28 protein-coding genes and 2 pseudogenes (1 of these 30 running past the window's edge) are annotated in these 44,972 nt (G+C 71.9%); 18 read left to right on the top strand and 12 right to left on the bottom strand.

Translation table 11 applies throughout. The annotated features are described in order from the left end of the window. Window positions 1-86: 86 nt before the first annotated feature. Together ACH4OA_RS13445 and ACH4OA_RS13440 are read left to right on the top strand one after the other, a co-directional pair. Window positions 87-677 carry a hypothetical protein gene (locus ACH4OA_RS13445; RefSeq protein WP_397969022.1) on the top strand — a complete coding sequence of 197 codons (591 nt, stop codon included), beginning with the start codon at window positions 87-89 and terminating at the stop codon, window positions 675-677. Window positions 678-1,210: 533 nt separating this feature from the next. After that, window positions 1,211-1,369: pseudogene (locus tag ACH4OA_RS13440) on the top strand (IS481 family transposase); the annotation flags it as partial. A gap of 112 nt (window positions 1,370-1,481) precedes the next feature. Here ACH4OA_RS13440 and ACH4OA_RS13435 read toward each other — a convergent pair. Further along, window positions 1,482-2,150, bottom strand: a complete 669-nt coding sequence (locus ACH4OA_RS13435; RefSeq protein WP_397969021.1) for a hypothetical protein — start codon at window positions 2,148-2,150, stop codon at window positions 1,482-1,484. Window positions 2,151-2,359: 209 nt separating this feature from the next. Between ACH4OA_RS13435 and ACH4OA_RS13430 the strand changes: the two genes are divergently transcribed. Then, window positions 2,360-4,213: a DUF4357 domain-containing protein gene (locus ACH4OA_RS13430; protein ID WP_397969044.1), complete on the top strand. Its 1,854-nt coding sequence runs from the start codon at window positions 2,360-2,362 to the stop codon at window positions 4,211-4,213. Then, a complete protein-coding gene (locus ACH4OA_RS13425) occupies window positions 4,210-5,463 on the top strand; it encodes an McrC family protein (RefSeq protein ID WP_397969019.1) in 1,254 nt (417 codons plus the stop codon). The genes ACH4OA_RS13430 and ACH4OA_RS13425 overlap by 4 nt, the downstream gene beginning before the upstream one ends. 265 nt (window positions 5,464-5,728) lie before the next feature. On the opposite strand, the gene ACH4OA_RS13420 is transcribed toward ACH4OA_RS13425, so the two are convergent. Further along, a complete protein-coding gene (locus ACH4OA_RS13420) occupies window positions 5,729-7,258 on the bottom strand; it encodes a UDP-N-acetylglucosamine 1-carboxyvinyltransferase (RefSeq protein WP_365871045.1) in 1,530 nt (509 codons plus the stop codon). 342 nt (window positions 7,259-7,600) lie between these two features. Here ACH4OA_RS13420 and ACH4OA_RS13415 point away from each other — a divergent pair, with 342 nt between their 5' ends. Further along, complete coding sequence (locus ACH4OA_RS13415; protein ID WP_397943183.1) at window positions 7,601-10,423, top strand: aconitate hydratase; 2,823 nt, start codon at window positions 7,601-7,603, stop codon at window positions 10,421-10,423. A gap of 150 nt (window positions 10,424-10,573) precedes the next feature. Here the strand turns inward: ACH4OA_RS13415 and ACH4OA_RS13410 are convergent, their stop codons facing one another. The 6 genes from ACH4OA_RS13410 to ACH4OA_RS13385 form a co-directional block, all read right to left on the bottom strand. Next, window positions 10,574-13,264, bottom strand: coding sequence for a SpoIIE family protein phosphatase (locus ACH4OA_RS13410; protein WP_397969017.1), 2,691 nt, complete (start codon window positions 13,262-13,264; stop codon window positions 10,574-10,576). A gap of 257 nt (window positions 13,265-13,521) precedes the next feature. After that, window positions 13,522-14,502: a helix-turn-helix domain-containing protein gene (locus ACH4OA_RS13405; protein WP_397969015.1), complete on the bottom strand. Its 981-nt coding sequence runs from the start codon at window positions 14,500-14,502 to the stop codon at window positions 13,522-13,524. A 366-nt stretch (window positions 14,503-14,868) separates the two neighbouring features. Next, complete coding sequence (locus ACH4OA_RS13400) at window positions 14,869-15,750, bottom strand: SDR family NAD(P)-dependent oxidoreductase (protein ID WP_397969013.1); 882 nt, start codon at window positions 15,748-15,750, stop codon at window positions 14,869-14,871. Beyond that, entirely contained in the window at window positions 15,747-16,898 is a 1,152-nt protein-coding gene (locus ACH4OA_RS13395; protein WP_397969011.1) for a 2,3-butanediol dehydrogenase, read from the bottom strand. The genes ACH4OA_RS13400 and ACH4OA_RS13395 overlap by 4 nt, the downstream gene beginning before the upstream one ends. Then, the gene (locus ACH4OA_RS13390) at window positions 16,895-18,247 is read right to left on the bottom strand and encodes an MFS transporter (protein WP_397969010.1); all 1,353 of its coding nucleotides are present in this window, start codon (window positions 18,245-18,247) and stop codon (window positions 16,895-16,897) included. The genes ACH4OA_RS13395 and ACH4OA_RS13390 overlap by 4 nt, the downstream gene beginning before the upstream one ends. A gap of 33 nt (window positions 18,248-18,280) precedes the next feature. Beyond that, complete coding sequence (locus ACH4OA_RS13385; protein WP_397943173.1) at window positions 18,281-18,814, bottom strand: 2,4'-dihydroxyacetophenone dioxygenase family protein; 534 nt, start codon at window positions 18,812-18,814, stop codon at window positions 18,281-18,283. A gap of 597 nt (window positions 18,815-19,411) precedes the next feature. Here ACH4OA_RS13385 and ACH4OA_RS13380 point away from each other — a divergent pair. Both ACH4OA_RS13380 and ACH4OA_RS13375 read left to right on the top strand, forming a co-directional pair. Next, a pseudogene (locus ACH4OA_RS13380) lies at window positions 19,412-21,802 on the top strand (GH92 family glycosyl hydrolase); the annotation flags it as partial. A gap of 136 nt (window positions 21,803-21,938) precedes the next feature. Continuing rightward, complete coding sequence (locus tag ACH4OA_RS13375) at window positions 21,939-22,850, top strand: NADP-dependent oxidoreductase (protein WP_397969008.1); 912 nt, start codon at window positions 21,939-21,941, stop codon at window positions 22,848-22,850. Window positions 22,851-22,928: 78 nt separating this feature from the next. On the opposite strand, the gene ACH4OA_RS13370 is transcribed toward ACH4OA_RS13375, so the two are convergent. After that, window positions 22,929-23,804, bottom strand: coding sequence for an alpha/beta hydrolase (locus ACH4OA_RS13370; protein WP_365871191.1), 876 nt, complete (start codon window positions 23,802-23,804; stop codon window positions 22,929-22,931). Between the two features lie 307 nt (window positions 23,805-24,111). After that, window positions 24,112-27,915 (bottom strand): GH92 family glycosyl hydrolase, encoded by a 3,804-nt coding sequence (locus ACH4OA_RS13365; protein ID WP_397969006.1) that lies wholly within the window; start codon window positions 27,913-27,915, stop codon window positions 24,112-24,114. Between the two features lie 338 nt (window positions 27,916-28,253). On the opposite strand from ACH4OA_RS13365, the gene ngcE reads away from it, so the two are divergent. The 10 genes from ngcE (at window position 28,254) to ACH4OA_RS13315 (ending at window position 41,937) form a co-directional block, all read left to right on the top strand. Beyond that, window positions 28,254-29,717, top strand: coding sequence for an N-acetylglucosamine/diacetylchitobiose ABC transporter substrate-binding protein (gene ngcE / locus ACH4OA_RS13360; RefSeq protein WP_397969004.1), 1,464 nt, complete (start codon window positions 28,254-28,256; stop codon window positions 29,715-29,717). A gap of 81 nt (window positions 29,718-29,798) precedes the next feature. Then, entirely contained in the window at window positions 29,799-30,734 is a 936-nt protein-coding gene (locus ACH4OA_RS13355; protein WP_397969002.1) for a carbohydrate ABC transporter permease, read from the top strand. Between the two features lie 14 nt (window positions 30,735-30,748). Then, a complete protein-coding gene (locus ACH4OA_RS13350; protein ID WP_365871080.1) occupies window positions 30,749-31,672 on the top strand; it encodes a carbohydrate ABC transporter permease in 924 nt (307 codons plus the stop codon). 185 nt (window positions 31,673-31,857) lie between these two features. Beyond that, window positions 31,858-33,057 carry an ROK family transcriptional regulator gene (locus ACH4OA_RS13345; RefSeq protein WP_365871082.1) on the top strand — a complete coding sequence of 400 codons (1,200 nt, stop codon included), beginning with the start codon at window positions 31,858-31,860 and terminating at the stop codon, window positions 33,055-33,057. A gap of 133 nt (window positions 33,058-33,190) precedes the next feature. After that, window positions 33,191-34,297 carry a substrate-binding domain-containing protein gene (locus ACH4OA_RS13340; protein WP_397969043.1) on the top strand — a complete coding sequence of 369 codons (1,107 nt, stop codon included), beginning with the start codon at window positions 33,191-33,193 and terminating at the stop codon, window positions 34,295-34,297. Between the two features lie 267 nt (window positions 34,298-34,564). Then, on the top strand, window positions 34,565-35,365 hold the full coding sequence (locus tag ACH4OA_RS13335; protein ID WP_365871084.1) for an ATP-binding cassette domain-containing protein: 801 nt from the start codon (window positions 34,565-34,567) through the stop codon (window positions 35,363-35,365). Further along, entirely contained in the window at window positions 35,362-36,672 is a 1,311-nt protein-coding gene (locus ACH4OA_RS13330; RefSeq protein ID WP_397969000.1) for a sugar ABC transporter permease, read from the top strand. The genes ACH4OA_RS13335 and ACH4OA_RS13330 overlap by 4 nt, the downstream gene beginning before the upstream one ends. Before the next feature lie 144 nt (window positions 36,673-36,816). After that, entirely contained in the window at window positions 36,817-38,733 is a 1,917-nt protein-coding gene (dxs, locus tag ACH4OA_RS13325) for a 1-deoxy-D-xylulose-5-phosphate synthase (protein ID WP_397948041.1), read from the top strand. Window positions 38,734-38,872: 139 nt separating this feature from the next. Continuing rightward, window positions 38,873-40,396 (top strand): amino acid permease, encoded by a 1,524-nt coding sequence (locus tag ACH4OA_RS13320; RefSeq protein WP_397948054.1) that lies wholly within the window; start codon window positions 38,873-38,875, stop codon window positions 40,394-40,396. A gap of 89 nt (window positions 40,397-40,485) precedes the next feature. Continuing rightward, entirely contained in the window at window positions 40,486-41,937 is a 1,452-nt protein-coding gene (locus ACH4OA_RS13315) for an ArnT family glycosyltransferase (protein ID WP_397943157.1), read from the top strand. Between the two features lie 10 nt (window positions 41,938-41,947). On the opposite strand, the gene ACH4OA_RS13310 is transcribed toward ACH4OA_RS13315, so the two are convergent. Next, a complete protein-coding gene (locus tag ACH4OA_RS13310) occupies window positions 41,948-42,340 on the bottom strand; it encodes an NTP pyrophosphohydrolase (RefSeq protein ID WP_397943155.1) in 393 nt (130 codons plus the stop codon). 65 nt (window positions 42,341-42,405) lie between these two features. On the opposite strand from ACH4OA_RS13310, the gene ACH4OA_RS13305 reads away from it, so the two are divergent. Next, a complete protein-coding gene (locus ACH4OA_RS13305; RefSeq protein ID WP_397968999.1) occupies window positions 42,406-43,422 on the top strand; it encodes a hypothetical protein in 1,017 nt (338 codons plus the stop codon). 57 nt (window positions 43,423-43,479) lie between these two features. Here ACH4OA_RS13305 and ACH4OA_RS13300 read toward each other — a convergent pair whose 3' ends face one another. Beyond that, window positions 43,480-44,972, bottom strand: the 3' portion of a protein-coding gene (locus ACH4OA_RS13300; RefSeq protein WP_397968997.1) for a 3-hydroxyacyl-CoA dehydrogenase NAD-binding domain-containing protein. The gene runs 637 nt beyond the window's last position; only the last 1,493 of its 2,130 coding nucleotides appear in the window; its start codon lies beyond the right edge, outside the window; the stop codon is at window positions 43,480-43,482.

Raw genomic sequence — 44,972 nt, 5'->3', positions numbered from 1 at the left:
CCGCTACGAACGCAAAGCCGAGCACTTCCTGGCCTTCACCAGCCTCGCCTGCACCCTCATCTGCTACCGCAGGCTCACCAAATGAGATGACCTGTTACGAGGAGTCCGGCGCCGAACTCGTCGTCCTGGTCGGTGACGTGCGCGAGCGCCCCGCCGTACTCGAACGGCTGCCCGACGCCCTGCGCGACGTGACGGTGACGACGGAGCACGGCGGACGCGCCGCCGGCTCCGCCTCCCCGGCCCTCGAAGAGGCCATCGAGCAGGCCCGGCGGGAGTACGCACAGCGGCGCGTGGAGGAGGCACTCGGGCGTTTCCGGGCCGGACGGTCCTCCGCCGGCCGGCCGGCGGAGGCGGTGGAAGGCGTACCGGCCCTGGTGGAAGCCGCTCAGGAGCACCGCATCGGCACACTCCTGGTCCGCTCCGACGGGCCCGAACTGGCCACGGAGACCTGGGTGGGCGCCGAGCCGGGCCAACTGGCAGCACGCCGAACCGACGCCCGGGCCCTGGGAGAAGGCGATCCCGTCGCCGTACGCGCCGACGACGCGCTGCTGCGGGCCGCCGCCGCCACGGCAGCGGACGTGCTGTTCGTCCCTCCCGCGGACGAGGAGGAAGCGGACCTGCCCACAGGCGGCCTGGGCGCCCTGCTGCGGTGGACGCACGAACCGAACGCGGTGTGACGGCGGCGGGAAACGGAGGCAAGCGGATACGGAGCGCGGCAGCAATCCGGTCGGTCCCCGCAGGGACGACGAGATGAAGCACGAGCTGGAAGGGCGGCTGCGGGCGGGCCGGCCCAGGCACGTGGAGGAGGCGACCGATCCCGAGCCGCCGGCCGACGACGACCTCCCCGTGGGCCCGGGCGGGCCCGTCCCGCCACCCGGTGCGGAACGCGAGCAGGCCCGTTCGGCCGCCGAAGCGGAAGCGCTGCGGCTCGCATTGGCACGCCACCTGGAGCACACCGCTTTCCCGGCCGGCCGGGAAAGGCTGTTTGAGGTCCTCGCAGCCCACCACGCGCCGGCCCCGTGCCGGCGGCGGTGCGCAAGCTGCCGCAGAGCGGCGAGTACGCCGATGTGACCGAGCTGGTCAGGACACCAGGTGTATTGATCACGAGCGTTGTGGACACGCGCGGGTGCTTGATCATGGCGAAGACCTCCGGTGTGGTGGAGCTGTCTGGGACTGCACCGCACGGAGGTCTTCGTGTCCCACCGCAATGTCCAGCCGACCTCACAGAACGCCCCATCGGACCGCGGCGGTGGTGGAGGAGCGGGGCTGCAGCCTGCGACAGCAGCGCGCGCTAGGCCCGGCCCGCATCGGTCCCTTCCTATGCCTGCCCACTTCGACCGTGCACCGGATCCTGACCCGGCACGGTCTGTGCACGGGTGGCTTTTCTGCTCGGAGGTGCGAATGCGGAGCTGACGTGTCCGGTCGCAGGGCACACGGTATCCGGCCGGACACCGGTGGCGTACGGGCGTAGACGCAGCCGCCTATCCCAGGTCTCGTCTGCGTTCCGCCAGACACTGGAGCCACAGTTCGTAGGCCCGACGCGCCTCCTGGAGCGACTCCCGGGCGAAGGACTCGTCGGCGAAGCCCGTGGCCGCAACCTGTTCCACCACGCGCACCAGATGGGCGGCCACCCTACGGAGCCGCTCGGCGTGCACCTCACGCAACCGCGGTGCCAGCTCCTCCTCGCGGGCGGCCATTGCCATCAAGTCGTCAAAGCCTGCCTCGTCCGTGTACGAGGAGGGGAGGCCGGGCAGATCCGGCACGGCGAGACGGCGGACAGCCGGCAGGGTGCGCTTGGCAGCCTCCTCCTGTCCGAGGACGCGATGCAGCAGCAGACGGGTCCGGTCCGTGTCGCGGACGCGACCGGAGACCGCTTCCAAGGCGTCCAGCTCCGGGCCGATGCCCTCTTCGGCCTCCGCGGCGAGGAGGGTACCCAACTGGGCGGCGATCGCCTTGCCGGTCTCCGACGCCTTGTCGATGACGTCATAGCAGGCGTCGAGCTCCTTGAAGGCGCGTTCGGCCGTGCGGATCGCGGCTGTCACCATCGCCGAGGTGTCACCATCGAATCGGCCGATAGCCTCGGCGAGCTGTGGCGACGTCATGGACATCGCCGCGAGGAGTTCCTCGGTGTGCCGCTGCCTGGTCGGCACGTTCGCTGCGTCGGCGCCCACCCGTTCCCCCCTCACTCGACGGTGTCCTCCCGTAGATCATGAACGTCAGCGGCCGCACACGGCAATCCACGGCCGGTTCTGTGACCGCCGGGACGACGGGGATGGCCGGAAACGCGCGAAGCGATACCGAAGTGGATCACGAGCGCCTCACAATGCACCCGGCCGTACCCTCCGACCCAAGGACACCGATGCTCGATTCGTACCCGGAGTTCCAGTTGCGCCTGCCCTACGGCGGGCCCACGGCCAGAGGCCGACTGCTCTCCGAGAGCGGGACCAACGGCAGCCAGAAGATGAAGGTGCTCGCGGGCTCTCCGGCGCGACCCGATGTCGTCCCGTCGTTCCCGGAGAAGACACCTTCCTCGCACAGGCTGCGCGAACGGCTGATCGCGGAGGGGGTGATACGCGAAGCAGCCACGTGGCCGGGTTGGCTGGAAGTGGTCGAGGACGTAGAGTGCAACTCCCCCTCCGCGGCGGGGGAAATTCTCGTGGGTCGTAGCTGCAACGGCTGGATGGAGTGGAAGACCGAGGACGGCCGACCGCTCGCCGACTTCCTCGGCCAGGTGTGGTCGGGGCCCAGCCGCGCCTGGCTGGTGCGGGGACCGCACTCCGCCGGACCAGACCTGTTCCGGCGTGCGTGGTTCCCCGAAGGAAGGGTGTCCCTGACCGCCGCTCGCCTGCGCCCGGCCGCGACCCAGGGCATCAGCAAGGAACAGCTGCGTGTCTTCGTCGACGAGGACTACGGGACGACGGCGACGTATACCGAGAAGCCGCAGCTCGTCGAGGAACTACACGCGTTCCTCTCCCGGATGCGACCGGGCGACACGGTGTGTGCGGTCTCCGACGGGCAGCTCCACTCCGGGAAGATCACGGGCAACGTCGAGCAGCTCCTCGCCGAGGACGGAAGCCTCATCCTTTGGCGCCCCGTGGAGTGGGGCGGCCACGGCTTTCCTCTGGACAAGCTGCCGGAGGAGCTGCGTCAGAAGGTCTCGTTGCGCCACGAAGTGGTCGACCTCACCACGGTCAGGGCCATCGTCGACGGCCTCGGGGTCAGCAACGCGGAGCTGGTGGAGGAGGCCCTGGCCGACGGTGCCGGGATCAGGGCCGAGCCCTTGGCCGTCACCGCCCGCCGCGAGGTGGAGCTGCCCGAGCCCACCGAGGAGCTGCGGGAGAAGCTCCACGTACACCACCTCGAATGGCTGCAGGAGATCAGGCAACTGCTCGACGACGAAAGGCAGCTGATCTTCTACGGCCCGCCGGGGACGGGCAAGACCTTCCTCGCGCAGGAGCTCGCCGAGTTCTTCGGAGGTGGGCGGGAACAGGTCGAACTGGTCCAGTTCCACCCGTCCTATTCCTACGAGGATTTCTTTGAGGGCTTCCGACCTCGCGAGGACCCCGGTACGCGCGAAGTCGCCTTCCGGCTCACGGCCGGCCCCCTGCGGGAGTTCGCCGAACTGGCCCGCAGGGAGGGGAACAGGCACATCCCGCACTTCCTGGTCATCGACGAGATCAACCGGGCCAACCTCGCCAAGGTCTTCGGCGAGCTGTACTTCCTCCTCGAATACCGGGACCGGTCGGTGCGGCTGACCTACTCCGACGAGGATTTCTTCCTCCCCCGCAACCTCTTCATCATCGGCACGATGAACACGGCCGACCGCTCGATCGCCCTCGTCGACGCGGCGATGCGTCGACGCTTCGCCTTCGTCGAGCTGTCTCCCCGCATCGATCCGACCCGAGGGCTGTTGCGGTCCTGGCTGAAGGCCAAGGAGAAGGACGTCGAGCCCGCGGATCTGCTGGAGGCCCTCAACGCCCGCATCGACGACCCCGATTTCCGGATCGGACCGTCGTACCTGATGAAGCCCGGCGTCTATCGCGAGGGCGGCCTGGAACGGACATGGCGAACCAAGATCCTCCCGTTGTTGGAGGAACACCACTACGGCGATGACGTGGACATCGAGGGTCGTTACGGTCTTCCGGCACTCCGCAAGGCCCTTGCATCACGCACCGTCGCGCCGGAACCGGAAGAGGGGACCGGCCCGCAGTGACGTCCGACGTCCGGCTCGTCGAGCACCAGCCCGCGCGCTCGGTCCGGCTCCCCGATGTCGTGGGCCGCGCACTGATCACCTCGAGGATCCTCGAAGAGGCCGGGCCGGACCCGTACGAACCGGGCGCCTGGCGGCTGCGCGCCGGCAGCAAGGTCGGCGCCGTCACGCTGACCGCCCCGGGCGGCGAAGGTGTCACGGTGCGGATCGCCCCCAAGGTGCCCATCGCTCGTCTGCTCTTCCTGATCGGCTACAGCAGCGACCCCCGGGGGTGGCGGGACGGAGCCGTCGAACTGGCCACGCACGACGAATTGCTCCCGGCGTTCGCTCACACCGTCGAGCGCCAGATCGACCGCGCCCTGCGGCAGGGGCTGCTCCAGGGCTATCGGACGGCCGAGGAGTCGTCGCCTGTCGTACGCGGACGATTTCGTGAGGCCGAACAGATCCGGCGCCGCTTCGGAATGCCCCTGCCCGTAGAGGTGATGTACGACGAATTCACCACGGACATCGCCGAGAACCGCCTTCTCCGCGCGGCTGTCGACCGGCTTCTGCGCCTCCCCGGTGTCCCCCGGACCGTACGTACGCGCCTGATGCACCAGCGGTCCCGGCTGGTGGACATCACACCGCTCACCCGGGGGCAGAGACCACCCGGCTGGCATCCGACGCGGCTCAACACCCGCTATCACCCGGCACTCCACCTCTCCGAGGCGGTGCTGAGGGGATGGTCGGCCGAGCACCTGCCCGGGCAGCTGCGCATGAACGGATTCCTGTTCGACATGAACGGCATCTATGAGGACTTCATCTGTACGGCACTACGGGAGGCCATGCGCCCCTACGGTGGCAGGAGTGTCCTTCAGGCCCGGAACATCCACATGGACGAAGGGGATTCGATCCGCCTGCGACCCGACTTCGTCTGGTACGGAGAGTCCGGCACCCCGCTGATCGTCGCGGACGCCAAGTACAAGGCCCGCAGAAAACGCGGCCTTCCCAACGAGGACCTGTACCAAATGCTGGCCTACTGCACTGCCCTGGGGCTGCCGGAGGGGCACCTGGTGTACGCGAAGGGCAACGCTCCGCACATCAGCCACCGTGTGCGACATGCCGGTACAGTCCTCCACCAGCACGCCATTGACTTGGAACAGCAGTCTGCGGGGTTGCTTGCCGAGATCGACGCGCTGGCTCGGCGCATGCTTCACGGCTCAGCAATGTCGCGTCAGGGCAGCGCGCCCTCTGGGAGTTCCTCGAATACCTGAGCCGGTACATGGGACGCACGGCCGCGCATCCCGAGTTGCTGATAGCTCGTTGTACCGGGTCTTCTCCGATTGGGTGGCTGCTCCGCATGATTCCGATGACGAAACACATGGAGCACCGACCAAGCGTCCCCCAGGTTCCGGGGGCCGGCAGTCTCCCGATCCCGACCCAAAGTCCCAGACAAGTCCCACAGGCGCCGACGAATCCCCTCCTGGCTCGTATACATGCAGGTCAGGAGGGGATTGGCGGCGTTGTATCTGAAGCTGCTCAGATATCCCGGAAGATCTCGATCTGCGCGCCGATCGAGTTCAGGCGTTCGGCCAGGTCCTCGTAGCCGCGGTTGATGACGTAGACGTTGCGGAGCACGGACGTGCCCTCGGCCGCCATCATCGCCAGGAGGACGACCACCGCGGGGCGCAGGGCCGGCGGGCACATCATCTCGGCCGCGCGCCAGCGGGTCGGGCCCTCGACCAGCACCCGGTGTGGGTCCAGGAGCTGGAGCCGGCCGCCGAGGCGGTTGAGGTCGGTCAGGTAGATCGCGCGGTTGTCGTAGACCCAGTCGTGGATGAGGGTCTTGCCCTGCGCGGTGGCCGCGATCGCCGCGAAGAACGGGACGTTGTCGATGTTCAGGCCGGGGAACGGCATCGGGTGGATCTTGTCGATCGGCGCCTCCAGCTTGGAGGGGCGGACCGTGAGGTCGACCAGGCGGGTGCGGCCGTTGTCGGCGCAGTACTCGGGCGAGCGGTCGTGGTCGAGGCCCATCTCCTCCAGAACCGCCAGCTCGATCTCCAGGAACTCGATCGGCACCCGGCGCACCGTCAGCTCCGACTCGGTGACCACGGCGGCGGCCAGCAGGCTCATCGCCTCGACCGGGTCCTCGGAGGGGGAGTAGTCGACGTCGACGTCGATGTTCGGCACGCCGTGCACGGTGAGCGTGGTGGTGCCGATGCCCTCCACCTTGACGCCCAGCGCCTCCAGGAAGAAGCACAGGTCCTGGACCATGTAGTTGGAGGAGGCGTTGCGGATGACCGTGACGCCGTCGTGGCGGGCGGCGGCCAGCAGCGCGTTCTCCGTCACGGTGTCGCCGCGCTCGGTCAGCACGATCGGGCGGTCGGGGCGGACCGAGCGGTCCACCTGGGCGTGGTACTGGCCCTCGGTGGCCGCGATGTCGAGCCCGAACCGGCGCAGGGCGATCATGTGCGGTTCGATGGTCCGGGTGCCGAGGTCGCAGCCGCCGGCGTACGGCAGCTTGAAGTGGTCCATGCGGTGCAGCAGCGGGCCGAAGAACATGATGATCGAGCGGGTGCGCACGGCGGCCTCCGCGTCGATCGCCGCCATCTCCAGCTCGGCCGGCGGGACGAGTTCCAGGTCGACGCCGTCGTTGATCCAGCGGGTGCGCACGCCGATGGAGTTGAGCACCTCCAGCAGGCGGTACACCTCCTCGATGCGCGCCACCCGGCGCAGCACCGTGCGGCCCTTGTTCAGCAGCGAGGCGCACAGCAGGGCCACGCAGGCGTTCTTGCTGGTCTTGACGTCGATGGCGCCGGACAGACGGCGGCCGCCGACCACGCGCAGATGCATCGGACCCGCGTAGCCCAGCGACACGATCTCGCTGTCCAGCGCTTCACCGATTCGGGCGATCATCTCAAGGCTGATGTTCTGGTTGCCGCGCTCGATGCGGTTGACCGCGCTCTGGCTGGTGCCGAGCGCCTCCGCGAGCTGCGCCTGCGTCCAGCCCCGGTGTTGCCGGGCGTCACGGATGAGCTTGCCGATGCGTACGAGGTAGTCGTCTGACATGAGGGTGAGGCTATCTCAGATATGAGATGGCGCCCTCTCGGGGGGTCCGTTCGGGCTAGCGCGGTGACGGGCCGTCAACCCCGCCGGGTGTGGAGCCTGTCCGCGCGGCCGGAAGATCGGGCATATGCCACCAAGCGGGAGAATGTCCGGCCCGGCCGTCCGGTGTCCGCGCGTGCGGACATGACCTCGCCGCGCCCATGTACTACTGTTATCTCGACATCGAGATATCTGCCGAGGCGCACCGTGGTCGCCACACTGGTAAGGCACGCCTGACTTAGCCTGACCTTACTGGTTCGTCCGAGCCGGGGTGGCGGCACGATTGACGGTGGTACGCGCACATCAATGAAGGAGACTGTCGTGTCGGCGAACAGCTTCGACGCCCGCAGCACGCTGCAGGTGGGCGACGAGTCGTACGAGATCTTCCGGCTGGACAAGGTGGAGGGCTCGGCCCGGCTGCCGTACAGCCTCAAGGTCCTGCTGGAGAACCTGCTCCGCACGGAGGACGGCGCGAACATCACCGCCGACCACATCCGCGCCCTCGGCGGCTGGGACTCCCAGGCCCAGCCGGCCCAGGAGATCCAGTTCACGCCGGCCCGCGTGATCATGCAGGACTTCACCGGCGTCCCCTGCGTCGTGGACCTCGCCACCATGCGCGAGGCCGTGAAGGAGCTGGGCGGCGACCCGGCGAAGATCAACCCGCTGGCCCCGGCCGAGCTGGTCATCGACCACTCCGTCATCGCCGACAAGTTCGGCACGAACGACGCCTTCCAGCAGAACGTCGAGCTGGAGTACGGCCGCAACAGGGAGCGCTACCAGTTCCTGCGCTGGGGCCAGACCGCCTTCGACGAGTTCAAGGTCGTCCCGCCGGGCACCGGCATCGTCCACCAGGTGAACATCGAGCACCTGGCCCGGGTCGTCATGGTCCGCGACGGCAAGGCCTACCCCGACACCCTGGTCGGCACCGACTCGCACACCACCATGGTCAACGGCCTCGGCGTCCTCGGCTGGGGCGTCGGCGGCATCGAGGCCGAGGCCGCCATGCTCGGCCAGCCGGTCTCCATGCTCATCCCGCGCGTCGTCGGCTTCAAGCTCACCGGTGAGCTGCGGCCCGGCACCACCGCCACCGACCTGGTGCTCACCATCACCGAGATGCTCCGCAAGCACGGTGTGGTCGGCAAGTTCGTCGAGTTCTACGGCGAGGGCGTGTCCGCCACCTCCCTGGCCAACCGCGCCACCATCGGCAACATGTCGCCGGAGTTCGGCTCCACCGCCGCGATCTTCCCGATCGACGGCGAGACCCTGAACTACCTGCGCCTGACCGGCCGCAGCGAGCAGCAGGTCGCGCTGGTCGAGGCGTACGCCAAGGAGCAGGGCCTCTGGCTGGACCCGCAGGCCGAGCCCGACTTCTCCGAGAAGCTGGAGCTGGACCTCTCCACGGTCGTCCCCTCCATCGCCGGCCCGAAGCGCCCGCAGGACCGGATCGTCCTCGCCGAGGCCGCCCAGCAGTTCGCCAAGGACGTCCTCAACTACGTCGAGGTGCCCGTCACGCAGCAGGGCACGGCCGCCTCCCCGGTGGACGAGGCGAGCGACGAGTCCTTCCCGGCCTCCGACGCCCCGGCCTACGGCCACCAGGACAACGGGGCCGGCGCCCCGCAGCACGGCCAGGGCACCGGCGCCGTCCCGTCCCACCCGGTGCAGGTGACCGCCCCCGACGGCACCACCTACGAGCTGGACCACGGCGCGGTGACGGTCGCGGCCATCACCTCCTGCACCAACACCTCCAACCCGTACGTCATGGTCGCCGCCGCCCTGGTCGCCAAGAAGGCGGTCGAGAAGGGCCTGACCCGCAAGCCGTGGGTCAAGACCACCCTCGCCCCGGGTTCGAAGGTCGTCACCGACTACTTCGAGAAGGCGGGCCTGACCCCGTACCTGGACAAGGTCGGCTTCAACCTCGTCGGCTACGGCTGCACCACCTGCATCGGCAACTCCGGCCCGCTGCCGGAGGAGGTCTCCAAGGCCGTCAACGACCACGACCTCGCGGTCACCTCGGTCCTCTCCGGCAACCGGAACTTCGAGGGCCGTATCAACCCCGACGTCAAGATGAACTACCTGGCGTCCCCGCCGCTGGTCGTCGCCTACGCCCTCGCGGGCTCCATGAAGGTCGACATCACCCGGGACGCCCTGGGCACCGACCAGGACGGCAACCCGGTCTTCCTGAAGGACATCTGGCCCTCCGAGGCCGAGGTCAACGAGGTCGTCGCCAGCGCCATCGGCGAGGACATGTTCGCCAAGTCCTACAGCGACGTCTTCGCCGGCGACGCCCAGTGGCAGTCCCTGCCGGTCCCGACCGGCAACACCTTCGAGTGGGACCCGCAGTCCACCTACGTGCGCAAGCCCCCGTACTTCGAGGGCATGACGATGGAGACCACCCCGGTCTCGGACATCTCCGGCGCCCGCGTCCTGGCCAAGCTGGGCGACTCGGTCACCACCGACCACATCTCCCCGGCCGGCGCCATCAAGGCCGACACCCCGGCCGGCAAGTACCTCACCGAGCACGGTGTGGAGCGTCGTGACTTCAACTCCTACGGCTCCCGCCGTGGCAACCACGAGGTCATGATCCGCGGCACGTTCGCCAACATCCGCCTGCGCAACCAGATCGCGCCGGGCACGGAGGGCGGCTACACCCGCGACTTCACGCGGGCCGCCGAAGGTGACGGGGGTGCACCGGTCTCCTTCATCTACGACGCCTCGCAGAACTACCAGGCCGCCGGCATCCCGCTGGTCGTCCTGGCCGGCAAGGAGTACGGCTCCGGTTCGTCCCGTGACTGGGCGGCCAAGGGCACCGCGCTGCTCGGCGTCAAGGCCGTCATCGCCGAGTCCTACGAGCGCATCCACCGCTCGAACCTCATCGGCATGGGCGTCCTGCCGCTGCAGTTCCCGGAGGGTGACACCGCCGAGTCCCTCGGTCTGACCGGCGAGGAGACCTTCTCCGTCTCCGGCGTCACCGAGCTGAACGAGGGCCGTACCCCGCGCACGGTCAAGGTCACCACCGACACCGGTGTCGAGTTCGACGCGGTCGTCCGCATCGACACCCCCGGCGAGGCCGACTACTACCGCAACGGCGGCATCATGCAGTACGTGCTGCGCAGCCTGATCCGCAAGTAGTGATCCGCGCGTAGACGGCACGATCCCACGGCCGGCGGGCCGCGTCCCCGAGGAGGGGGCGCGGCCCGTCGCCGTACCCGGCCGGCGGCTCGTCGCCGTATCCGGCCGCTACGGCGCGGGGCGCGCCCCCGCCGTGCCGGGCCGGTGCGGTCAGCCGGTGGGCGTCTCCCCGTCCGGCAGCGCGAGCTCGGCCCAGATCACCTTGCCGTCCGGGGTGTACCGGGTGCCCCAGCGCTCGGCCAGCCGGGAGACCAGGAACAGGCCCCGGCCGCCCTCGTCGGTCGTCGCCGCGTACCGCAGGTGCGGGGAGGTGCTGCTGCCGTCGGCGACCTCGCAGACCAGCGTGCGGTCGTAGATCAGCCGCACCCGGACCGGGTCGGAGCCGTAGCGGATGGCGTTGGTGATCAGCTCGCTGAGCACGAGTTCCATGCCGAAGCCCAGCTCGGCCAGGCCCCACCGCGCCAGCCGGGCGCCGACGGCCTCGCGCATCCCGGACACGGCGGCCGGATCGCGCGGGACGTCCCAGTCGGCGACCCGGTCGGCCGGCAGCGCCCGGGTGCGCGCGACGAGCAGGGCCACGTCGTCGCCGGGCCGCTCGGGCAGGAGCTGCTCCAGCACCGCCCGGCAGCTCTCCTCCGGCGACCGGCCGGGCCGGTCCGCCAGCGCCTGGCGCAGCAGCTCCATGCCCTCGTCCAGGTCCCGCCTGCGGTCCTCGATCAGCCCGTCGGTGTACAGCACCACCTGGCTGCCCTCGGCCAGCTCCAGCTCCGCCGTCCGGAACGGCATGCCGCCCAGGCCCAGCGGAGGCCCGGCGGGCAGCTCGGGGAAGGTCACCGTGCCGTCCGGGCCGACCAGCGCGGGCGCCGGATGCCCGGCCCGGGCCATGACACAGCGCCGCGTCACGGGGTCGTACACCGCGTACAGACAACTGGCGCCCACGATCTGCCCGGCCGTCCCCAGGCTCGCCTCGTCCTGGTCGATCCGTCCCACCAGGTCGTCCAGGTGCTGGAGCAGTTCGTCCGGCGGCAGGTCGAGCGTGGAGAAGTTGTGCACCGCGGTCCGCAGCCGGCCCATCGTCGCCGCCGCGTGCAGTCCGTGCCCCACCACGTCGCCGACGACCAGCGCCACCCGGCTGCCCGGCAGCGGGATCACGTCGAACCAGTCCCCGCTCACCCCGGACCGCGCCGGCAGATAGCGGTAGGCGACGTCGAGGGCGCTCTGCGCGGGCAGCGCCCGCGGCAGCAGGCTGCGCTGGAGGGTGACCGCGACGGTGTGCTCGCGGGTGTAGCGGCGGGCGTTGTCGATGCTGACGGCGGCCCGGGCCACCAGCTCCTCGGCGAGGGTCAGCTCCTCCGCGTCGAACGGCTCCCGCCGCGCCCGCCAGAAGTTCGCCAGGCCCAGCACCGTGCCACGGGCCCGGATCGGCGCGGCGATCAGGGAGTGGATGCCGTAGTCCAGGATGCGCCGGGTGCGCTCGGGGTCCTGCGCGAGCCAGCCCTCGGCCGCCGCCAGGTCGGTCACCAGCTCCGCGCGCCCGGCGCCGTAACCGCGGGCCTGCGGGGTGGAGGGCAGGAAGTCGATCAGCCGGCCCTGCTCGTAGAGCGGGGAGTCGTCCTCGACGCCGCTCACCGCGACCCGCCGCATCCCCGTCGCCGCCCGCCCCGGCTCCTCGCCGTCCAGCACGGCGTCGGCCAGGTCCACGGTGACGAAGTCGGCGAACCGCGGGACGGCGATCCGCGCCAGCTCGTCGGCCGTGCGGACCACGTCCAGGGTGCCGCCGATGCGCAGGCCCGCGTCGTACAGCAGCTCCAGCCGCTCCCGCGCGGCCTCCGCCCGGCCGGACACCGCCTGGAGTTCGGTGGAGTCCCGCAGGGTCACGACGGTCCCTCCCGGGTGCCCCGCGCGGTCCGTGGAGCGCTGGTTGACCGCCAGCAGCCGGCCCTTGGCGAGATGCACCTCGTCACTGGCCGGGCGGCCGGAGCCGAGCAGCTCCGCCGTGGCCGGTTCCAGGTCCGGCAGCTCCCGCACCGTGCGGCCCTCGGCGTCGGCGGGCAGGTCCAGCAGCCGCCGCGCCTCGTCGTTGACGAGCAGCAGCCGGCCGTCGGCGCCGATGATGAGCACGCCCTCCCGCACCGAGTGCAGGACGGTGTCGTGGTGCTCGTACATCCGCGACATCTCGTCCGGGGCCAGGCTGTGGGTCTGCCGCCGCAGCCGGCGGCCCACCAGGGCCGTACCGCCGGTCGACACCACGAGCGCGCCGCCGCCGGCGACGAGGATGATCGGGAGCTGGCGGTCCAGGGCGCTGGTGACGTTCTTGACCTTCATGCCGGCCGAGACGAGCGCGACGACCTTTCCGTGGCCGTCGTCGACGGGCACGATCGCCTGCACCTCGTGGCCCAGAGGACCGTGCACGCTCTCGGTGTACACCTGGCCGGCCAGCGACGGCTCAATGGTGCCCACGAACCGCTGGCCGATCTTGCCGGGCAGCGGATGCGTGTAGCGGATGCCGTGGGTGTTCATGACCACGATGAAGTCGACGCCCGCGGCCTTGCGTCCCGCCTCGGTGAGCGGCTGGAGGACCTGGGTCGGGTCGGGCGTCCGCAGCGCCTCGACCAGGCCCGGCCCGTGGGCGAAGGTCTGGGCCACGGCTATGGAGCGTCGCCTGGCCTCGGCGGTGGTGTCCCGCCGGGACTGCAGGACGAGGGCGATCACGGCGCAGAGCACGAGGAGCACCACCAGCGCCACCTGGAGCAGGAAGACCTGCCCGGCGACGCTGCGCGGGCTCTTGCCGCTCACGGTCCGCCAGGCGAGGCGCCTGAATCGCGCATATGCGTCCGACATGCGCCATTTGTAGCACCGGTGTTTTCCGGGTGGCTATGGCCCGTCCACGAGGTGGACACCACAGGGGCGTATGTGGACGCCCGCGAGGTACGACGGCGGGGGCGCGGGCGGTCTGCGCGCGGGCGGCCTCGTCCGACTGCTCCGCGAGGGGCGCCTCGGTCGCAGGAGCGGGCGAGGGTTCCACAGCTCCGTCGCGCCGGGCCGGAACCTATGGCGGCCACCGGCCCGCACCGGCCGCCCGCTCGCCGTCGCGGTGGTCAGTCCGGGCGGCCGGGGGCGGCCGGGCGCAGCTCGCCCGGGGTGCGTCCGTACCGTTCGCGGAAGACGCGGGTGAAGTGCGACTGGCTGGCGAAGCCCCACACATGGGCGATGTCGGCCACCGTGAGCTGCGCCGAGCCGGGGTCGGTGAGCTGCTCGTGGGCCCGCGTCAGGCGGCTTTCGAGGATGTGGCGGGAGGGGCTGAGCCCGGCCTGCCGGAAGACGCGGCTCAACTGCCGGGTGGAGACGCCCACCGCGTCGGCGACGTGCTCCGCGCACAGCCGGGGGTCGGACAGGTGCTGGTCGATGTACTCCTTGGCGAGCAGCAGCCGGGCGCCCTGGTCGTCCCCGAGCCGTCCGCCTCCCATCCGGGACGCCGCGAGCGAGCGCACCAGGCCCAGCACGGTGCCCTCGGTGCCCGCCACGTCGCCGGGCTCCCGCTGGGCGAACCAGCCGGACAGCACGGACTCCAGGGCCCGCACCGCCGGGGCGTCGGCCGGCGACCGCCGCCCGAAGACCAGCGGCGCCGGAAGGTCGGCGGACAGGCAGCGCTCGGCGAAGACCTCCCGGGGGATGTCCACCAGGAGCTGGCGCATGGTGGTGGGGAAACCGAGCAGGTAGGAGCGGCGGGTGTCGTACAGCACCAGGTCGCCCGCGCCGAGGCTGAGGCAGCCGCCGCTGTGGAAGAACACCGCCTGCCCCGAGACCAGCAGGGTCGCGAAGACGGAATCCTTGGGCGTCTCCCGGCACAGCCGCGCGTTGCGCTCGATGACGTGCTCGTTCCCGGCGATGTCGGCCAGGCGCAGGCTGCCGAGGCTGGCGTTGGTCTGGGTGGCCAGCAGCCCGTCGTCGGAGTACGGGGAACAGGTCAGGCCGACCAGGGCCTGCCGGTTGTAGTCCTCCCAGAGGCCGACGCGGTCCGCCTGGTCGACCGACCGTGTCGACACTCGGGAGAACACGGTGGCGGGGTGTCCGGTCAACTCGGCCTCCTTGCTGAGGTGAGCCAGTGTCCTGCACGCCGCGGGGGAGTGCGCCTTCGAAGCCGGCCCCGCCGGAGCGGTTCCGCCGGGACCGGACCCGGCCGGGGTGCCCGCGCGCTGCCGTCAGCGAAGGTTACTGGGTGACGCGGCTCCGGTCACGACCCGACGGCGGACCCCTGCCCGATGGCCCGCTCCGGAGAACCGGGGCGGGCCGTCGGACGGGGGAGTGACAGGGCGGGGCAGGTGGGGGGAGCTGCGCGGGCGGGTGGGGGAGAGCCGCGCGGGCCGTTGGGCGGGTGCGGGTGCGGGTGCGGGTGTGGGTGCGTGCGGGGCGGGTGCGGGGCCGGACCGGCCAGGGGGCGGGTCTCAGACCGCCGAGTAGCCGCCGTCGACGGGGATCACCGCTCCGTTGACGTAGGCCGCCGCCGGGCCGCACAGGAACGCGATGACCGAGGCGACCTCCCGGGGCAGCCCGAGGCGCCCCATCGGGACCCGGGCGAGCACGGCACCGGCCGCCGCCGGGTCGTCGAGCACGCCGCGCGCCAGCGGGGTGACGACGAAGCCCGGCGCCACCGCGTTCACCCGGATGCCGTCGGGCGCGTACTCGGCCGCCAGGGACCGGGTGAGCTGGGAGACGCCGCCCTTGCTGGCGCTGTAGGCGGGCCGGTCCCGGCTGCCGAACAGCGCGAACATGGACGAGACGGTGACGACGGAGCCGCCCCGGCGGGCCAGCAGCGGCCGGGCCGCCTCGCACGCCGTCATCGCCGCGCCCAGGTTGACCGCCAGCACGCGGTCCCAGGTCGCGGGCTCGTACTCGGCGCGGTCCGCGCTCATGCCCGCGCAGACCACCAAGTGGTCCAGGGTGCCGGTCTCCGCGATACGGAGGGCCAGCCCCTCCCGGTCGGTCACGTCCTGTTCGATGACGCGCACCCGCTCGTGCCGGGGCGGTTCGCCGCCGGGCGCGGGCGGCAGGCCCAGGGCGTACACCTGCGCGCCCAGCTCCGCCAGCAGCTCGGCGGTGGCGGCCCCGATGCCCGAGGTGCCGCCGGTGACCAGCGCGGTGCGGCCCGCGAAGGCGTCGGGGCCGGGGAACGGCGGGGCGCTGCCGGGCACGGGCCCGGGGAAGGGAGCGCCGCCGGACGGCGCGGTCCCCGGCGGTACGGGGCCGGACGGCGCGGCGGTGGGGGCGGCGCCCGTGGCGGGCGGTACGGGCCCGGTACCGGGGCCGGTCGGTGCGCCGGTGGTCATCGGCTGTCTCCTTCCCGGTCGGCGTGCGCCGGGGCCGCCGGGGCGTGCTCCTCGGAGGCCGAAGCCAAAGCCGAGGCCGAGTGCGAGTGCGAGATCGAGGGCGGGGCCGAGGGCGACACCAGGATCTTGATCTGGTCGCCGCCGTCCAGCAGCGACGAGAACCCCGCGCGCACCACGTCGTCGAGGGCGATGACGGACGTCACCACGGGGCGGAGGTCCAGGCCCTCCGTCCCGACCATCCGGATCAGCTCCGGGTAGGTGTCCCGGTAGCCGACACTCGCCGTGATCGAGTGCTCGTTGTCCACCAGGGCGGAGGAGTCGAAGCTGACGCGGCGCCCCAGCCCCACCAGCACCGTCCGCCCGCCGCGGCGGGTCGCCGCCAGGCAGGTGTCCAGGGCCGCCTGGGAGCCGGCCACCTCGAAGGCGACGTCGGCGCCCTCACCGCCGCAGGCGGCACGCACCCGGAGCCCCGCGTCCGCCTCCCGGGCGTCCACCACCTCGGTCGCGCCGAGGCGCGCCGCGAGGCCGAGCCGGGCGGGGTCGACGTCGGAGGCGACGATCCGCCGGACTCCCCGCCACGCGGCGAGCAGCACGGTCAACAGTCCGACCGGGCCCAGGCCCACGACGGCCACGCTGTCGGCGTCCCCGCCGCGCCGCAGCGCGTGCAGCGCGACCGAGGCCGGTTCGAAGAGGGCCGCCTGCTCCAGCGGCACCTCGTCGGGCAGCCGGTGCGCCATGTACGAGGGCACCGTGGCGTACTCGGCCAGCCCGCCGTGGCCCATCAGCCCGGCGAAGCCGAAGTGGCGGCAGATGTTGTACTCGCCCGCCCGGCAGCGCGGGCAGGCGCCGCAGCGGTAGTGCGGTTCGACCGCGACGCGGTCACCCGCCGCCAGCCCGTGCACGGCCGAGCCCACGGCGGTGACCGTGCCGCAGAACTCGTGCCCGAGGACGAGCGGGGCGCGGGCGCCCGAGGCCGGGTGGACCTGGTCGACCGGCACCGAGTGCGGGCCGTCGGTGTACTCGTGCAGGTCGCTGCCGCAGATCCCGCAGTACGCCACCGACAGCAGCACCTCGTCCGGGCCCGGCGGGGTCACCTCCCGCTCGGTGACGCGTACATCACGCGCTCCGTACCAGACCGCGGCCTTCACAGCGCACCCTCCGAGGCGGCAACCGGTGTGGCGTCGTGTGCGGGCCCGGTGTCGGTGCCCCTGCGGCGCAGCACCGCGGGGGCGGTCTCCCGCAGCCCCACCGCGAGCAGGACCACGGCGACGGCGCCGCCGCAGGAGATGAACATCGCCGCGTCCAGACCCCAGACGTCCGAGGCCAGCCCGGCGACCAGGGGACCGATGAACCCGCCCGCCAGCTCGCCGACGCCCATGACCAGGCCGAGGGCGACGGTCAGCGTCCGTCGCGGCACGGACTCGGCGGGAATGGTCGCCATGATCAGCGTGAAGCAGCCCAGACCGGTGTACGAGAGCACCACGACGCCGCCGAGCAGCACCGGGTCGTCGACGTACACCACGGCCAGCGGGCACAGCGCTGCCACGACGGTGAAGGCGATGAGCGCGCCCCGCCGGCCAATCCGGTCGGACACCGCCGGGGTCAGGAAGCCCCACAGCACCCAGGCCACGCCGAAGCAGGTCATGACGTGGCTCATCGTGCTGGGGGAGAAGCCCTTCTCGTCCTCCAGGTAGGTGGGCGTGAAGGTGATGATGACCGTGAACCAGGTCAGGTAGAAGCAGGCCGCCAGGGCGCACAGCACGATGTTGCGGTGCGCCAGCACTTCCCGCAGCACCTCGCGCAGCGGGGGCGCCGCCTCCTCCGGCACGGTGGCGTCTGATACGTCGGGGAGCACCGATACGGGCGGGCGCTCGCGTACCGACCGCGCGATCCACACGGCGATCAGCAGCCCGGGGACGATGGTCACCAGGAACGCCGTCCGCCAGGTGTGGTGCTCGGCGATCCAGACCACGGCCAGCGGGGCGACGATGCCGCCCAGCAGCCCCGCCGACGACCCCTGGAGCAGGCCCATGTTCAGGCCCCGCCGGTGCTCCCGCGAGGCCTCCACCATCAGCGACTGCGCCAGCGGCAGGACCGCGCCCTCCGCCAGACCCATCAGGGCCCTGGCGATCAGCAGACCGGCGAAGCCGGTCATCAGGCCGCCCACCGCGGAGAAGCAGGAGAACAGCACGACGGCGGCGATCAGGACCGGGCGGCGGCCGTACCGGTCCGCCAGCCTGCCGCAGACCAGCCCCGACAGTGCCCACGTGAGCGCCAGCACACCGGACAGGACGCCCAGGGCCGTGTGCGAGAGGTGGAAGTCGTCGGAGATGAACGGGGCGAGGAAGGTCAGCGCCTGGCGGTCGAAGAAGACGAAGCCGAAGGCCGCGAAGAGGACGAGCAGCAGGCGGTGTTCATAGCGGCGGGCCTCGGCGTCCCCGGGTGCCGTCACCGGGTCCGGCGCCGCGGCGCCGGACCGGGAAGGGGTTCTGGTCATGGCGACCTCGTGTCGGGTTCCGGACGCTGCCGGTCAGCGGAACAGGGAGTCGACGTAGGCGGCGCCGATGCCGGCCTCGTCGTAGTGGCGGCGGCACATCTCGATGTAGTCGTGCACGTCGAAGAAGCCGGTGGGCTCGCCGTTCTCGTCCAGCCAGATGAGCGGGCCCTTGACGATGAAGAGCGCCTTCATCGGCTGCTCGCTCTCGTACGCGACCAGGGTGTGGCCCTCGCCCGGAGCCTCGTACACGAAGTCACCGGCGCCGGCCGTCCAGGGCCGCTCCAGGTAGCCCCACTTGCCGGAGATGGTGTACGCGAACACCTCGTGCGGGTGGTAGTGGCGGTTGACCAGACCCGCCTCCTTGGCCCGCAGGATGTCGGACCACGTGTTGTCCTTCACGTTGATCCACAGCGGGCGGGAGCTGACGGTGTCGGTGAAGGGCGCGTAGTAGCGGTCGTCGTCGGTGGCGACGTCGGAGAGGTAGACCTCCGGCAGCGCGTCCGGCTTGAACGAGTTCTCGATCGGCTTGAGGTTCTTCCAGAACTCGTTCTTCGGCTGCTCAGGCATGGAACGGACTCCCTGGCTCGTTCATCGGGTGGTTGGCTGGAAGTCAATCCCGCGACGCTTGTCCTGTCTGTCCCGTACGGGACACCCTTCTTTGCCTGTTCCGGACGTCCGCCCGGACCGGGTCCGAGATCACCGGCCTGCCGTCACGGGCCAGCCGAGTCGACTGCCGGTGCGGACACGGGCTTCAAGGGCTTCGACCGTGAACCCGGGGGCGCAGTGAACTCCATGACGACCGGGGGGCGGGAGCGTGGTCGGCGCCCCCTCGCCGTAGCTCAGGGCGGACCCGGTGGCCGAGGGCACCGGGTCCGCGAGCCGGGCAGGTGAGGGGGGTGGGAAGCCTGCCCGGAGGGGATGGCCTCGGGTGGCGCCGCTGGTGCGCCCGCCGATGGCGACATCGTTGTCATAACGTTCGTTACGTGACTCTACCGCCTCAACCGCGAGCGCAGTCAACCCGGTTGGCTGGGCCGACCGGGTGAACCCGGCGTGCGCCTCCCGGAGCGCGGACGGTCCCGTGTGCTACTGGTGGCGCACGCTATCGTCCCCGCGGCTGGTGCGACCCCTGGTGCGCGACCCGTCCGTCCCGAGAAGGACCGCGCCATGCGTCTGCGCCCCCTGTCCCTGCTGCTGGCCGTGCTCCTCGCGGCCGCCGGCGGCTCCGTCCCCGCGCCCGCGGCCGCCCTCCCCGGTCTCGTCGAGGACCCGACGCCGTACGTCGACCCGCTCATCGGCACCCGCGGCGGCGGCGACGTCTTCCCGGGCGCCGTCGTGCCGTCCGGTATGCTCTCCTGGAGCCCGGAGAACACCCGCGGCGACGCGACGAGGACCGCTGCCCCGGGCGGCTACCAGTACGACGCCACCCGCGTCCGCGGCTTCAGCCTCACCCACCTGTCCGGCACCGGCTGCGCGGGCGGCAGCGGTGACATCCCGTTCTTCCCGTACGCCGGCGAGGTCACCTCCTCCCCGGCGAGCGACACCCGGGACGCCGTCTACGCGTCCGGCTTCCGCCACACCGACGAGCGGGCCGAGCCCGGCCGCTACCGGGTGCGCCTGGCCTCCGGTGTCACCGCCGACCTCACCGCCACCGCGCGCACCGGCTCGGCGCGCTTCGGCTTCCCGCCCGGGAAACCCGCGTCCCTGCTGGTGCGCACCGCCAACTCCGAGACCGGCTCGGCGGACTCGACGGTCAGGATCGACCCGGCCGCCCGGACGGTCTCCGGCTCGGTCACCTCCGGGAACTTCTGCGGCCACCTCGACCCCGAGGGCCGGCGCGCCTACTACACCCTGCACTTCACCGCCCGCTTCGACCGCGCCTTCGCCGCCGTCGGCACCTGGCACGACGGCAGGCTGGAGCCCGGCTCGCGGACGGCCTCCGGCGGCGCCGGCGGCTTCGCGCACGGCGGGTGGCCGGTCGCCGGGAAGGGCGCGGGCGGCTACGTGCGGTTCGCGCCCGGCGCCGGACCGGTGCACGTGAAGGTGGGCGTCTCCTATGTCAGCCGCGAGGCCGCCGCGGCCAACCTGGCCGCCGAGAACCCGCCGGACCGGTCCTTCGGCACGGTCCGGGACGCGGCCCGCCGGGCCTGGCGGGAGCGCCTCGCGGCCGTCAGGGTCGGCGGCGGCACCGAGGCCGAGCGCACCGTCTTCTACACCGCGCTCTACCACGCGCTGCTGCACCCGAACGTCATCAGCGACGCCGACCGCCGCTACCGGGGCGCCGACGGCCGGGTGCACACCGTGGGCGCCGGCCACCGGGCGCAGTACGGCACGTTCTCCGGCTGGGACGTCTACCGCGACCAGGTGCAGCTGCTGACGCTGCTGGACCCGGACACGGGCTCGGACATCGCGCAGTCGCTGTACGAACTCGCCCGGCAGAACGGCGGCGTCTGGGACCGCTGGCTGCACGGCGCGAGCGGCACCCACGTCATGAACGGCGACCCCTCGCCGACCGCGCTCGCCGGCATCCACGCCTTCGGCGGCACCCGCTTCGACCTGGCGGGGGCGCTGCGCTCCCTGGTGCGCGCGGCCACCGTCCCCACCCCGGGCGACCTGTCCGCGGCGGGCCGGCCGGTGCTGTCGGTGGGTCAGCGGCCCTCCCTGGACCGGTACCTCGATCTGCACTACATGCCGTCCGTCTCCCACGCCTGGGCCGGCGCCGCCGAGACCCTGGAGATGTCCACCGCGGACTTCGCGCTCTCCCGGCTCGCCGACGCGGCCGGGGAGCGGCGGACGGCGGCCGTGTTCGCCCGCCGCGCCCAGTGGTGGCGGAACAACTTCAACCCCGCGGCCGGCCCGGACGGCGGCTACATCGCCGACCGCCGGGCCGACGGCGGCTGGGTCCCCGGCTTCACCCCGGACACCGGGGACGGGTTCGTCGAGGGCACGGCCGCGCAGTACACCTGGATGGTCCCGCACGATCCCGCGGGCCTGTTCGCGGCGATGGGCGGCCGGGACCGGGCGCTCGCCCGGCTGGACGACTTCTTCCACGACGCCGACGGCGGCTGGGCCCTCACCGGCAGCGGCGGCACCAAGGCCGAGCTGGCCAACGAGCCGTCGGTCAACGTCCCGTACCTGTACGCCTACGCGGGCGCGCCCTACCGGACGCAGGAGACGGTCCGCGCGGCGGTACGGCGGCTGTGGTCCGCCCGGCCCGAGGGCATCCCGGGCAACGACGACCTGGGCGCGCTGTCCGCCTGGTACGTCTTCGCCGCGCTCGGCATGTACCCGCAGGTGCCGTCCCGGGCCGAACTGGTCCTCGCCTCCCCGCTGTTCGAGCGGGCCGAGATCAGCCGGCCGCGGGGCAACGACATCGTGGTGCACGCCGCCGGCGCGACGGCCGGCACGCCGTACGTCCGGTCCCTGCGGGTGGACGGCCGTCCCGGCGACCGCCCCTGGCTGCCGGCGTCCTTCGTCCGCGACGGCGGCCGGCTCGACTACACCCTGTCCGCCACCCCGCTCCGGGACTGGGGCGTGGACAACCCGCCGCCGTCCTTCGGGGCGGACGGGCCACCCCGGACCGGGTGATCTCCCGCGCGCGCCGCGCGTCCCCACCCGCGGACGGCGCTTGACCTCAAGCGGACTTGAGCTTCTACGTTCGCTCCGTCGTCGTACCGACAGGAGAGGTCGAGTGATGAAGGCTGTCGCGTTCCGCGCGTTCGGCGGTCCCGAGGTCCTGGAGCTGATGGAGCTGCCCACGCCCGAACCGGGCCCGGGAGAGGTGCGGGTGCGGGTGAAGGCGGCCGGGGCCCAGCCCACCGACTGCGCGGTGCGCCAGGGCTGGAGCCCGCCCGGTTTCACCCTCGCCTTCCCGCACGTCACCGGCGGGGACTTCGCCGGTGTGGTGGACGCGCTCGGCGCCGGTGTGACCGGCTTCTCGCCCGGTGACGAGGTCCTGGGCTACCGCACGCAGCTCACCTACGCCGAGTACGTCGTCGCCCCCGCCGACCAGATCGTCCCCAAGCCCCCGGCGCTGTCCTGGGAGGTGGCCGGCTGCCTGTCCGCCTCCGGCCAGACCGCCCACACCGCGCTGGAGGACCTCGGCGTCAGCGCGGGCGAGACCGTGCTGGTCAACGGCGCCGCCGGCGGTGTCGGCACCCTCGCCGTCCAGCTCGCGGCGGCCCGGGGCGCCAAGGTGATCGGCACCGCCCGCGAGGAGAACCACGCCTACCTGCGGGAACTGGGCGCCGTCCCGGTCGCCTACGGCGCGGGTCTGGCCGGCCGGGTCCGCGCGGCGGCGCCCGAGGGCGTGGCCGCGGCCCTGGACACGGCGAGCGCGGAGGGCCTGCGGGTGGCGGCCGGACTCGTCGGGGACAGGAACCGGGTGGGCACGGTCTTCGCCTACGACGCCTGCGCGGAACTGGGCGTGCGGTGGCTCCGCAGCCGGCGCTCGGCGCGGCGGCTCGCGGAGCTGGCCGCGCTGGTCGCCGACGGCACGCTCACCGTCCACATCCGCGAGGCCCTCCCACTGGCCCGGGCCGCCGAAGCACACCGAGAACTGGACACCGGCCACGGCCGAGGCAAGATAGTCCTACTCCCCGACTGAGCCCACCGACCCCCGGACCACCACGCGTCCGACGGCCCCCCGGCCCGCCGGGTCAGTGAGGTGCGGCCCGGGCGGCGGTCAGGCACCCGCCGGGCGGCCGGGTGGTGCTGCTTCTCGGGTCAGCAGGCATTCCTCCAGGAAGGCCAGGGCTCGCAGGTGGTAGGTGCGGGCCGCCCAGCCGAGGCTGATGTTGTGGCCGGCGTCGGGGAGCCGGTCCACCACCGCGCGCGGCGCGGCCAGCGGTGCCAGCAGCGCGCGCACCGCCTCCTCGTCGCTGCGCCACCACTCCTCCTGCTCGGCGAAGGTGAACCGCACCGGCACCCGCACCCGGGCCGCCAGCGCCGGGTACGTCCCGGGCCACAGCAGGGTCTCGCCGGCCTCCACGACGGGCACCGGGGCCACCAGCCGCCGGCCCAGCCGGAAGGCCACCGGCGGATACAGCCGCAGCGCCCCCCAGTGCCGGCGCCACGCCCCGGGCGCACCGGCGCCGGGCAGCTCGTCCTCCTCCACCGCGAAGACGCTGCCCAGGCCGGAGATGTCCAGCCCGATCAGCGGGGCCGGCGGCGATCCGGTCGCGGCGGTGGACAGCGCGAGCCTGCCGCCGGCGGAGTGGGCGAGCAGGAAGAACCCGGCGCCCACCGGCCGCCGCCCGGCGAAGTCGGCCAGCGCCGCGCCCAGCGTGGCGGTCTGCCCGGCCAGGTCCTGCCCGTCGGGGAGCACGGCGGCCGAAGCGCCGTAGCCGGGGCGGTCGGGCGCGAGCACGGTGTAGCCGAGCCGGGCGCCCAGGTCCAGCAGCGACAGTCCGGGCCGCGCCCGGTTGTCGAAGTAGCCGGCGCGGATGCCGCTGCCGTGCAGCGCGACCACCACGGCCCGGGGCGCCCGCCCGCCGGGGGGCTCGGCGAGCAGCCCCGACAGCCGCACCCCGTTCCCGCCGTCGAGCGTCACGTCCCGCACCTCGGGACCCTGGAGCGCGGGACTGTCCGGTTCGGCGGGCGCGGGGGCCGTGAGGGCGTCCGGCCGGGCGGGCCCTGGAGGCGATACGGTCAGCACCGGGGGTACCTCCTGTCGGTCGGCCGCGCCGTGGGGCGCGCGGACGAAGCGTGCGCGGTGCGGCGGCGGCCCGCCGGACCGGCCGGTCGGACCGGCCGTCCCGCGGGGCCGCTGCGCGCGGCCGTGCTCCCACGCTGTCCTCGTCACCCCGCCGCCGCAAACCCCGGTCGGCCCCGCTCGGCCATACGGCGGACACGGCGCGTCCGCGACGTCAGGCCAGCAGCTCCACCTCCGCCAGCGTCGACTCGCCGTCCAGGACCAGGCGGAACCGGGTGTACGTGCCCGGCGCGGCGATGGTGAAGGCACGGGTCTGCCGGTCCCAGGCGAACGTCTCGCCCGAGCGGTGGTCCAGGGTCCGCCAGACCGTGCCGTCGGCCGAGCCCTGGAGGGTCCAGCCGGCCGGCGCCCTCGCGTGGTCGGCGCCCGAGGTCAGCGTGTACTGCAGCGGCCGTACGGCACCCTCGACCGGCAGGTCGGCCGAGGTGAGCGTGGCGCTCGTCGCCGAGGTGTCGTCGGACAGCGCGCCGGCTCCCCGCACCGTGTCCTCGCGCGGGGCCGGCACCTTGTCGTCCCGGGTGAGGGAGACCGGTGCCGCGTCCTCGCCCGAGCCCCAGGCCGACGGCTCCGGGCCCATGGCGAAGTCCAGTACCCCGCCCCGGGCCAGCAGCGCGTGGGGGAGCGCGGTCGAGGTCCAGGGCCGGCCGTCGAACCGCACACCCTGCACGTAGACGTTCCGCGCGCTGTTGCCCGGCGCCCGCACCACCAGGTCCCGGCCGTTCTCCAGGTGCACGGTCGCCTTCTTGAACAGCGGCGAGCCGATGGCGTACTCGCCGCCGCCCATCACCAGCGGGTAGAAGCCGAGCGCGGAGAACAGGTACCAGGCCGACTGCTCGCCGTTGTCCTCGTCGCCGTGGTAGCCCTGCCCGATCTCGCTGCCGGTGTAGAGCCTGGCCAGCGCCTGACGCACGTACGCCTGCGTCTTCCAGGGCTGGCCGGCCGCGTCGTACATGTACAGGACGTGGTGCGCGACCTGGTTGGAGTGGCCGTACATGCCCATCCGGACGTCCCGTGCCTCGGTCATCTCGTGGATGACACCGCCGTAGGAACCCACGTAGTCGGGGGAGGCCGTCTCGGGGGTGGCGAAGTACGCGTCCAGCTTGTCCGCGAGGCCCTCCCGGCCGCCGTACAGGTTGGCCAGGCCCCGGCTGTCCTGCGGGACGGAGAAGGCGTAGCCCCAGCCGTTGGTCTCGGTGTAGTCGTAGCCCCACACCCGCGGGTCGTACGCGGCGGAGTCCACGCGCCACGCGCCGTCCGCGTCCCGGCCCTGGAAGAAGCCCGCCCTGGTGTCGAACAGCTTCACGTAGTCCCGGGCCCGGTTGCGGAAGTACGCCGACTCCTCCCGGTAGCGCTTCTCGCCCGTCTTCGCGTACAGCGCCTCGCCCATCCTGGCGATGCCGTAGTCGTTGACGTAGCCCTCCATCGCCCAGGACAGGCCCTCGTGGGTGTCGGTGGCGGTGTAGCCGAGGAAGGGCGACGTGGTCATGCCCTTGCGGCCCACGCCCGGGGCCGGCGGCACGACGGTCGCGTTCTTCACGGCCGCCTCGTACGCCGCCTCCGCGTCGAAGCGCACGCCCTTGACGTAGGCGTCCGCGAACGCCACGTCCGAGGAGGTGCCGGTCATCAGGTCGGCGTAGCCGGGCGAGGACCAGCGGGAGGTCCAGCCGCCGTCCTTGTACTGCTGCACCAACCCGTCGACCAGCTCGCCCGCCCGGGACGGCGTCAGGAAGGAGTACGCCGGCCAGGTGGTCCGGTAGGTGTCCCAGAACCCGTTGTTGACGTACACCTTGCCGTCGACGATCTTCGCGCCGGTGTGCGTCGGGGTGTCCGGGCCCGGCATCGGGGAGAACGGGGAGGCGTACCGGTCCTCGCCGTCGACCCGCTCGAAGCCGGAGTTGGGGTACAGGTACAGCCGGTACAGACCCGAGTAGAGCGTGGTCAGCTGGTCCGGGGTCGCGCCCTCCACCTCGACCTTGCCCAGCAGCGCGTCCCAGGTTTGCCGGGCGCGGTCCCTGACCGTGCCGAAGGACGTGCCGTCCGGGATCTCCCGGCGCAGGTTCTCCGCCGCCTGCCCGACACCGATCAGCGAGGTGGCCAGGCGCAGCGTGACGGTGCGGTCGGCGCCGGCGGCGAAGCGCAGATAGCCCTTCACCCCGCTCGACCCGGCGTCCGTCACCGGCTTGTCGAACTCGCCGTACACGAACAGCCGGGTGGCGCCCGTGGACAGGCCCGACTTCACGTCCGAGTAGCCGGTGACGGTCCCGTGCTCCCGGTCGAGGGTCAGGCCGGCCTGCTCGGTGACGTTGTCGAACAGCACGCTCGCGTCGTCGCCGGGATAGGTGAAGCGCAGGACGGCCGCGTGGTCGGTCGGGGCCATCTCGGCCCGGAGGCCGTTGTCGAACCGTACGCCGTAGTAGTACGGCCGGGCGGTCTCGTTCTCGTGCCGGAAGGCCAGCGCGCGCGCCTCGCGGCCGGTGTCCGGGGTGCCGGACGCGGCCGACGGCATCACCTGGAAGGTCTGCCGGTCGCCCATCCACGGGCTCGGCTCGTGGCTCGCGCTGAACGCCTGGATCGTCGGCCGGTTGCCGGCGTCGTTCGCACGTGCGTATTCGTACAGCCAGCTCAGCGAGGAGGCGTTGGTCACCGGCGTCCAGAAGTTGAAGCCGTGCGGCAGGGCCGTGGCCGGGAAGGTGTTGCCGCGCGAGAAGCTGCCGCTGGAGTGGGTGCCGCGGGTGGTCAGCGCGTAGTCCGCGAGATGCGCCTTCGGTCTCTCGGGCGGCATGGGCCGCAGGGACACGTCGTCGAGCCAGCCGCGGAACTTCGCCGGGCCGTCCGGCGAGTCGTAGGCCACCAGGATCCGGTCGACGGTCTTGCCGGCCGCCACCGCGCCGATCCGCGCGGACACGTTGTTCCACTGGTTGACGTACAGCGCCTTGGAGTCGCCCTGCCCGCGCGGCGACAGCGGGAAGCCGTGCTGGTCGAGCGCGCCCAGGCCGCTCAGGCAGGTGCCGTCCGTGAAGGCCAGGTCGACGGAGGCGTAGGTGGCGTCGTAGTCGCGGTCGCCGTCGGCCATCGACGGGAAGATCCGGTACGACAGCGCGGTGTCGCGGCCGACCCGCACGTTGACGTCGAACACCTTGTTGGACGAGTAGGCGCGGCCGTCCGCGGTGTGCCGGCCGGCGTAGCGCAGCGCGCGCCGTCCGGTGAACCCGGCCCGCGCCTTGGCGGTCGGGGAGCCGCTCGGGCCCTTGTCGACCAGGGTCAGCATGTCCCGCGGCACCGGTCCGCCGTCGCCGCCGGTGGCGAACTGCACGTCGGCGAGCTGGAGGAGGTCCGGGGCGCCGTTGTTGCGCGTCACCTCCAGCCGGAAGTGCCGGTACTCGGCCGGTTCGGCCAGGTCGTAGGACCGGGTCCGGAACCGCTCGGGGAAGCTCTCGCCGGAGCGGGTGTCGAGCGTCTTCCAGTCCGTGCCGTCGGCGGAGCCCTTCAGGGTCCAGGCCGCGGGGTCGCGTTCGGCGTAGTCGTTGGCCGAGGTGAGCGCGTACGTCGCCACCCGGACGGGCTGGTCGAGGTCGAACTCCGCCCAGCCGGTGGGGGCGAAGGTGAGCCACTTGGTGCCGGGCTCGCCGTCGGCCAGGTTCTCCCCGACCTCACCGGCGCCCGTGTTCTCGCCGCTCGTGCGGACGTCGGTGACGTGGTCGGTGACGTTGCCCGGGATGCCGGTGCTGTAGCCGCCGTCGACCCCCGCGGCCCGCTTGGCGCCGTCCGGGCCGGTGTCGACGGTGTTCAGCCAGTCCGGCGCCGGCTCGCCCGCCTCGAACGAGGACGCGAACTCCCGGTCGGCCGCCGCGGCCTTGGCCGGCAGGGCGACCGCCGCGCCCTGCGCGCCGACGGCCATGACGAAGGCGGCCGTGAGGACGGCCGCCGGACCCCAGCTGTGCCGAGTTCTCCGCTGCATCTACGGATTTCCCCTCCCGCACCCCGTCGGACAACGTTGTCAGTTACGGGCGCAGTCACCAGTAGGTGGTCAAGTAACCGGTGGTGTCAAGGGTGTTGCCTGTGGCATTCAGGGAGTCGTGACGGGGAATTTTCCGGCACGGCGCGTGTTGCGGGCGCATATTTCCGGGAGGTCTCAACTCGGAAAAGACCGATCGGGAACCTTGCATTCGATCTTGTCCGCCGACGTCAAGTGGACTATACCTGTCGGCATTTCCCGTACGACCCTGCACGACCCGACCGCGGTGCCGGGAGGATCCGGTTCACCGCCTGAGTCCTGGAGAAGGCGAGGACTTGAGCATGGGATCCACTTCCGACGGGAACCACCGTGCCGGCCACCCGGAGGCGACGGGTGTCGGCCGCCGCGCGCTGATCAAGCGGTCCGCCGCGCTCGGTCTGGCCGCCGTGCCGGCGATGAGCTTCCTGTCCGCGTGTGCCAGCGGTGGCGGGGACGGTGACGCCGGCGAGGGCGACACCAAGGGCAAGACGTCCAAGGACAACCCCTTCGGCGCCAAGAAGGGCGGCAAGCTGGACGTCGTCGTCTTCAAGGGCGGCTACGGCGACGACTACGCCAAGGCCTGGGAGGCCGACTTCGGCACCAAGCTGGGCATCACCGCCACCCACACCGGCACCCAGGAGATCACCGGCAAGCTGCAGCCGCGCTTCAACGCGGGCAACCCGCCGGACATCGTGGACGACTCCGGCGCCCAGCAGATCAAGGTCGACGTCCTGTACAAGAACGGCCAGTTGCTGGACCTGACCGAGGTGCTGGACGCGCCCTCCGTGGACGACCCCGCCAAGAAGGTCCGCGACACCCTGATCCCCGGCACGCTCGACCCGGGCCTCCAGGAGGGCAAGGTCGTCGCGCTGAACTACATCTACACCGTCTGGGGCCTGTGGTACTCGGGCAAGCTGTTCCGGGAGAAGGGCTGGGAGGAGCCCAAGACCTGGGACGACTTCCTCGCCCTCTGCAAGGACGCCAAGTCCCAGGGCATCGGCGGTCTGGCCCACCAGGGCAAGTACCCGTACTACATCAACGTCGCCATCATGGACCTGATCGCCAAGAAGGGCGGTCTGGACGCCATGAAGGCCATCGACAACCTCGATCCCAAGGCGTTCGTCGGCTCCGAGGCGGCCGAGGCGGCCATCGAGGCGATCTACGAGGTGGTCGAGCGGGGCTATCTGATGCCCGGCACGAACGGCCTGACCCACACCGAGTCGCAGACCCGCTGGAACCAGTACAAGGCCGCCTTCATCACCTCCGGCTCCTGGCTGGAGAACGAGCAGCTGAAGCAGACGCCCGCGGACTTCGACATGAAGTTCCTGCCCATGCCGGTGCTGCCCGGCAGCAAGCTGCCGTTCCAGGCGATCCGGGCCGGCTCGGGCGAGCCCTTCATCATCCCGGCGAAGGCCGGCAACCTGCCCGCGGCCAAGGAGTTCATGCGGCGCATGCTGTCCAAGGAGTGGTCGACGCTCTTCGCCAAGCAGGCCAACTCGCTCACCATCCTCAAGGACGGCGTCGACCCGGGCGTCCGGCTGCGCCCGGGCACCCAGTCCACGGTCGAGGCGTCCAAGGCCGCCGGCGGCGACACCTTCCGCTACCTGTACACCGAGTGGTACGGCGAGATGGGCACCGCCCTCGAGGCCGCGTCCAACGAGCTGATGTCCCGGCGCATCCAGCCCAAGGAGTGGCTGAAGCGCTGTCAGGCGGCGGTCGACAAGCAGGCCAAGGACCCCGCGTCCAAGAAGAACCACCGGGATTAGGTCCGCCCGCCGCCGCGGGGGTACGGGGCGCACCGCCGCGTACCCCCGCGGGGCACTGGATGACAGGTCGGGAAATACGTCATGCGCAAAGGGCAGTACCGGTTCGTCGCGGGGTTCCTCCTCGTTCCCGTGGCGCTTTATGTGATCTTCGTGATCTGGCCGTACATCCAGACGTTCGGCTATTCCCTGACGGACTGGAAGGGGCAGTCGCAGACCTTCCGCTTCGTCGGTCTGGAGAATTACCGGACACTCCTCCAGGACGATGTCTTCCTGAAGGCGATCTGGCACAATATCCTGTTCCTGGTCTTCATCCCGGTGATCACCATCCTGCTCGCCCTGTTCTTCGCCTTCATGCTGAACGCGGGCGGACGCGGCCGGGCCGGCGGGGTGCGCGGAGTCGCCGGGTCGACGTTCTACAAGATCGTCTACTTCTTCCCGCAGGTGCTGTCGCTGGCGATCCTCGCCGTGCTGTTCAACGCGGTCTACCGCAGCGACGGCGGCGGTCTGCTCAACGGCTTCCTGATCAAGCTGGGCCTGGTCGGCGCCGACGACCCGGTGGAGTGGCTCAACGAGCCGAACATGGTGCTGTGGGCGCTGATGCTGGTCGTGGTCTGGCACGGCGTCGGCTTCTACCTGGTGCTGTTCTCGGCCGCCATGCAGTCCATCCCGCGGGACATCTATGAGGCGGCCCTGATCGACGGGGCCGGCCGCCACCAGTCCTTCTTCCGCATCACCCTGCCGCTGCTGTGGGACACCGTGCAGACGGCCTGGGTCTACCTCGGCATCGTCGCCATGGACATGTTCGTCCTGGTCTCCTCGATGACCCAGAACATGGGCGCCTACGGCGGCGGCCCCGACCACGACAGCGACGTGATGTCGACGGTGATGATGCGGAACTTCCTCTACTACGGCAAGAGCGGTTACGCCTGCGCCATGGGCGTGATCATGCTGCTGCTCACCCTGGTCCTGTCCGTGGTCACGCTCCGCGCCACCCGCCGCGAGCGCATCGAGTTCTGAGCGGAGTGCCGACGATGAGCGCACCCATCAAGGAGACCGCCCCCGCCCCCGCCGGGCGGCCCGCGGCCGGGGTTCCCGTCCGCCCCGGCGACCGCCGCGGCGAGGGCCTGGTCCTGAACGTCTTCTCGCACGGCTTCCTCGCCCTGTGGGCCCTGCTGATCGTGCTGCCGCTGCTGTGGCTGGTGCTCAGCTCCTTCAAGACCGACGCCCAGATCGGCGGCTCGGCCTTCGGCTGGCCGGAACACTGGTCCCTCGGCGTCTTCGGACGCGCCTGGGACAAGGGCATCGGCGGCTACTTCCTGAACACCGTGATCGTCCTGGTCTTCTCCGTGCCGCTGACCATGCTGTTCGGGTCGATGGCCGCGTACGTGCTGGCCCGGTACCGCTTCGCGGGCAACCGGCTGCTGTACTACTTCTTCGTGGCCGGCGCGATGTTCCCGGTGTTCCTGGCCCTGGTGCCGCTGTTCTTCATGGTCAAGCGGCTGGACCTGCTGAACACCTACCAGGGTCTGGTTCTGGTCTACATCGCCTACTCGATGCCGTTCACGGTCTTCTTCATGCACGCCTTCTTCCGGACCCTGCCCACGGCGGTCTTCGAGGCGGCCGTCCTGGACGGCGCCTCGCACACCCGGACCTTCTTCCAGGTGATGCTGCCGATGGCGAAACCCGGACTCGTCAGCGTGGGGATTTTCAACACACTGGGTCAGTGGAACCAGTTCATCCTGCCCACCGTCCTGATGCAGCCGCAGAGCGGCTCCGACCCGGAGCGGTACGTCCTCACGCAGGGCCTGATCCAGCTCCAACAGCAGCAGGGATACGCCACCGACCTGCCCGTTCTCTTCGCCGGTGTGACGATCGCCATGCTGCCGATGCTCGTGGTCTACCTGTCCTTCCAGCGCCAGGTGCAGGCGGGTCTGACCTCTGCCACGCTGAAGTGACACGCTGCGCGACCGCCCGCGCGCACGCCGCTTCCGTCACGGAGGCGGCGTGCGCATGTCCGGAGCGTGTACCCGGAAACGGTTCAACCTCTTGACGGGAGTCGCCCCGAACGGCTCAGCTTAGAGTTCACTAGTTGGACATACACGGGGCCTCGCCGAAGCGGCCCCGCGCTCAGGAGGTCGTCGTGGAGACTCCAGGGTCGCAGTCGTCACTGCACCGGGCCAACCTGGAGCGGGTCGTCCGGGCCGTGCGCCTGGCCGGTTCCCTCACGCAGGCGGAGATCGCGCGGACGACCGGTCTGTCCGCCGCGACCGTCTCCAATATCGTGCGGGAGCTGAAGGACGGGGGAACCGTCGAGGTCACGCCCACCTCGGCGGGCGGGCGGCGGGCCCGCAGCGTCAGCCTCAGCGGTGACGCCGGCATCGTGATCGGGGTGGACTTCGGGCACACGCATCTGCGCGTCGCGGTCGGCAACCTCGCCCATCAGGTGCTGGCCGAGGAGGCCGAGCCGCTGGACGTCGACGCCTCCGCCGACCAGGGCTTCGACCGGGCCGAGCGGCTGGTCAGCCGGCTGATCGCGGCCACGGGCGTGGACCGGGGCAAGGTGGCAGGCGTGGGACTCGGCGTGCCGGGCCCGATCGACGTGGAGTCCGGGACCCTCGGATCCACCGCGATCCTGCCCGGCTGGGGCGGCACCAAGCCCGCCGAGGAACTGCGCGAGCGGCTCGGCGTGCCCGTGCACGTGGACAACGACGCCAACCTCGGCGCCCTGGGCGAGCTGGTCTGGGGCAGCGGCAAGGGCGTGCGCGACCTGGCGTACATCAAGGTCGCCAGCGGTGTCGGCGCCGGTCTGGTGATCGACGGCACGATCTACCGCGGCCCGGGCGGCACGGCCGGGGAGATCGGGCACATCACGCTGGACGAGTCCGGCCCGGTCTGCCGCTGCGGCAACCGCGGCTGCCTGGAGACCTTCGCGGCGGCGCGCTACGTGCTCCCGCTGCTCCAGCCCAGCCACGGCCCCGGCCTGACCATGGAGGGCGTCGTCCGGCTGGCCCGGGACGGCGACCCGGGCTGCCGGCGGGTGATCGCCGACGTCGGCCGGCACATCGGCAGCGGCGTGGCCAATCTCTGCAATCTGCTGAACCCGAGCCGGGTGGTCCTCGGCGGCGATCTCGCCGAGGCCGGCGAGCTGGTGCTCGGACCGATCAGGGAGTCCGTCGGCCGTTACGCCATCCCCAGCGCCGCGCGCCAACTGTCCGTACTCCCCGGGGCACTTGGCGGACGCGCGGAGGTGCTGGGCGCGCTCGCCCTGGCCCTGAACGAGATGGGCGATTCCACCCTGCTGGAGGGCGCGATGCCCGCGGCGGCCCCTGCCTTCACTTAGAGAACGGATGGCACCGTTGCCATCTCGTTAAGGATTTACTTCTTGACGTCGCACGTGTGGCCGAGTTGACTTCCAGCCACCTCGGCCGCAACGTCGCGGCCTCGTCAGGGAGGTTTCTCAAGTGAACGCACGTATGCGTCGTGCCGCCGTTGCCGTTGCCGCCGGTGCGATGGCCGTCTCGCTCGCGGCCTGTGGCAGCGCCAAGGAGTCGAAGGGCAACGACGACTCTTCCTCCACGTCGGCCAAGAAGGGTGACGACATCAAGGTCGGTCTGCTCCTGCCGGAGAACAAGACCGCGCGGTACGAGAAGTTCGACCGGCCGATGATCGAGAAGAAGGTCGGCGAGCTGACCAACGGCAAGGCCAAGGTCGAGTACAACAACGCCCGCCAGGACGCGAACCTCCAGGCCCAGCAGGTCGACACCATGATCACCAACAAGGTGGACGTGCTGATCATCGACCCGGTGGACGCCAAGGCCATCCAGAACTCGGTCAAGAAGGCCGTGGACCAGGGCATCAAGGTCGTCGCCTACGACCGGCTGGCCGAGGGACCGATCAGCGCCTACACCTCCTTCGACAACGTCGAGGTCGGCAAGACCCAGGGCCAGGCGCTGCTGAAGGCGCTGGGCGGCAAGGCCACCAAGTCCTCCAAGATCGTCATGATCAACGGCTCGGTGACCGACCCCAACGCCAAGCAGTTCAAGGACGGCGCGCACTCCGTCCTCGACGGCAAGGTCACCGTCGCCAAGGAGTACGACACCAAGGAGTGGGCGCCGGACAACGCCAACTCCGAGATGGAGGCGGCGATCTCCGCCGTCGGCAAGAAGAACATCGTGGGCGTCTACTCCGCCAACGACACCATGGCCGGCGCCATCATCACCGCCCTCAAGGCCGCGGGCCTGGACATCCCGGTCACCGGCCAGGACGCCGAACTCGCCGGTGTGCAGCGCATCGTCACCGGCGACCAGTACATGAGCGTGTACAAGTCGTACCCGCAGGAGGCGGAGACCGCCGCGCAGATGGCCGTCGCGCTGGCCAAGGGCGAGAGCCTGGACTCCATCGCCAAGGACAAGGTCTCCAGCACCAGCGTCAAGGACGTCCCGAGCGTGCTGGTCCCGGTCGTGTCCCTCACCCAGGACAACATCAAGGACACCGTCGTCAAGGACGGCATCTACACCCTCGACGAGATCTGCGCCGGCAAGTACAAGGCCGCCTGCGACAAGCTGGGCCTGAACAAGTAGCGGCATCCCGGGCCGGCCGCCGGCCCGGACGAACGACCGCGCCAGGGCCGCCCGCCACCGGGCCGGGCCCGCGCGGACCAGCGGTACCCGGCCCCTTCCGGCCGCGGGCGTCCACCCCGTGAACGCCCGCCGCGCCGACGGCCGGCCGCACCCTTACTCCCTCCGGCGCCCCGGCGCATCGGACAGCCCCGCAAGCTCGGCCCGGGGCGCCGGACGGAACCCCCCAACTCATCGCACAACCTCCCGCCGGGTCAGGCGGCGAAGGAGATGGTTCACGTGTCCGCTACGCCCGTGCTGGCGTTGCGCGGGGTCTCCAAGCGATTCGGTGCCGTCCAGGCGCTCACCGACGTAGAGCTCGAGATCCACGCCGGCGAGGTGGTCGCCCTGGTCGGCGACAACGGCGCCGGAAAGTCCACGCTGGTCAAGACGATCGCCGGCGTCCACCCCATCGACGAGGGCGCCATCGAATGGGACGGCAAGCCCGTCTCGATCAGCAAGCCGCACGACGCCCAGGCGCTGGGCATCGCGACGGTCTACCAGGACCTCGCGCTGTGCGACAACATCGACGTCGTCGGCAACCTCTTCCTCGGCCGTGAGCTGAGGAAGTGGGGCGTCCTGGACGAGGTCGAGATGGAGCGCCGCGCCCGCGAGCTGCTCACCACGCTGTCGATCCGCATCCCGAGCGTCCGCATCCCGATCGCCTCGCTCTCCGGCGGCCAGCGCCAGACCGTGGCCATCGCCCGCTCCATGCTCGGCGAGCCCAAGCTGGTCATCCTGGACGAGCCCACCGCCGCCCTCGGCGTGGAGCAGACCGCCCAGGTGCTCGACCTCGTCGAGCGGCTGCGCGAGCGCGGCCACGCCGTCATCCTCATCAGCCACAACATGGCCGACGTCAAGGCGGTGGCCGACAAGGTCGCCGTCCTGCGCCTCGGCCGCAACAACGGCGTCTTCGAGGTCAAGACGACCTCCCAGGAGGAGATCATCTCCGCCATCACCGGCGCCACCGACAACGCCGTGACCCGCCGTGCCGCGCGCACGTCCAGCGCGAACGGGGAGGCTTCCCAGTGAGCATCGACAAGACCTCCGAGAACCCCGGCAAGACGGCCCCGCAGGACGGGGACGCGGCTCAGAACCCCGAGGCCGCGGCCGCCGCGGTGACCGCCGTCGACCCGCGCCTGCTGGTGCAGGAAGAGGGACTGCTCGGCTACTGGCACGAGTTCAAGCGCAAGATGAAGGCCGGCGAGCTGGGCTCGCTGCCCGTCATCGTGGGCCTGGCGATCATCTGCGTGATCTTCCAGGTGCTGAACTCGAACTTCCTGTCCGCGCAGAACATCAACGACGTGACGATCACGATGGTCGGCACGGGCATGATCTCGGTCGGCATCGTCTTCGTGCTGCTGCTCGGCGAGATCGACCTGTCGGTCGGCTCGGTCAGCGGCGCGGCCAGCGCCCTCATGGCCGTCCTCGCGGTCAACCAGGGCTGGCCCGAGTGGGCGGCCGTCCTGCTCGCCGTGGTCGCCGGTGTCGCCATCGGCGCGCTGCACGGCTTCTTCTTCGCGGTGCTCGGCGCGCCCGCCTTCGCCGTCACGCTGGCCGGCCTGCTGTTCTGGCTCGGCTTCATGCTGAAGGTGCTCGGCGAGGACGGCACGATCAACCTCGACGGCGACGGACTGGTCGCCAAGCTGACCACGTACTACTTCTCCGACGTCGCGGCCGCCTACGGCCTCGCCGTGATCGTGGTCGCGGTGTTCTTCCTCACCTCCTTCCTCGGCAACCGGCGCCGGGAGGCCGCGGGCATCCCGGCCCGGCCGCTCGGCGACACCGCGCTGCGGACGGCCCTGCTGGCCGTGGTCGCCTTCGCCGCGGCCTACATGTACAACCAGTACAAGGGCCTGCCGCTGGCCACCGTGGTCTTCCTGGTGTTCCTGGTCGGGTCGGACTTCCTGCTGCGGCGCACCACCTACGGGCGCAAGGTCTTCGCGCTCGGCGGCAGCGTCGAGGCCTCCCGGCGCGCCGGCATCAACGTGACCGCGGTGCGGATCTCCGTCTTCGCGATCTCCGGCGGGTTCGCGGCGATCGGCGGCCTGTTCCTGGCCTCCAAGATCGCCTCGGCGAACCAGAGCGCGGGCACCGGCGACCTGCTGATGAACGCGATCGCCGCGGCCGTGATCGGCGGCACCTCGCTCTTCGGCGGCCGGGGACGGACCTGGAACGCGCTGCTCGGTGTGCTGGTGATCGTCTCCATCCAGTACGGCCTCCAGCTCCAGTCCATCGCCGAGCCGGTGAAGTACATGATCACCGCGGCGGTGCTGCTGACCACGGTCGTGATCGACTCCATCACGCGCAAGACGCAGAAGACGGCGGGCCGCGCGTAACCCTCCCGCCCCCGCGGGGGCGTGGTTATCTCACAGTGCCCGGGGCCCGGCGGCTCCGGGCACTGTCATGCGCCGGCGGACCGGAACATTAGACTCGGGCGAGCCCGGCAACAGCTCGATCAGCTCTACTGCAAGGAGGCACGGGTGCCGCTGCTGACCCGCATCAGGGGACCGCGCGATCTGGACCGGCTCAGCCTGGAGGAGCTGGACCAGCTGGCCGGGGAGATCCGGACCTTCCTCGTCGACGCTGTCTCCAAGACCGGCGGCCACCTCGGCCCGAACCTCGGTGTGGTGGAGCTGACCATCGCCCTGCACCGCGTCTTCGAATCGCCGAAGGACAAAGTGCTGTGGGACACCGGCCACCAGTCCTACGTGCACAAGCTGCTCACCGGCCGGCAGGACTTCTCCCGGCTGAAGATGAAGGGCGGCCTGTCGGGCTACCCGGCGCGCGCCGAGTCCGAGCACGACGTCATCGAGAACAGCCACGCCTCGACCGTGCTCGGCTGGGCCGACGGCATCGCCAAGGCCAACGAGCTGCGCCGGCGGGACAGCCACGTCGTCGCCGTGATCGGTGACGGCGCGCTGACCGGCGGCATGGCCTGGGAGGCGCTGAACAACATCGCCGAGGCCAAGGACCGCCCGCTCGTCATCGTCGTCAACGACAACGAGCGTTCCTACGCCCCGACCATCGGCGGTCTCGCCAACCACCTGGCGACCCTGCGCACCACCGACGGCTACGAACGTTTCCTGGCCCGCACCAAGGACATCCTCGACCGCACCCCGGTCGTCGGCAAGCCGCTGTACGAGACGCTGCACGGCGCCAAGAAGGGCCTGAAGGACTTCATCGCCCCGCAGGGCATGTTCGAGGACCTGGGCCTGAAGTACGTCGGCCCGATCGACGGCCACGACATCGAGGCGCTGGAGTCGGCGCTGACCCGGGCCAAGCGGTTCGGCGGCCCGGTCATCGTGCACTGCCTGACCGAGAAGGGCCGCGGCTACCAGCCCGCCCTCCAGGACGAGGCCGACCGGTTCCACGCCGTCGGCAAGATCCACCCGGACACCGGGCTGCCGATCGCCTCCTCCGGCGCCGACTGGACCTCGGTCTTCGGCGAGGAGATGGTCCGGCTCGGCGAGGAGCGCGAGGACATCGTCGCGATCACCGCCGCCATGCTCCAGCCGGTCGGCCTGGACAAGTTCGCCAAGCGCTTCCCCGAACGGGTCTACGACGTCGGGATCGCCGAGCAGCACGGCGCCGTCTCGGCGGCGGGCCTCGCCTACGGCGGCCTGCACCCGGTCTTCGCCGTGTACGCCACCTTCCTCAACCGCGCCTTCGACCAGGTCCTCATGGACGTGGCCCTGCACCGGTGCGGGGTGACCTTCGTACTGGACCGGGCCGGTGTCACCGGCACCGACGGCGCCTCCCACAACGGCATGTGGGACATGTCGATCCTCCAGGTGGTGCCCGGCCTGCGGCTCGCGGCGCCGCGCGACGCCGACCAGGTACGGGCCCAGCTGCGCGAGGCCGTCGCCGTGGACGACGCGCCGACCGTGGTCCGCTTCTCCAAGGGCGCCGTCGGTCCCGCCGTACCCGCCGTGGGCCGGGTCGGCGGCATGGACGTCCTGCGCGAGCCCGGCACCGACCGTCCGGACGTGCTGCTGGTCTCCGTCGGCGCGCTCGCCCCGATGTGCCTGGAGATCGCCGGGCTGCTGGAGAAGCAGGGCATCTCCACCACCGTGGTCGACCCGCGCTGGGTCAAGCCCGTCGACGAGGCCCTCGCCCCGTTGGCCGAGCGGCACCGGGTCGTCGTCACGGTCGAGGACAACGGCCGCGTCGGCGGTGTCGGCTCCGCGATCGCCCAGGCCCTCAGGGACGCGGGCGTGGACGTGCCGCTGCGCGACTTCGGCATCCCGCCGCGCTTCCTCGACCACGCCTCCCGCGCCGAGGTGCTCACCGAGATCGGGCTGACCGCGCCCGACATCGCCCGCCAGGTCACCGGGCTGGTCGCCCGGCTCGACGGCACCGCCGACGCGGTGGACCCGGTGGAGTCCGCCCGCGACTGACCCGCGCGCCCCACGGGCCGGTCCCGCCGCCTTCCCGGGTGGCGGAACCGGCCCGTGTGCGTGAACCTGCCTGTGCCGGGCCATACCGCTCCCGGTCCTCTCGATCACGTCGAGGACGACAAGCGTGGGAGGTGGGCACGTGGGCAACGCGCTCTTCCGGACGAAGAACGTCGAGCAGTCCATCCAGGACACCGAGGAACCCGAGCACGCGCTCCGGAAGTCCCTGACGGCCCTGGACCTGACCGTCTTCGGTGTCGGCGTCATCATCGGCACCGGCATCTTCGTCCTCACCGGCACGGCGGCGAAGAACACCGCCGGCCCCGCCGTCTCCCTGTCCTTCGTCGTGGCCGGCGTGGTCTGCGCGCTGGCGGCCCTGTGCTACGCCGAGTTCGCCTCCACGGTCCCCGTGGCCGGCTCCGCGTACACCTTCTCCTACGCCTCGCTGGGCGAACTCCCCGCCTGGATCATCGGCTGGGACCTCGTCCTGGAACTGGCGCTGGGCACGGCGGTGGTCGCCGTCGGCTGGTCCGGCTACATCCACTCGCTGCTGGACAACGCCGGCTGGCAGCTGCCCCAGGCGCTCGCCGGCCGGGACGGTGCCAGCGGCTTCGGCTTCGACATCCTCGCCGCGGCCCTCGTGCTGGTGCTCACCGCAATCCTCGTCGTCGGCATGAAGCTCTCCGCGCGGGTCACCTCGGTGGTCGTCGCCGTCAAGGTGGCCGTGGTGCTCGTCGTCATCATCGCGGGTGCCTTCTTCGTCCGCGGCGCCAACTACCACCCGTTCATCCCGAAGGCGCAGTCCGCCGCGGCCGGCGGGAACCTCAAGGCGCCGCTGATCCAGCTCATGTTCGGCTGGGCGCCCTCGCACTTCGGCGTCATGGGCGTCTTCACCGCGGCCTCCGTGGTGTTCTTCGCCTTCATCGGCTTCGACGTCGTCGCCACCGCCGCCGAGGAGACCCGCAACCCGCAGCGCGACGTCCCGCGCGGCATCCTCGGCTCCCTCATCATCTGCACGGCCCTGTACGTGGCGGTGTCGATCGTCGTGACCGGCATGCAGAAGTACAGCGCGCTGTCCGTGAACGCACCGCTCGCCGACGCCTTCAAGTCCACCGGGCACCCGTGGTACGCGGGCCTGATCAGCTTCGGCGCCGCGATCGGCCTGACCACCGTGTGCATGATCCTGCTGCTCGGCCAGTCCCGGGTCTTCTTCGCCATGAGCCGCGACGGGCTGCTGCCCCGGTTCTTCTCCCACACCCACCCGCGGTTCCGCACCCCCTACCGGTCGACCATCCTGCTCGGCCTGGTCATCGCGGTCGTGGCGGGCTTCACCAGCCTCAGCGAACTGGCCGAGCTGGTCAACATCGGCACCCTCTTCGCCTTCATCGTCGTCGCGATCAGCGTGATCATCCTGCGCCGCAGCCGACCCGACCTGCCCCGCGCCTTCCGCACCCCGCTGGTGCCGCTGGTCCCCATCCTGTCGGTACTCGCCTCGCTGTGGCTGATGCTGAACCTGCCCGCGGAGACCTGGCTGCGGTTCGCGATCTGGATGGTGATCGGTTTCGTCGTGTACTTCTTCTACGGCCGCACACACAGCCGTCTCGCCGAGCGCGAGCGGGCCGCGGCCGGCGAGAACCCGCGACCGCCCGCCGGGACGGCCCGGTAACCCGCGCCCGCATCCTGCGCGCCCGACACCCCCCCCGCCCCGTATGTCCCTTCCCGGGAAGCGGCGCGGGGCCGGATAGCGTGCTGACCATGCTCGCCGTCCCGCTCGCCCCCGCCCGGACCGCGGTCACCCGGACGGCGTACTGGACGCGGCTCGTGCCCCTCCTGGCGGTCCTGGCCTGCGTCACCCGGCTGCCCTCCTTCGTCCGGCCGCTGTGGAACCCGGACGAGGGCTACCTCGCCGTACAGGCCGGGCTCCTGGCCCAGGGCGGACAGCTCTACGACACGGTGGTGGACCGCAAGCCGCCACTGCTGCCCTGGCTGTACCAGGCCGCGTTCGCGCTGTGCGGCTCCGGCTCGCTGACCCCGCTGCGCGTCCTCGCCGTCCTGGCCCAGCTCCTCACCGCCGTCCTGCTGGCCTCGCTGGCCCGCCGCCGCTGGGGCGACCGGGCCGGACGCACCGCCGGGGTGCTGTACCTGCTGGTGTCGGTCGGGCTCAACCCGGAGGACGCGCAGGCCGCCACCTTCGAGGTGTTCATGCTGCCCTGGACGGCCGCCGCCGTGTGGTGCGCGGACCGCGGGCGCTGGGGCGCGGCCGGGGCCGCCGTCGCCGCCGCGTTCCTCACCAAGCAGACCGGCGGCGCGGTGCTGGGGCCCGTGCTCTGGCTGCTGCACCAGCGCGGCGGCACCCGCGCGGGCCTGCCCCGGCTCGCGGCCGGGCTGGCCGCGCCCGTGCTCGGCGCGGCCCTGCTGACGGACCCGGCCGGCTTCCTGTTCTGGACGGTCACCGGCTCCGCCGCCTACGCCTCCGTCACCGGCTCCGGACTCCACGCCGCGGGCCGCGCCCTGGCCAACACCGCGATCCTCGCGGCGGCCTCGGCGGGACTGCTCGCGCCCCTCGCACGGGCCCTGCGCGACGACGCCCGCGCCGTGGCGGCCGGGCTGTGGCCGTGGCTGGCCTCCTCGGCCGTCGCCGTGGTCCTCGGCTGCCACTTCTTCGGCCACTACTACCTCCAGCTCATCCCGCCGCTCGCCCTGCTGGCCACCGCCGCGCTGCACGTCCTGCCGGACGAGCGGCGCCGGGCCGCCGTCCTCACCTCCGGCTGCGCCTGCGCCTTCTTCATCGGCTGGGGCCTGTTCGCCCCGCGGCCCGAACTCGCCCACGCCGAGCGGCTGGCGGCGGCCCTCGCGCACCGCACGGCACCCGGCGACCGGGTCCTCGTGTGGGGCATACACCCGGAGACGTACTGGCTGGCCGGCCGCACCCCCGCCACCCGCTACCTGACCGCGGGCCTGCTCACCAACTACAGCGGCGGCCGGGACGGCCCCCGGGTCGGCGAGAAGTACGCCGTCGCCGGCGCTTGGCCCGTCTTCCGCCGGGAGATGACCGCGCACGCCCCCGCCCTGGTCGTCGACGACTCCCGGGGCCTGCCGTACGCGCCCGGCCGCCTGCCCACCCTGCGCCGTCTGCTCGCGGCGGGCTACACGGAGGCGGGCCGGGTGGACGGCGCGGTGCTGTACGCCCGGCTGCCGCGGCCGTAGCGGGCCTGGTTCAGCCGAGGACGGTGCGGGGGCCGGCGACGTCCGCGCCCAGCTCCGTCACCCGGCGCCGCAGCTCCCGGTCGGCGGTCACCACCAGGCGGGGCCGGCCGGCGCTCTCGGCGGCCAGCTCCACGATCCGGTCGTCGCCGCTGCCCGGCGCCGGATCCACCCGCACGCCCGGCACCGACGCCACGCCCCGGGCCGCGCCCTCCACCACGAGCACGATCTCCACCGGCCCCGGACGCCCGGGCAGGCCGTCGCTGGCCAGCCGGTCCCGCAGCCGCTCGGCCGCGCCCCTGCGGTCCCGCCACCAGCCGTCGGGCCGCGACCCGACGACGTTCGCGCCGTCCACGATGACGAGCGGCGCGGCGGGGGAGGGCACAGCGGGCCGGGGAGAGGTCATGGGCCAAGGGTCCCACGGCCGGGGCCGGGCCCCGGGGAGGATGCCGGGCGGCTTAAAGTGAACCGGTGAACGGCGACTGGCTCCTCCGCGGCCGCGACGGCCGGCTCAGTGTCTACCAGCTCTCGGGCGAAGCCGTCCTGTGCCGGGCGGAGCGCGGCCCGGGCGGCCCCTTCGCCGCCGCCCGCCGGGTGGGCGGCGAGCAGCGGCTGCACCCCGTCCTGGCCGTCGGCCAGGGCGCCGACGGCTATGCCCACCTGGTCTCCTGGCGGCCCACCGTCAAGGGCGAAGCCGGGCTGGTGCACTCCACGCACTTCCGCGCGCACCTCGCGGCCCTGGACTGGCACCCGATCGGCCACCCCAACAAGAGCGGCGAACGCACCGGGACGCCCGCGGTCGCCGTCGACGCGCAGGGCCGCGCCCATGTGTTCGTCCGCAACAGGGGCGGCGGCGTGAGCATGGCCGGGCAGAAGGAGAAGGGCGGCTGGGGCCCCTGGCGGGACCTGTTGGGCCGTGAGGTCCAGGACGGACTGGCCGCCGTCACCGCCGAGTCCGGCACGGTGGAGCTGTACGCGGCGGTGCCCCAGGGCCTGCTGTACTGGCGTCAGGAGGCACCGGGCGCCGTGCCTGTGCTCCAGGACACCCTGGAGACCGCGGTGCGCCCCGGCACCCTGCGCGCCCTGGCCACCTCCCCGGACAGCACGACCGTCTTCTACACCGGCACCGACGACGGCCTGTGCGCCTGGCGGCCGGGCGGCAAGCCGGTCACGCTGCTGCCCGCGGCGGGCCCCGGCCCGGTCGCGGCGGTCCGCTGCGACCTGGACGGGTACGACTGCACGCTGCTTGCCCAGCGGACGGCGAGCCGCCGGGTCGCCTTCGCCGCCTACCCGACCGAGCAGGAGTCGGCGGGCGCCTGGTGGACCGAGTCCGGCCCCGAACTGCCGCTGGACGCCCTGGTGTCGCTGACGAAGGACGAGACGGACCGGGTGGTGGCGGCGACGCTGTCGCCGTCGACCGGGCACCTGCTGGTCACCCGGCGCAAGGACGAGCCAGGACTGGCCCTGGAGGCGTGGCGGCGGGTGTGAGGGACGCGAAGGGCCCCCGCCGCGGCGGGGGCCCTTCACCTCACACGGTCACCGGTGTCACACCGGGATGCTCGCCACGCCCGGGGCGAGGAACTTCTTGCCGTTCACGCGCTCCGAGACGCCCTCGCGGTCCAGGTACGGCGTGATGCCGCCCAGGTGGAAGGGCCAGCCGGCGCCCGTGATCAGGCACAGGTCGATGTCCTGGGCCTCGGCGACGACGCCCTCGTCGAGCATGAGCCCGATCTCCTGCGCCACCGCGTCCAGGACCCGGGCGCGGACCTGCTCCTCGGTCAGCACGCTGTCGCCCTGCTTCAGCAGCGCGGCGACCTCCGGGTCCAGCTCCGGCTTGCCGCTGTCGTAGACGTAGAAGCCGCGCTTGCCCGCCTCCACGACCGCCTTGAGGTTCGGGGAGACCGTGAAGCGGTCCGGGAACGCGCCGTGCAGCGTCTCGGAGACGTGCAGGCCGATCGCCGGGCCGACCAGCTCCAGCAGCACCAGCGGGGACATCGGCAGACCGAGCGGCTCGACGGCCTTCTCGGCGACCTCGACCGGGGTGCCCTCGTCGATGACGTTCTGGATCTCGCCCATGAAGCGGGTCAGGATGCGGTTCACGACGAACGCCGGGGCGTCCTTGACCAGCACCGCGGTCTTCTTCAGCTTCTTGGCGACGGCGAACGCGGTCGCGAGCGAGGCGTCGTCCGTCTGCTCGCCGCGCACGATCTCCAGCAGGGGCAGTACCGCGACCGGGTTGAAGAAGTGGAAGCCGACGACCCGCTCGGGGTGCTTCAGCTTCGACGCCATCTCCGACACGGACAGCGAGGAGGTGTTGGTGGCGAGGATCGCGTGCGCCGGAGCGACCGCCTCGACCTCCGCGAACACCTGCTGCTTGACACCGATCTCCTCGAACACGGCCTCGATGACGAAGTCCGCGTCGGAGAAGCCCTCCGCCTTGTCCAGGACACCGGTCACCAGCGCCTTGAGGCGGTTGGCCTTGTCCTGGTTGATCCGGCCCTTGCCGAGCAGCTTGTCGATCTCGGCGTGGACGTAGCCCACACCCTTGTCGACGCGCTCCTGGTCGATGTCGGTCAGCACGACCGGCACCTCCAGACGGCGCAGGAAGAGCAGGGCGAGCTGCGAGGCCATCAGGCCCGCGCCGACCACGCCCACCTTGGTGACGGGGCGCGCCAGGCTCTTGTCCGGGGCGCCGGCGGGCCGCTTGCCGCGCTTCTGGACGAGGTTGAAGGCGTAGATGCCGGCGCGCAGCTCGCCGCCCATGATCAGGTCGGCGAGGGCCTGGTCCTCGGCGTCGAAGCCCTGCTGGTGGTCCTCGTTCTTCGCGGCGGCGATGATGTCCAGGGCGCGGTAGGCGGCCGGGGCCGCGCCGTGCACCTTGCCGTCGGCGAGGAACCGGCCGCGCTCGACGGCCTGGTCCCAGGCCGCGCCGCGGTCGATCACCGGGCGCTCGACCGTGATGTCGCCCTTGAGGACCCGGGCCGTCCACAGCAGCGACTGCTCCAGGAAGTCGGCGCCCTCGAAGATCGCGTCGGCGA

The organism is Streptomyces sp. NPDC017095, assembly GCF_044332325.1.
Taxonomy (GTDB): domain Bacteria; phylum Actinomycetota; class Actinomycetes; order Streptomycetales; family Streptomycetaceae; genus Streptomyces.
This window is presented reverse-complemented; position numbering and strand designations above follow the sequence as displayed.

Coding starts and splice junctions, on each gene's coding strand:
- ACH4OA_RS13340 (WP_397969043.1), top strand. CDS start 33,191: ATGCGTCGTGCCGCCGTTGCCGTTGCCGCCGGTGCGATGGCCGTCTCG.
- ACH4OA_RS13415 (WP_397943183.1), top strand. CDS start 7,601: ATGAAGGAGACTGTCGTGTCGGCGAACAGCTTCGACGCCCGCAGCACG.
- ACH4OA_RS13400 (WP_397969013.1), bottom strand. CDS start 15,750: ATGACCACCGGCGCACCGACCGGCCCCGGTACCGGGCCCGTACCGCCC.
- ACH4OA_RS13375 (WP_397969008.1), top strand. CDS start 21,939: ATGAAGGCTGTCGCGTTCCGCGCGTTCGGCGGTCCCGAGGTCCTGGAG.
- ACH4OA_RS13335 (WP_365871084.1), top strand. CDS start 34,565: ATGGTTCACGTGTCCGCTACGCCCGTGCTGGCGTTGCGCGGGGTCTCC.
- ACH4OA_RS13365 (WP_397969006.1), bottom strand. CDS start 27,915: ATGCAGCGGAGAACTCGGCACAGCTGGGGTCCGGCGGCCGTCCTCACG.
- ACH4OA_RS13420 (WP_365871045.1), bottom strand. CDS start 7,258: ATGTCAGACGACTACCTCGTACGCATCGGCAAGCTCATCCGTGACGCC.
- ACH4OA_RS13445 (WP_397969022.1), top strand. CDS start 87: ATGACCTGTTACGAGGAGTCCGGCGCCGAACTCGTCGTCCTGGTCGGT.
- ACH4OA_RS13350 (WP_365871080.1), top strand. CDS start 30,749: ATGAGCGCACCCATCAAGGAGACCGCCCCCGCCCCCGCCGGGCGGCCC.
- ACH4OA_RS13355 (WP_397969002.1), top strand. CDS start 29,799: ATGCGCAAAGGGCAGTACCGGTTCGTCGCGGGGTTCCTCCTCGTTCCC.
- ngcE (WP_397969004.1), top strand. CDS start 28,254: ATGGGATCCACTTCCGACGGGAACCACCGTGCCGGCCACCCGGAGGCG.
- ACH4OA_RS13410 (WP_397969017.1), bottom strand. CDS start 13,264: ATGTCGGACGCATATGCGCGATTCAGGCGCCTCGCCTGGCGGACCGTG.
- ACH4OA_RS13430 (WP_397969044.1), top strand. CDS start 2,360: ATGCTCGATTCGTACCCGGAGTTCCAGTTGCGCCTGCCCTACGGCGGG.
- ACH4OA_RS13310 (WP_397943155.1), bottom strand. CDS start 42,340: ATGACCTCTCCCCGGCCCGCTGTGCCCTCCCCCGCCGCGCCGCTCGTC.
- ACH4OA_RS13390 (WP_397969010.1), bottom strand. CDS start 18,247: ATGACCAGAACCCCTTCCCGGTCCGGCGCCGCGGCGCCGGACCCGGTG.
- ACH4OA_RS13315 (WP_397943157.1), top strand. CDS start 40,486: ATGCTCGCCGTCCCGCTCGCCCCCGCCCGGACCGCGGTCACCCGGACG.
- ACH4OA_RS13385 (WP_397943173.1), bottom strand. CDS start 18,814: ATGCCTGAGCAGCCGAAGAACGAGTTCTGGAAGAACCTCAAGCCGATC.